Annotated in this window: 45 protein-coding genes, 2 tRNA genes and 1 pseudogene (1 of these 48 running past the window's edge); 16 read left to right on the forward strand and 32 right to left on the reverse strand. The window is 59.4% G+C overall.

The features are described 5' to 3' along the window. Positions 1-99 precede the first annotated feature (99 nt). The 6 genes and pseudogenes from HCG46_RS07990 to HCG46_RS08015 all read right to left on the reverse strand — a co-directional run. Positions 100-339: pseudogene (locus HCG46_RS07990) on the reverse strand (DDE-type integrase/transposase/recombinase); the annotation flags it as partial. 110 nt (positions 340-449) lie between these two features. Next, positions 450-1,025, reverse strand: a complete 576-nt coding sequence (locus HCG46_RS07995; RefSeq protein ID WP_168685648.1) for a hypothetical protein — start codon at positions 1,023-1,025, stop codon at positions 450-452. A 735-nt stretch (positions 1,026-1,760) separates the two neighbouring features. After that, positions 1,761-8,813, reverse strand: a complete 7,053-nt coding sequence (locus HCG46_RS08000) for a hemagglutinin repeat-containing protein (RefSeq protein ID WP_168685649.1) — start codon at positions 8,811-8,813, stop codon at positions 1,761-1,763. A gap of 12 nt (positions 8,814-8,825) precedes the next feature. After that, on the reverse strand, positions 8,826-10,565 hold the full coding sequence (locus HCG46_RS08005; RefSeq protein WP_168685650.1) for a ShlB/FhaC/HecB family hemolysin secretion/activation protein: 1,740 nt from the start codon (positions 10,563-10,565) through the stop codon (positions 8,826-8,828). A 4-nt stretch (positions 10,566-10,569) separates the two neighbouring features. Beyond that, on the reverse strand, positions 10,570-11,178 hold the full coding sequence (locus HCG46_RS08010; protein WP_168685651.1) for an invasion associated locus B family protein: 609 nt from the start codon (positions 11,176-11,178) through the stop codon (positions 10,570-10,572). Positions 11,179-11,819: 641 nt separating this feature from the next. After that, positions 11,820-11,896 (reverse strand) — tRNA-Pro (locus HCG46_RS08015). A 360-nt stretch (positions 11,897-12,256) separates the two neighbouring features. Between HCG46_RS08015 and HCG46_RS08020 the strand changes: the two genes are divergently transcribed. Continuing rightward, positions 12,257-12,331, forward strand: a tRNA-Gln gene (locus HCG46_RS08020). A gap of 26 nt (positions 12,332-12,357) precedes the next feature. On the opposite strand, the gene HCG46_RS08025 is transcribed toward HCG46_RS08020, so the two are convergent. Then, on the reverse strand, positions 12,358-13,377 hold the full coding sequence (locus HCG46_RS08025; RefSeq protein ID WP_055658599.1) for a LacI family DNA-binding transcriptional regulator: 1,020 nt from the start codon (positions 13,375-13,377) through the stop codon (positions 12,358-12,360). A gap of 123 nt (positions 13,378-13,500) precedes the next feature. Here HCG46_RS08025 and HCG46_RS08030 point away from each other — a divergent pair, with 123 nt between their 5' ends. The 4 genes from HCG46_RS08030 to HCG46_RS08045 all read left to right on the forward strand — a co-directional run bounded on the left by HCG46_RS08030 (position 13,501) and on the right by HCG46_RS08045 (position 17,047). After that, complete coding sequence (locus HCG46_RS08030) at positions 13,501-14,058, forward strand: gluconokinase (protein WP_152511474.1); 558 nt, start codon at positions 13,501-13,503, stop codon at positions 14,056-14,058. Positions 14,059-14,087: 29 nt separating this feature from the next. Then, entirely contained in the window at positions 14,088-15,110 is a 1,023-nt protein-coding gene (locus HCG46_RS08035; protein ID WP_168685652.1) for a TRAP transporter substrate-binding protein, read from the forward strand. A 72-nt stretch (positions 15,111-15,182) separates the two neighbouring features. Then, the gene (locus HCG46_RS08040; RefSeq protein WP_031269566.1) at positions 15,183-15,731 is read left to right on the forward strand and encodes a TRAP transporter small permease; all 549 of its coding nucleotides are present in this window, start codon (positions 15,183-15,185) and stop codon (positions 15,729-15,731) included. A 53-nt stretch (positions 15,732-15,784) separates the two neighbouring features. Next, complete coding sequence (locus tag HCG46_RS08045; protein ID WP_051990172.1) at positions 15,785-17,047, forward strand: TRAP transporter large permease subunit; 1,263 nt, start codon at positions 15,785-15,787, stop codon at positions 17,045-17,047. 245 nt (positions 17,048-17,292) lie between these two features. On the opposite strand, the gene HCG46_RS08050 is transcribed toward HCG46_RS08045, so the two are convergent. From HCG46_RS08050 to HCG46_RS08090, 9 genes are all read right to left on the reverse strand, one after another. Further along, positions 17,293-20,424, reverse strand: a complete 3,132-nt coding sequence (locus tag HCG46_RS08050) for an efflux RND transporter permease subunit (protein ID WP_168685653.1) — start codon at positions 20,422-20,424, stop codon at positions 17,293-17,295. A 31-nt stretch (positions 20,425-20,455) separates the two neighbouring features. Beyond that, a complete protein-coding gene (locus tag HCG46_RS08055) occupies positions 20,456-21,634 on the reverse strand; it encodes an efflux RND transporter periplasmic adaptor subunit (RefSeq protein ID WP_023001561.1) in 1,179 nt (392 codons plus the stop codon). A 304-nt stretch (positions 21,635-21,938) separates the two neighbouring features. Beyond that, the gene (locus HCG46_RS08060) at positions 21,939-22,790 is read right to left on the reverse strand and encodes a metal ABC transporter permease (protein ID WP_168685654.1); all 852 of its coding nucleotides are present in this window, start codon (positions 22,788-22,790) and stop codon (positions 21,939-21,941) included. Continuing rightward, positions 22,790-23,701 carry a metal ABC transporter permease gene (locus tag HCG46_RS08065; protein ID WP_023001559.1) on the reverse strand — a complete coding sequence of 304 codons (912 nt, stop codon included), beginning with the start codon at positions 23,699-23,701 and terminating at the stop codon, positions 22,790-22,792. Before HCG46_RS08065 ends, HCG46_RS08060 begins: the two co-directional genes overlap by 1 nt. Continuing rightward, positions 23,701-24,600, reverse strand: a complete 900-nt coding sequence (locus HCG46_RS08070; protein WP_062489545.1) for a manganese/iron ABC transporter ATP-binding protein — start codon at positions 24,598-24,600, stop codon at positions 23,701-23,703. Before HCG46_RS08070 ends, HCG46_RS08065 begins: the two co-directional genes overlap by 1 nt. Before the next feature lie 88 nt (positions 24,601-24,688). After that, positions 24,689-25,597 (reverse strand): metal ABC transporter substrate-binding protein, encoded by a 909-nt coding sequence (locus HCG46_RS08075; protein WP_286185236.1) that lies wholly within the window; start codon positions 25,595-25,597, stop codon positions 24,689-24,691. 269 nt (positions 25,598-25,866) lie between these two features. Further along, positions 25,867-28,311 carry a methyl-accepting chemotaxis protein gene (locus tag HCG46_RS08080; protein WP_205838450.1) on the reverse strand — a complete coding sequence of 815 codons (2,445 nt, stop codon included), beginning with the start codon at positions 28,309-28,311 and terminating at the stop codon, positions 25,867-25,869. A 298-nt stretch (positions 28,312-28,609) separates the two neighbouring features. Continuing rightward, the gene (locus HCG46_RS08085) at positions 28,610-28,798 is read right to left on the reverse strand and encodes a DUF2783 domain-containing protein (RefSeq protein ID WP_168685660.1); all 189 of its coding nucleotides are present in this window, start codon (positions 28,796-28,798) and stop codon (positions 28,610-28,612) included. Further along, positions 28,798-30,510, reverse strand: a complete 1,713-nt coding sequence (locus HCG46_RS08090) for an FAD-dependent oxidoreductase (RefSeq protein WP_209009412.1) — start codon at positions 30,508-30,510, stop codon at positions 28,798-28,800. Before HCG46_RS08090 ends, HCG46_RS08085 begins: the two co-directional genes overlap by 1 nt. Before the next feature lie 29 nt (positions 30,511-30,539). Between HCG46_RS08090 and HCG46_RS08095 the strand changes: the two genes are divergently transcribed. Continuing rightward, on the forward strand, positions 30,540-30,770 hold the full coding sequence (locus tag HCG46_RS08095; RefSeq protein WP_023000078.1) for a hypothetical protein: 231 nt from the start codon (positions 30,540-30,542) through the stop codon (positions 30,768-30,770). On the opposite strand, the gene HCG46_RS08100 is transcribed toward HCG46_RS08095, so the two are convergent. The 5 genes from HCG46_RS08100 to hmgA form a co-directional block, all read right to left on the reverse strand. Then, on the reverse strand, positions 30,767-31,300 hold the full coding sequence (locus HCG46_RS08100) for a DinB family protein (protein WP_168685662.1): 534 nt from the start codon (positions 31,298-31,300) through the stop codon (positions 30,767-30,769). The two genes, HCG46_RS08095 and HCG46_RS08100, sit on opposite strands and share 4 nt — an antisense overlap. Positions 31,301-31,303: 3 nt before the next feature. Beyond that, a complete protein-coding gene (locus HCG46_RS08105; protein WP_023000076.1) occupies positions 31,304-32,263 on the reverse strand; it encodes an MBL fold metallo-hydrolase in 960 nt (319 codons plus the stop codon). Continuing rightward, a complete protein-coding gene (locus HCG46_RS08110) occupies positions 32,260-32,850 on the reverse strand; it encodes a carboxymuconolactone decarboxylase family protein (protein WP_023000075.1) in 591 nt (196 codons plus the stop codon). The genes HCG46_RS08105 and HCG46_RS08110 overlap by 4 nt, the downstream gene beginning before the upstream one ends. A 158-nt stretch (positions 32,851-33,008) precedes the next feature. Continuing rightward, a complete protein-coding gene (locus HCG46_RS08115; RefSeq protein WP_168685664.1) occupies positions 33,009-34,022 on the reverse strand; it encodes a fumarylacetoacetate hydrolase family protein in 1,014 nt (337 codons plus the stop codon). A gap of 181 nt (positions 34,023-34,203) precedes the next feature. Next, positions 34,204-35,574, reverse strand: a complete 1,371-nt coding sequence (gene hmgA / locus HCG46_RS08120; protein ID WP_168685666.1) for a homogentisate 1,2-dioxygenase — start codon at positions 35,572-35,574, stop codon at positions 34,204-34,206. 192 nt (positions 35,575-35,766) lie between these two features. Here hmgA and HCG46_RS08125 point away from each other — a divergent pair, with 192 nt between their 5' ends. Next, positions 35,767-37,800 (forward strand): methyl-accepting chemotaxis protein, encoded by a 2,034-nt coding sequence (locus HCG46_RS08125; protein WP_168685668.1) that lies wholly within the window; start codon positions 35,767-35,769, stop codon positions 37,798-37,800. Between the two features lie 173 nt (positions 37,801-37,973). After that, the gene (locus tag HCG46_RS08130; protein ID WP_055658570.1) at positions 37,974-38,288 is read left to right on the forward strand and encodes a hypothetical protein; all 315 of its coding nucleotides are present in this window, start codon (positions 37,974-37,976) and stop codon (positions 38,286-38,288) included. A 112-nt stretch (positions 38,289-38,400) separates the two neighbouring features. On the opposite strand, the gene HCG46_RS08135 is transcribed toward HCG46_RS08130, so the two are convergent. Further along, positions 38,401-38,769 (reverse strand): nuclear transport factor 2 family protein, encoded by a 369-nt coding sequence (locus HCG46_RS08135; RefSeq protein WP_168685670.1) that lies wholly within the window; start codon positions 38,767-38,769, stop codon positions 38,401-38,403. 80 nt (positions 38,770-38,849) lie between these two features. Continuing rightward, entirely contained in the window at positions 38,850-40,325 is a 1,476-nt protein-coding gene (locus tag HCG46_RS08140; RefSeq protein ID WP_075284179.1) for an ATP-binding protein, read from the reverse strand. A 287-nt stretch (positions 40,326-40,612) separates the two neighbouring features. Between HCG46_RS08140 and HCG46_RS08145 the strand changes: the two genes are divergently transcribed. Both HCG46_RS08145 and HCG46_RS08150 read left to right on the forward strand, forming a co-directional pair. Then, positions 40,613-41,443 carry a transporter substrate-binding domain-containing protein gene (locus HCG46_RS08145; protein ID WP_161633234.1) on the forward strand — a complete coding sequence of 277 codons (831 nt, stop codon included), beginning with the start codon at positions 40,613-40,615 and terminating at the stop codon, positions 41,441-41,443. 158 nt (positions 41,444-41,601) lie between these two features. Beyond that, positions 41,602-42,258, forward strand: coding sequence for a cupin domain-containing protein (locus HCG46_RS08150; protein ID WP_055659505.1), 657 nt, complete (start codon positions 41,602-41,604; stop codon positions 42,256-42,258). Here HCG46_RS08150 and HCG46_RS08155 read toward each other — a convergent pair. From HCG46_RS08155 to HCG46_RS08165, 3 genes are all read right to left on the reverse strand, one after another. Further along, entirely contained in the window at positions 42,243-42,782 is a 540-nt protein-coding gene (locus tag HCG46_RS08155; protein WP_209009414.1) for a DUF2867 domain-containing protein, read from the reverse strand. The two genes, HCG46_RS08150 and HCG46_RS08155, sit on opposite strands and share 16 nt — an antisense overlap. 150 nt (positions 42,783-42,932) lie before the next feature. Further along, positions 42,933-43,517, reverse strand: coding sequence for a nitroreductase family protein (locus HCG46_RS08160; RefSeq protein ID WP_168685674.1), 585 nt, complete (start codon positions 43,515-43,517; stop codon positions 42,933-42,935). A 96-nt stretch (positions 43,518-43,613) separates the two neighbouring features. Continuing rightward, entirely contained in the window at positions 43,614-44,534 is a 921-nt protein-coding gene (locus HCG46_RS08165; protein ID WP_168685676.1) for a DMT family transporter, read from the reverse strand. A gap of 105 nt (positions 44,535-44,639) precedes the next feature. On the opposite strand from HCG46_RS08165, the gene HCG46_RS08170 reads away from it, so the two are divergent. Then, the gene (locus HCG46_RS08170) at positions 44,640-45,587 is read left to right on the forward strand and encodes a LysR family transcriptional regulator (protein WP_168685678.1); all 948 of its coding nucleotides are present in this window, start codon (positions 44,640-44,642) and stop codon (positions 45,585-45,587) included. A gap of 82 nt (positions 45,588-45,669) precedes the next feature. Then, entirely contained in the window at positions 45,670-47,046 is a 1,377-nt protein-coding gene (locus HCG46_RS08175) for a DHA2 family efflux MFS transporter permease subunit (protein ID WP_168685680.1), read from the forward strand. Between the two features lie 35 nt (positions 47,047-47,081). On the opposite strand, the gene HCG46_RS08180 is transcribed toward HCG46_RS08175, so the two are convergent. After that, positions 47,082-47,642, reverse strand: a complete 561-nt coding sequence (locus HCG46_RS08180; protein WP_168685682.1) for a carboxymuconolactone decarboxylase family protein — start codon at positions 47,640-47,642, stop codon at positions 47,082-47,084. 215 nt (positions 47,643-47,857) lie between these two features. On the opposite strand from HCG46_RS08180, the gene HCG46_RS08185 reads away from it, so the two are divergent. Then, positions 47,858-48,466, forward strand: a complete 609-nt coding sequence (locus HCG46_RS08185) for a TetR/AcrR family transcriptional regulator (protein WP_152507198.1) — start codon at positions 47,858-47,860, stop codon at positions 48,464-48,466. A gap of 16 nt (positions 48,467-48,482) precedes the next feature. Here the strand turns inward: HCG46_RS08185 and HCG46_RS08190 are convergent, their stop codons facing one another. Continuing rightward, positions 48,483-49,994, reverse strand: coding sequence for a malonyl-CoA synthase (locus HCG46_RS08190; RefSeq protein ID WP_168685684.1), 1,512 nt, complete (start codon positions 49,992-49,994; stop codon positions 48,483-48,485). Positions 49,995-50,290: 296 nt separating this feature from the next. Here HCG46_RS08190 and HCG46_RS08195 point away from each other — a divergent pair, with 296 nt between their 5' ends. Next, positions 50,291-50,944, forward strand: coding sequence for a hemolysin III family protein (locus HCG46_RS08195; protein ID WP_023000058.1), 654 nt, complete (start codon positions 50,291-50,293; stop codon positions 50,942-50,944). Between the two features lie 66 nt (positions 50,945-51,010). On the opposite strand, the gene HCG46_RS08200 is transcribed toward HCG46_RS08195, so the two are convergent. Next, complete coding sequence (locus tag HCG46_RS08200) at positions 51,011-51,748, reverse strand: L,D-transpeptidase (RefSeq protein WP_023000057.1); 738 nt, start codon at positions 51,746-51,748, stop codon at positions 51,011-51,013. Positions 51,749-51,896: 148 nt separating this feature from the next. Here HCG46_RS08200 and HCG46_RS08205 point away from each other — a divergent pair, with 148 nt between their 5' ends. Continuing rightward, positions 51,897-52,964 carry a dipeptidase gene (locus HCG46_RS08205; RefSeq protein WP_077290455.1) on the forward strand — a complete coding sequence of 356 codons (1,068 nt, stop codon included), beginning with the start codon at positions 51,897-51,899 and terminating at the stop codon, positions 52,962-52,964. A 381-nt stretch (positions 52,965-53,345) separates the two neighbouring features. Continuing rightward, complete coding sequence (locus tag HCG46_RS08210) at positions 53,346-54,113, forward strand: GntR family transcriptional regulator (protein ID WP_161633233.1); 768 nt, start codon at positions 53,346-53,348, stop codon at positions 54,111-54,113. A 114-nt stretch (positions 54,114-54,227) separates the two neighbouring features. Here HCG46_RS08210 and HCG46_RS08215 read toward each other — a convergent pair whose 3' ends face one another. The 3 genes in view from HCG46_RS08215 to oppB are tightly spaced (at most 13 nt apart) and all read right to left on the reverse strand, a layout consistent with a single transcriptional unit that may run on beyond the window. Next, a complete protein-coding gene (locus tag HCG46_RS08215) occupies positions 54,228-55,853 on the reverse strand; it encodes an ABC transporter ATP-binding protein (protein WP_209009416.1) in 1,626 nt (541 codons plus the stop codon). A 10-nt stretch (positions 55,854-55,863) separates the two neighbouring features. After that, positions 55,864-56,991 (reverse strand): ABC transporter permease subunit, encoded by a 1,128-nt coding sequence (locus tag HCG46_RS08220; RefSeq protein WP_168685688.1) that lies wholly within the window; start codon positions 56,989-56,991, stop codon positions 55,864-55,866. Positions 56,992-57,004: 13 nt separating this feature from the next. Beyond that, positions 57,005-57,671 carry the 3' portion of an oligopeptide ABC transporter permease OppB gene (gene oppB / locus HCG46_RS08225; protein ID WP_031268981.1) on the reverse strand. The gene runs 257 nt beyond the window's last position, so 667 of the gene's 924 nt are visible here — the last part of the coding sequence; its start codon lies off the right edge, out of view — the gene reads right to left on this strand; the stop codon is at positions 57,005-57,007.

Consider the following 57,671-nt stretch of genomic DNA (forward strand, 5'->3'; position numbering starts at 1 on the left):
CAGTCATGTATGGGCTGCACGAACAGGCCGAATACATGAACGCACCCGCCGATGAAGATCACGTTCAAAACACTTGCGCCCGCGGGGCCGTCTATACATGAAGCTCTCGACAAAACCATTTTGCATCGGTTTTCCTGGCGCGATGTAGTGCCATTCGGCGCTGCGGTCCTGCTGCCATTTGAGAATGGCGTTTCAAGTGAGTTCCGTACCATTGTCGCTGACCACCATTAAGGGATAGCGAGTGCGGCGCTCAGCGATCCCGCCCAGGTCCCGTGCGGCCCGGGCCCCGGACATCGAATTGTCGACGACAGTTCCCAGACATTCCCGGCTGAAGTCGTCACAGCAAATATTTCGAAGTTTTTACAGATTCTACCTAAAATACATATCCAGCCGAACGGCAGCATTCTGTTTTGAAATATTGTAAATAAACACAAAAAAATTTAAACACACTAAGCAACCATACCTGCAATATGCCTCCAGCTTTCAGCATAGTCATCAGCACCAACCTCAAGCGCCAACTCTATTATAGCGCTTGTTGGATTATCTGTTTCCTCAACTACAATTTTGTCTAAGGCACTTGCCAAAACAATAAAATTTTCAAATGTACTTGCTAAAGGCCTCACAAGGGCACCCGGCGCAGTGGTAATATCTACATAATAAACAGAACCGTCGCCATGATAAGGGCTCGCTTTTGCAATCCCAATAATGTCTGCTTCAAAAGAAGCTACGTTAACTAAATTGTCGGGAAGTAACGGATTTTGAAATTGTCCGTTTAGCTCTCTCAGTGAATCGAGAACACTAACATTGTCTCCTGGACACAAATCAAAAAAAACTAATGAACCCCCCTCGACTTGGTACTGACTAACAAAATCAGTATAACTCCTAGATAAACCTAAACCTCTTACAACTTGGTCTAACCCCACTAGTGGATTGACTCTTTCCTTTAAAATGGCTCCACCAAAGGATCTGATTTCTTGCTCTCTGCTGGAATAGTATTCCAATGCTTCAGTAATTGTTTTGACCATAGGCATCAATCTTGGAGATAGGCAAAAAGGTAACTTCGTGGGAATTGCGTTAGGAGCCACGCGAGAAAAACACTGAAATTATCTTTTAGTTCATATTATTTACAAGCTACTTTCAGCCTGAGAAAATCAGCGCTCTCCAGAATAATTGCAATTACTTTTTTCAACCCAAGACAGCTTCCGATAACAACGCGACCCCTAACTTAAGTCTTACGCTCAAATAAATGAAGCGTCTATAACTAATTTTATGCAAATTAATAAACTAACCTCAGCCTAAACATCGTGAGTTTCGGGTTTATATCCCTGCTCAATTCTATCAATTAGAAGCGGTGCACTTATTATTCCGCGAAGTGAATATCGCAATTCAGAGGCTGTCAATTCTCGATCAAGCATCACTTCGTGTTCGCCGTCCCAAATCCACCAAGGCCCACATTGTCCGTCTGGCGCGACAACCCGCGTTCTAAATCTGGGAAACTCGTAGTTGCAGTCCGAGACTGGGACATTCGCAACAATGGATAGCAAACCTTCATCTAAAGCAGCCTGAAGAGGAAAAAACGCATGAAATTGAGGTCTTCCTCGAACTACCTCGGAATAATCCTTGGGCGAAGTTGCATAAAACCCCTCAAATATCGACAAAAGAGAACCAAATCTTTGATTTTTATGTGTAAACTGAGCGTACGCGACCCCCTTTGAAGTTAGAATCTGGACTACATCTCCAATTTTAGCCCGTTTTGCCATTTAAAATCCTGGATACCTTTGCTGCCTCAAAAGCTCTGCACCACGAACTAGTGCTTGCTCATATCTTGTCGTTTTATTGACTTTGGAAATTGAGTTGATTTTGTTGATGAGAGAACCGCCATTTTTGCCTAGGCCGTAGAGGTTGATGAGAACTTGCTCAACTGCACGCGCATCGGCTCTGGAAAGGTTAGCCATACCTGGAATTTGGTCAATAACAATTCCCTTCTCGCGCATATGAGCTTGTCCTCGTTTAACAATGTCATCAGTAATTCCTACATATCGTGTCACACCATCAACTTGGCAGCTATATACGCAGGTTTTTCCACTTATTGTCGCTGTGTTGGAGGCATGTTTTGCGAAACGACCAGCTACTTGGGCACCAAGTCGAGAAGCAACAAATGAACCGCCTTTTGCGACTGCGTGTCCAGCAATTGTCCCTCCCGCTTGCGCAATCAACTCCTCGGCCTGAAGAACTGTAATGTACTGCGACCAGGTCATTCCCGTCGTATCGAAGCCCAAAGAGCTTTCGCTCGGTGGCGTCAACTTCAGGAAGGTGGCAAGGTGCAGCTCTTTTTGACCCATGGTGTTGTAGAGCTTGAGCACCGTCTGGTTCTTGGTGTTTTTGCAGCTTGGCGCCTGGCAGTGCAAAGCCTCGTTCGCCAGCTCAAGCATCAAGACCGTGTCATAGGACAGCCCGGATACGCTTTCGATGTCCCATTTGGTGATCGATTTCAGTTGAGCGCGGTCAGCGGCTGGCAAGTCTGCAAAAATGCGCGCTGCCAGAGCAGCCTTCGCATAGGCTTGAACGCCGGGATCAAGGTTCTCACAATATTCTACGAGTTCGGCAAGCGTCTCCCGTTTGATCCCGAACATGAGATCTTCAATCGCAGTCTGAGAGCAGTCCGCAGCGTAGGCTGGAGTAACAATCCAGTTCAGCGGGTTGTACCGATTATACCCTTGACGACCGCCGCAGGCGGCCAAGCGCTTTAGCAGTTCGCGTTGTTGGGGAGACACATCCAGCTTTTCGATGGCCTGCCCTACCGCGGAAAGAACCTTGCCCAGGTCCCGCACCGCCGTATCACTCACATAAAGCTCAAACCCTTCCTGCTTCTGCGAGGTCACTTCCACCACCGCGTCCGGGTCGCGGTTGAGGTTGGCAAGTTGGGTTTCGGTGGCGGTGGTGTCTTCCGCCGCCTCCAGCTCCGCTTCTGCGCGCAGGGCTTCGGCGCGGGCCGTGTCGCCTTCGGCTTCTGCCGCGTCGGCCTCGGCTTCCAGGTCGGCGGCCTTGATGCCGTCGCCATCGCCGTCGCGCACGGTGATCTCGCCCTCGCCAATGGTGGCGCGGGCAACGCCCTCGGTTTCGGAGTTGGAATAGGCCCCTTCCACCGTGATGCCCGGTTTGGACTTGCCTTCCGGATTGGAACCTATGCTGACGCCGACCGAACCGGAAACCTGCCGGCCCTTGCGGTGAAGGTCGATATCCGCCGTTTCCAGACGCTCGGTTTCAAGGGTCAGGTCGCCGGAGCGCGAGGCGATCACCCCGCCGGTGATGGAGGTCGTTTCGCCGACATCGGCATTGAGCGCGTTGTCGGTGACGATGCCGGAGGGGGCGTTCACCCAGGCCGAGCTGTTGGAGCCCTTGGCCCCGTTGACGCTGGCCGAGGCGCCGAAGGTGGGCCCGGCGCCGTCTGCCCCCAGCCCGATGCCAACGGAAACCCCGGCGCTGTAGCCGCTGCTCTGGTTGGAGCCTTCGGCCGTGTCCAGCCGGCTTTCGATGGTGAGGTTGCGGCCGATGTCGAGATCGGCACTGTCGGCTTCAATCCGCGCGCCCTTCAGGGCAAGGTCCCGGCCGGTTGCGACCGACACGTTGCCGCCCGCCGTCACATCCGTGTTGGTGTGATAGGTCTGCGACTGGCTGTAGGAACTCTGCTGGCCGGAGACATCCAGCCCCAGGCTGAGGCTGACCCCGGGGGCGCCATTCTTGCCACTGGCGCCGACACCAAGCGTCAGCCCGATGCCCGCGGACATGCTGGAGCTTTCGCCCTCATAGGCGAGATGGTTTTGCGCCGATTCCAGAATGACATCCCGTCCCGCCGCCATGGCAATATCGTTGCCGGCGTCGATCCGCGCGCCCTTGGCGGTGATGTCGCGTCCCGCCTCCAGGGACATGTCGTTGCCCGCCGACAGCGTGGCGGTGCGGGCGATGGCGCTAACCTCCGACGAGCTGCTTTCCTCGCGGGAGATGCCGATGCCGATGCGCACCCCGGCAATGGTGCCGCCCTGGCGGATGGCGTTGAGCTGGTTGAGCGCGTCGACCGCCTTCAGCCCGGCGGAGACCGCGGAAAGCGCCTGATAGCCGAGATTGCCCTTGCCCGAGGCTGCCATGCGCGGCGCATCCGCCAGCGATTTCACCGGACCGGAGATGTTTTCGAAGGCGCCGACCGACAGCGCGAAGGTGTCGATCTTGTGGCTTTCCGAATGGGCATAAAGATCGTGGACGCTGTCCAGGACGATGTCGCGCCCGGCGGTTATGCCAAGGTCTTCGTCGGCGGCGACGGAGGCAGCTTCGGAGACCACATCGCGCCCGGCATCAATGGAAACGTTCCGGCCGGACACCGCCGAGGTGACCTGGGTCAACGAGCTGGTGTCGGAGGTATGCCGTTCGGACTTGTAGCCGGCGACCACGCCCATGTTGCCGGTTTCGGCAAAGAAGCCGCTTTTCTTGTCGACCCGGCTGTCTTCGGAGGTGTTCTGGGCAGCTTCCAGGCGCACATCGCGCCCGGCCGAAAGGGCAACGTCGCTTTGGGAGGATACGGCAGAGCCCTTGACCACGACATCCCCTGCACCGGCCGAGATCTCCAGATCGCCGAGCGCGGTCACCATGGAGCCCACCTGCGTGGTGCTGCTGCTGTCGCGTTTCCTGGAACTTGAGGTCAGGAAACCGCTTTTGTTGCGCGCGGACCGGTCTTCCCGGCTTTCCTCCGCCGTGCCGATGGTGACGTTTTCACCGGCTGTCAGGCTGGCCGTGCCGTCGCTGGCAATCAGCGAGCCTTCCACGGCAATGTTGCGCCCTGCCTTGAGGTCAGCCGCGTCTGCCGCCTGGATGGTGGAGCCGGACACGCGGGTCTGGCTTTCGCGCACATCGTAACGGTTGCTGCCCGCCTGGCCACTGGCTTCAAAATGGCTGTCGAGCTCGATGGCGGTCACCACCAGGTCACGGCCGGCGTCGATTTCCAGGCTGCCGCCGCTGGCAAGATCTGCCCCGGTGATGCGGGTGTCGCTATCGCTGCGGATGGTCAGCGTGTCTTCCGCCGTCACCGTGCCGCGCTCATAGGCCCAGGTGCCGATGGCCGTGGTGCCGTTGCCGGTCGCCCGGGTTGCGGTTTCGATCGAGACAGTCTCGCCGGACAGGGTTACATCCCTGCCGCTGATCGTGCCGGACCTGTTGAGCAGGGTGCCGGCGGCGCTGGCGACCAGGGTTTCGTCGGCCTTGATCGTGCCGCGAACGTTCCTGATTTCCGCTGCCTCCAGCGTCGTGTTGCGCCCGGCGATGACCGCGCCGGTCTTGTTGAGGTCCGTTGTCGAGGCAAGGTAGAGACGGGGCGCGATCACCTCGACGCCGCCCACCACCGCGCGTTCGTACCAGACGATGTCGCTGGTCAGGAGTGCGATCTGCTCCTCGCTCAAGGACACGCCGAACGCCAGGTCCAGCGCCTCGGCCTGTGCACCGGCGCTGTCGATCAGCGTCTTCATCTGCAGGGCATCGGAGGTCTGGTCGGCGGACAGCCAGCGGCGGCCCGTCGCCCTGCGCACCTGCTCTGCCACATACTGGCTTTCGAAATAGGCATCACCGAGCGAGCGGATGTGCTTGTCGATATCGGGAATGCCGACCGTATCCAGGAAATACTGCGACCCGAAGAATGCGCCGATGTCGACGAACGCGAAGCGGGTTTCGTAAAGGAACGGGCTGCTTTCCGGAGCGCGGCTGAAAAGCTGGCCGTTGAACTTGTAGGACGCAGGGTCGAAGGCCGGGGCCTGGGAGCTGGCGTTGAGTTGAACGATGGACGTGTCCTGTGTGGACTTTTGCAGGTCCTCCGGGGTGGAAGGCTCGCCGGCTTCGTTGGTGAGCGTGCCTGTCAGGTTGCCGATCAGCGATCCGCCGGCGTGGATGGTCGCGGGAACGGCGTCGATGGTTTCGGCGCTCAGCGTCTTGCTTTGCACCCCATTGTCCAGAAACTTGTGCGAGGGGGCAAAACCCAGCGTGCGGGTTTCGTAGCTCGACCAGCTCTGGTGAATGGTGATGACCCGCGTCAGGGTCTTGCCGCCGTTGACGATACTGGTGCCGTCGATGCGCATGTCGCCGGAGGCGACGATGTCGCTGTATTCGTTTTCCAGCGTGCCGACATCCAGCACCATGTTGCCGTTCAGCGCCGCGATGCGCGCGACCGGGTCGACCAGCTCATAGGTGTCTTCGGTGACGAAGATGGTCACCACATCGCCCGAACCTGCTGCACCGTCCTCGTCGGGGGCGAGCATCAGCCAGTCGTCATAGGTGCCGTTGTCCGGGTCGAACTCGGGAATGGATGTCGGTGCGTAGTCCTTCCACCAGTTCTGGTCCCAGTCCGCTGCCGTGGCATTTTTGGCCGTGAGGATCTCATCGATCTTTTCCGGGTGCGGCACGAAAACATAGCCGCCGGGCCCGCCGCCAGTGTCCCAGAACTGGTCCCAGTCGCCGATGCCGCCGGCCGCCCAGTATTTGGAGAACCCGCCCTTCAGCCAGTCGGGAGGATAGGCCCCGGCGACGACTTCATTGGCATATGCGGTCGTTTTGGTGTCGAAAGTGGCACCGGTGATGTTCTTCAGGCTATCAGCCCGGATCGTCAGCGTTCCGGACCGTGCCTCGATGATCCCGCCCTTGCGGTTGATGATGCCGGCCGCCTTGGTGCCGGCCGTGCGGCCTTCCAGCGTCAGGCCGTTTTCGGCAACAAGCACGCCGCCATGGTTGTCCAGGCTGGCCGAGCGGATGGTCAGGCCGTTGCCGGCGTGAACGCCGCCCCGGTTGGTGAAGCTGTCCAGGCCATCGAACAGGGCAGCATCATTGGCAATGATGTAAGCGCCGGAGGCAACACTGGTGGTTCCGCCGTTGACCGTCAGCCCGCCGGTCGCTTCCAGTTTGCCGGTCACCGACAGCGTGCCGCCAATGGTCAGCTGGCCGGTTCCGTTCACGCGCAGCAATCCGGCAACGGTCAGATCGTTGACGCTGAGGTCCAGCGCGTTGGTGGCGGTCAGCCCCGGGGCGGCAGCGGCAAGCGTTGCAGTGCCGGTGATGCTGCCGGAGATATCCCGCGCCGCGACCGTCGCACCGGAACCGCTGAGGGAGAGCCCGCCAAGATCGAGGTCCAGGGAACCGACCTCCAGCGCGCCGAGCTGGTTCCAGGTGCCGGCGGTGATCCGTGTCAGGTCGCCGGACTGGAGGCGGGACCCGGCGGCAACGTTGAGCGAACCGGATGCAGTCAGCGTCAACGTGCCGGCGTCCGTTATCGCGGCGCCTTCGCCGGTGACACCGGCAAAAACCTTGCCGCCGGAAATGTCGATCACCGGTGCTGTCAGCGCGACATGGTCGCGCGCGTTGACCTCGCCCGCCGTTGCCACGGTCAAACGGCCGGTTGCCGAAAGGGCAAGGTCTCCGCCGGAATAAAGCACGGAGCCGGAGGCCACCGTGACGTCGCCAAGGCTGGAGGCGACATCGATTGCACTGGCGATCGACGCACTGCCAAGGACCACGTCGTTTGATGCCTGCACCGTGTAGGTGTCGGCGGCAACGGTTCCGGATTGCTGAAGCGCGCCGACGTTGAAGGTGATGGCCTCGCCCGCCTGAAGGTGGCTGGCGGCGGAAAAATCGGCCAGGCCGGTCGTTGCCACCTTGATGGAGCCGACCCCTGCTGCCAGCGTGCCACCGGGCGCCATGCCCGCCAGGAGCTGCGCCTCGTCAAAATCGATGCCTGCCGCTTCCAGCTCCACCTGGCTGCCCGCACCAAGGGTTGCTTCCTTGGCAACCTTGATATCGCCGCCGGCCTTCAGGATCAGCGTTTCCTGGCCATAGAGGGACGCATTTTGCTGAACCTCCACCGACCCGTTGACGGACCGGGCGCGCAGGGTCTTGCGGGCAGACACCGTGCCGCCAAGCACCAGCTTGCCGTCGGCGGTTATCTGAAAATCGCCGGTGGCTGCGGTCGCGCTTTCAGGAGCACGCACACCGACGCCGCTTTCCGTGCCGATCAGCTTGATGCGCCCGGCATACATGCCGCCAAGCGCGGAGGAATCGATGGCAAATTCCGGCTTGTCCGACGCCGACCCGGCCTTGGCCGCAACCGAGCGGTTGGCATAATCGTAGTCGTTGCGACCGGCAAAGACGCCGAGGTTCTCACCAGCGTGGATCTTGCCGTTGATTTCGACCGCGCGCGAGACGATGTCGAAATAGTCGACGCTTTCCGCCGCGACGCCGTCCGCACCGATGGTGACGGTGCCCCGGTCCACCGAGAAGCCCTTCAGCGTTCCCGCATCTACCTGCGGCACGCCGGTCGTCAACGTTGCCCGGGGAATGTTGATGAAGCCGCAGCCGTTACAGGTGATGCCGTTGGGGTTGGCGAGGATGTAGTCCGCCTGCCCGCCGTGCAGCTCCGTCGCGCCCTGCAGCAGCGACCGGTTGGACGAGGTGACTTCGTTCAGGATCACCGTTGCCGGGCCGGAGCCTTGAAGGTTGGGGTTGCCGACAATGTAGCCGCCCAGGTTGCTTTGGCCGACACCTTTGGAATTGTTGAGGATCAGGCCGTTCTTGCCGACATTGAAATCGGTGAACTTGTTATGGGACAGGCCCTGCGCATTTGGTGTGACGATGTTCTGGACCGGCACGCCGTTTGGCGCCGCGATGATCTCCGGCCGGTTGCCGGGCGCAGCAGCGCCATCCGGCGTCAGCCCGCCGGCAAAGGCCGGCAGGGAGGTCTGGACCAGAAAGACGGTACAGAAGAAACCATTTAAAACGGACTTGATCATAAGCCGATCCGCCTAAAACGTTTGAGAAATGCCCAGCCGGAAACGCAAGAAGCCATTTTCCGCCGGATCCAGAAATGTCGGATGGGCCAGAGCCCGCTCATAAGCCACTTCGCCGGTCACAATGCCGCCGCTCAGCCGCAGGCCGATCACACCGCCCATCAGCTCTCCGCCCTCCAGCGGATCGTCGGCATCTTCCAGGACGCCGCCGGCATCCAGACCGGCAAACACCTGCGGCAGACCGAATAGCCGTTTCAGGTTGTCCGGAGCTTTGCTGGCGAATGCGGGCGTGAAGCCAAGCTCAAGCTGGCTGTAGCCACCGGCATCACCCGACAGGCTGACATCGCGGAACCCGCGAACGGACAACGGCCCGCCGATGGTTACCCTTTCGGAGGCAAACAGCGTGTCGGGCGAAAAAGCGCCATAGGTGCTGGCCTGAAAGGAAAGCTGGCCGGCCGGGTTCTGCCAGACCCGCTGGTAGAACCCCGACAGCGTCACCTGGCTGAACTGGGCCGCCGGCGTGCCATCCAGCTGGCGACTGTCCTTCTGGGCGGCAAAGCCCTCCAGCCCCTGCTTGAAGGCGATACTGGCCTGTCCGAACCCGCCGGCAATCCGGCCGCTGATCTTCGTGGACGCTTCCAGAACAGCCAACCGCTGGCTGGAGGCGTCGATGAAGATCTCTTCGATGAAGTTGTTGGCTTCCTTCAGCGAGAACGCGCCGCCGGCACGCCAGACAAAGCGTCCGTTCCGGTGCAGCACCCGGTCGAGCTCCACGCGGCCTTCCCAGCTGGTGCCATCATAGGAATAGTCGCCCGAGGGGCTTTCCAGGCGGGACAGATAGTCCAGATAGGAACCACTAATGTTGACGGTCCAATACCGCCAGGGAACGGACAGATAGGCGTTGATCGAGCGCGAATAGATACGCTCGTCCAGCCTGTCGAGCGAGCTGCGGGCAGAGATCGTCAACAGCTCGTTCAACCCGAGCACGTCCTCAAAGCCGGCGATGCCGTTCCACTGATGTCGGCCGGTGCTGGTGGCCCCGCCATTGTCCAGCGATGCGGACAGTTGCACCGCGTAGGCATCTTTCACCTCGATGGTGACGATGCTCTGGCCAACGCCCGCGCCCGGCTCGATGCGGATGACGGCTTCCTTCGATCCCAGCCGGTTGATCTGCTCCAGCCCCTGCTCGAAATCGCGGATATTCATGATCCGGCCGGATCGCTCGCCGAAAAGCTGCGTTGCCCCTCGCCGTGCCTTGCCGTTTTCCTGAAGGCGAACCTCGGACACCGAGCCCTCAACGATGAGGACACGCAATTCGCCGGAACCGAGATCCTGCGGCACCAGATAGGCGCGCGAGGTGACGAAGCCCTTCTCGACGTAATAATTGGTCGCCGTTCTGAGCACGTTCTGGATGTCGATCAGCGTCAGGCAGGCGCCCTGACGGTTGCGGACCAGCAACTCCAGTTGGTTTGCCGGAACGCGCTTTGCGCCTTCGAACCGGATCCTGTCGACGTCAACACATGGTCCCTCGCCGCCAGTTGCCTGCGGCAGCAGATCCGGTGAACGCTGGGATGGTTCCGTCGTTCCGCCCAGAAAACGGTCACGCTCCAGCCGGCGCTGCTGTTCCTCTCGCTCGATGATCTGCTGCTGCTGGCGCAGCACGTTCTCGATCCCCGCAGGCGTTTGAGCCGCCCCGGGCAGTGCAAACAGCAGTGCCCCTGCAAGCGGAGCCAGGAAACGTGCAAGTGCTCGCATGGTGTCAGTCGGTCGTCTTGCCCGCGGAAAGGTCCTTCAACCGGGCCAATGCGGCAGCGGACCCCTGCAGCGAAAACTCGATGCGGACCTGCTTGTCGTTGGTGGCGGTGACACCGACTGCGGTGAGCCGATTGCCCGTCCGGAGTTTTTCAAGGGCCGTTTCATCCAGCGGCACCGGCACCACGCAGCCTGAGGGAAGGCAGGTCAGGAACTGCGCCTTCGGCAACTCAACGTCATCCACCGCAAGTGTGAGGCCTTGCGAGAAGGCCAGGCCAAAGGGCGCCAGAACCGTCAGCACCGGCCCCTCCCCGGCCCGTTCCTCGACCAACAAGGCGGACAGGCGCTGCCCGGTCTTTTGCTGCACCAGCTCCTGCGTCATCCGACAGGTGCGTGTTTCGGCCTCCACGCACGTCACCGTCCAAGCCTTGAACCGTTCAGTGAGGGTCTTCTGGTCCGGCTGTTCCGATTGGGCGGAGGCTTGCGTGCACACAGCCAGCAGACCTGCCGCCACCAGTACCGGTTTCCAGAACTGTTGGCGCGGTTCAGGCCGCAAGGACCTCGCATTGCGATGACCGGAGACGAAATTCGGCGGTACGAAAAATTGGAAAAACATTGTCTGTGCCTGGAGTATCTGTTTTTTGACGGACAGCACGCAGGGCGTGCAGAGGCGTTCTGCCGGGAGAGCCAGCAGGCCAATGATCAGGATCGTAAAAAGGCAGCTATCGTCGCCGGCCCTTCAAATTCAGAACCGGCAAGTTGTTCAAAAAACAGCGAAACTGTTACGCATTGTCTTTTCCCGCATTGTCTTTTTTGTTAATGCTGCCCTAAGGGTTTAAGCCACAGGTTGCAAGCAATTTTTGCGGGAAAATTGCCTCATATGGTTGAGGATTTTTGTTTAGCAATCGATTTAATTTCAGTTTTATTTCACAAAACTCTCAATCAAAACGAGCACTTGCCAGTATCTTCCAGTCCAGCAAGCAAGTGGCGCGAAGCCTGATCAAACCACGCTTTTTATCGGGGACGAATGTAAAGACCGGTCTCGAGAGACGGGCCACAACGGCAGCAGGTTGCAAAACCAGGTCTGAAACGCACAGCTCCAGCAAGGAAGGCAACGGGCATCGCAAGTGCCAATTCGGTTAGCCGAGACTGTGGCCTAGGGAAGAAAACGTCGACGCAGGCGTACCAATCGCTGCGGGCGAAAACAGGTCCGCAGGCATTGCAGGTCGCGAGGCGTTCAAATTGGAAGGAAGAAAATGGTCGGAGTGAGAGGATTCGAACCTCCGACCCCCTCGTCCCGAACGAGGTGCGCTACCAGGCTGCGCTACACTCCGACACAGAATATGAGCTTAGAAAGCTAGGCTCATCGGGAACAGCTGGGCAAGCCCTCGCTGCGTGGAGGGTCATTTAGCAAAGCTGATCTGATCCCGCAAGCGATTTGCATTGCCGAATGTCACTTTTTTGAAACTGTGAACAACCTCGGCAAGGCAAGGGCGAATTACGCCGCTTTCCAGCGGACACGCCAAGTCCGGCTTGCCGTTCCGCCAACTTGAAGCGGATTGAAACGGCCTCCAATCGTCCCGGCGATGGCTTTGCAACGCACCTGGGGAAAACCGGTCCTTCCCCGTCAAAGTTTGCTCTTGTGGAGACTTGCGCAAAGGATCGAGGCTCGCTATACAGCGTCCCCACGGCCTTGGGGTGTAGCCAAGCGGTAAGGCAGCGGTTTTTGGTACCGCCATGCGAAGGTTCGAATCCTTCCACCCCAGCCAGTCTTTCTTCCCTTAAAAGACATCTTCTAGCCTTGCCCGTTTCGGGCCGTGCTGCCACGTGCGACGACCTCGTAGCCGAGATCGACCACCGGCTGTTCCGGCTCAATTCCGGCAAGGGCACCCGTCAGCATGCGAAAGGCATCGCGTCCCATGGCCAGGCGGAACGTGCGCACGCTAGTGATCGGCGGGTTGGCGGCGGCCATCATTTCCAGATCGTTGAAACCGCAGATACCCATCTGATCCGGAACACGGATGCCGCGCCGCTGGCACTCGAACAGGGCGCCGAGCGCAAGGTCATCGTTGTTGCACAGGATCGCATCGGTTTCCGGCGCCTTCGACAGAAGGTCGGCGACCAGTTCACAGCCAAGGGTGACGGTTGAAGGACGCGGTGTCGTCACGATCCGGCCCGCATCGAAGACACCTGCCTTTTCCGCCTCCCCGCGAAACCCGGCAAGGCGGCGCTGGCTGCGCGGGTCGAGCCGGGCAGCGATATAGCCCGGACGCCTGTATCCGGCAGCAAGAAGATGACGAGTTGCCGCGGCAGAAGCCTCCACGTGGGAAAAGCCGACCATCATGTCATATGGCGCCGGCCCGCACTCCATGATCTGGACGATGCGGCAGTCTGCCCGCTCCAGCAGCCGGGCCGTGTCTTCCGACTGATCGAGACCTGACAGGACCAGGCCAGCGGGACGCTGGCTCAGGAAGGTTCGCACAAGGCTTTCTTCTTCAAGTGGGGAATAGCGGGAATTGCCGAGCTGGATCTGCCATTTCGACCCTTCAGCCGCTTCATAGATGCCTCGCATGACATCGGAAAACACGTTGTTGGTTACTGACGGCACGATGACGCCGATGACGTTGGTCTTGCCCGCAGCAAGCGCGCTGGCCGCAGGATCCGGCACGTATCCGAGCCTGTCGACCACCTCCCGGATTTTGGTCAGTGTCTTGGCGGAGACCTTGTCAGGATCACGTAGCGCGCGCGACACAGTCATAGCGCTAACACCAGCTTCCCGGGCAACATCGGCGATCGTGCTTTTCAAATTATTCAACCATTACAATTGTTTATACCATTGCAAATCAACTCTTCGATAATATCCCAGAAAAAAGTGTTTGACAAATGTTAGCGCTATCATTTTCAATACGCGCAACAACGAGATCATTCGGGGACGGAAATGCAGGGTGAATTGCCATCAGCCTCTGGCGAAACGGCCATCGTCGTGATGGGCGTTTGCGGCGCCGGCAAAAGCCTGCTGGCGAACCGCCTCGCGGACAGGCTTGGCGTCGGCATGGTTGAAGCTGACGACTTTCACAGCCCGGAAAACAAGCGCAAGATGGCGGCGGGAAAAGCGCTGACCGATGCCGACCGCATGCCCTGGCTGGACGCTGTGTCACTTGCCGCCAAGCTGCAGATCTACTGTGCCGGCGGTGCAGTGATCGCCTGCTCCAGCCTGAAGCGCGCCTATCGGGACCGTTTACGCGCTGCCCTGCCCTCGTGCATTTTTGTTCACCTGGCAGGAGAACGCGGCCTGATCGCCGAGCGCCTGGGTGGGCGCCAGGGACACTTCGTCGGTGAAACGCTGCTGGACAGCCAGCTGGCGACGCTGGAACCGCTGCAAGCCGGGGAAGCCGGCTTCAGCCTGGATATTTCAAGGCCTGTCGACGAACTTGTCGACAAAGCCATGAAAGAACTGCGGCCAGCAAGGCCGCCTCGTACCACCATCGCCTCTTGAGCGATGACGTTTCGACTAGGGAGGAAATCATGCTCAAACTCTTGACCAGAACCGCTCTTGCCGCCGTTGCGGCCGGTGTGCTTGCCACGACCGCCATGGCTGCGGACTATTCGTTCCGCTTCCAGTCTTCCGACCCGGCAGGCAACCCGAATTTCGTGCTTCAGCAGGGCTGGGCCGCGAGCGTGAAGGAAAAGACCGGCGGCAAGATCGAGGTCGAGTTGCTGCCTGTGGAGTCCATTGTGGCCCACAGCGAGACCCAGGATGCCATCGCATCCGGCATTCTTGACGGCCATATCACCGATACGTCCTACTTTGCCGGCAAGGATCCGGCTTTCGGCCTGATCGCCAACCCGGTCGGCGCCTGGGCGTCGCCGGACCAGATGTTTGCCTTCATGTACGATGGCGGCGGCAAGGACCTGATGAACGAGCTGGTAGAGCCTTACGGCCTGCACTTCATCGGCGCGACGACACCGGGCCTGGAGGCCTTCGTCTCCAAGGTTCCGCTGAACGGTGTTGACGACCTGAAGGGCCTGAAGATGCGTGCGCCTGAAGGCCTGGTGCAGCAGGTGTTTGCAGCGGCTGGCGCTGCTCCGGTCAACCTGCCGGGGTCCGAAGTCTTTACCGCGCTCGACAAGGGCGTGATCGATGCAGCCGACTACTCGGTCTTCTCCACCAACCAGGCCCAGGGCATGCACGACGTTGCCCCGAACCCGGTCTATCCGGGCTTCCACTCCATGCCGCTGGTGGAAATTTCCATGAACAAGGCCAAGTGGGATGCCCTGCCGGACGATCTCAAGACCGCCCTTGAAGAAAGCGTCAGGGATTTCGCCAACGCGCAGGTGGCAGCTCTCGCCGAGAGCGACCAGAAAGCCGTTGAGGAAGCCAAGGCCAGCGGCAAGGTGACCGTCACGGACTGGTCGCCGGAAGAACGCGCGAAGTTCCGCTCCATCGCCACTGGCGAATGGGCCAAGGTCGCCGAACGTTCGGACAATGCCCAGAAGGTCTATGACGTTCTGACCAGCTACCTGAAAGAAAACGGCCTGATGCAGTAAGCTGCCTCAATGTGGTTACCTGGCGGGCGCCTTCGGGCGCCCGTTTTGTAAAAGAAGCTGGAGGAAACCTTGGTGGAACCGAACGAAACCCCGGAGCGGGAAAAGGATCCCGGCGCTATTGCCGAGGCCGGCATGCTCGGGCGCTGGATCGACAGGGGCGGCTTGCTGTTTGCCATCGGCATCGTTGCTTCGATGCTGATCCTCATCAACGAAGTGCTTTTGCGCTACGTCTTCAACGCCCCCACAATCTGGGCGCACGAGACCACCATCTTCCTGTGCGGCGCCGCCTTTCTCTATGGCGGGCTCTACTGCACCGCGCGCGACCGCCACATCAGGGTCGTGCTGATCTACGACACGTTGCCGCCACCTCTGCGGCGTGTCCTTGATGTCGTCATCTCGCTCATCTGCATGGTCGCCAGCACCTTTTTTGCCTACGCCAGCTGGCTGATGGTTCAGAAGGCGGCCTTTCGGCCAGATGGCAGCTTCCGTCTGGAACGCTCCGGCAGTGCCTGGGACCCTGTCTTTCCGGGCCTGATCAAGGTTTTCCTTCTGGTTGTCATGACGGTGATGGCCGTCCAGTTCCTCATTCTTGCCTATAACTATGCCAGGGGGCGCAAGTGACAGAGTTCTTCGGCTCCCTTCAAGGGCTCGGCATCGAGACCGGCACGCTGCTCATGTTCGCGATGCTGCTGGTGCTGCTGGTCTCCGGCATCCCGCTTGCCTTCGTCACCCTGCTGGTTGCGCTGATCTTCGCGCTCGGCTGGTTCGGACCCATGGTCGTGCCGCTGATCACCAGCCGCGTCTACTCCTTCGTCGGTTCCTTCGTCTTCGTCTCCGTGCCGATGTTCGTTCTGATGGCGGCAATCCTTGATCGATCAGGCATCGCCAGAGATCTGTTCGACGCCATGAAGCTGCTGGGCGGACGCCTGCGCGGCGGGGTCGCTATCCAGACCATCGTCGTGGCAGTGATCCTGGCGGCCATGAGCGGCATCATCGGCGGCGAAGTCGTGCTGCTTGGCCTTGTTGCGCTGCCCCAGATGCTGCGCCTCGGCTACGACAAGCACCTGGCCATCGGCGTCGTGTGCGCAGGCGGTGCGCTCGGCACCATGGTACCGCCGTCCATCGTACTCATCATCTACGGCCTTACCGCCAACGTCTCGGTCGGCGATCTCTTTACCGCCGCCTTTCTGCCGGGTCTGATGCTGGCTGGTTTTTATGTCGCCTACGTCCTGATCCGGGCCTACCTCAACCCGGCCATCGCACCGGTACAGGACGATGAACCTGTGCCGATGGCGGAAAAACTCCGCCTCCTGAAGGGGCTGATCCTGCCGCTTACCGTCGTTGCCGGCGTGCTTGGCTCCATTTACGGCGGCATCGCGAGTGTCACCGAAGCATCGGCGGTCGGCGTTGCCGGGGTGCTGTTGTCGACGGTGGTTCGGGGGGAATTTACACTCGAGCTTCTGAAAGGTGCTGCCCTGCAAACGCTTCAGACCGTCGGCATGATCGTGTGGATCGGCATCGGTGCAAGTGCTCTGGTCGGAGTGTTCAACCTGATGGGCGGCATCAAGTTCGTCTCGGCCCTCATATCCGGCATCTCCGACAATCCGACCATCATCCTGCTGTTCATGATGCTGATCCTGTTCGTGCTCGGCATGTTCCTGGACTGGGTCGGGATCGCTCTGCTGACGATGCCGATCTTCGTGCCGATCATCAAGGATCTCGGCTACGATCCGGTTTGGTTTGGCGTTCTGTTCTGCATGAACATGCAGGTGTCGTTCCTGTCACCGCCGTTCGGGCCTGCCGCCTTCTATCTCAAGAGCGTGGCCCCACCGGGCATAACGCTGGCAACGATCTTCCGCTCGCTGCTGCCGTTCATCGCCCTGCAGATACTCGCCGTAGGTATCCTGCTGTTCTTCCCGGCCATCACCGGGCGGTAAGGCAAAAACAAAAACCGCCCGTGGACATACGGGCGGTTTCTTTTTTCGCGATGCCTCTGCTCGCCAATCCGGCCAAGCGCAGCGTCAGCCGGGATCAGAGAGGAACTGGTCTTTCGGTTTTGAAGATACCCGGTCAACTGCGCCTGTTCACACGAACCGGCTCTCCAATCCTGGATCTCAGCTGCGCTGCGTCCGGGATGACTCGGTTGGGTGAAAGCCAGCCCAAAGCCGGCTTTCCAGTGTTGTCACTCGCCCGGCTGTTGACTGATCGTCCTTGCCGCGTCCAGTTCCTTGTGAAGGCGCTCTTCTTCCTGAACGGCCGGTGTGATGAACCGTCCGAGCAGGAGATAGGCAACCGGCGTCAGGAACAGGGTCGAGACAGTCGCAAGGCCCAGACCTCCGACAATGACAAACCCCAGGGCAATTCGCGCTTCTGCCCCGGCCCCGCTTGCCATGATCAACGGCACGCCGCCGACAATGGTACAGATCATGGTCATCATCACCGGTCTCAAGCGGATGTTCGAGGCATTCTCGATCGCTTCGCGCAGTCCCTGCCCGCGATCCCGCAGCTGGTTGGCAAATTCCACGATCAGGATGCCGTTCTTCGCCATGATGCCCACAAGCAGCACGAGGCCGATCTGGGAATAGACGTTGAGTGTCGTCCCGGTCAGCAGCATGGCGAAGACAGCGCAGGCCAGGCCAAGCGGAACCGTCGCCATGATGATGAGTGCACTGATGAAGCTCTCGAACTGGGCCGCCAGCACCAGCAGGATGATGATGATCGCAAAGCCGAAGGTGCGCGCCATGGAGGATGACTGTTCACCCAGCGTTGCCGTTTCCGCCAGCGGCACGATACGAGCACCGGGCGGCAGCAACGGTTCGGCGATCTTCAGCGCTTCCTGATAGGCATTGCCGAGGGCGAAGTCGTCCGCAAGACCTGCCGTAACAGCGACGGAGCGCAGCTGCTGTTCCCTGGCAAGAGAAGGCGGCACGGCCTTTTCCACCAGGCTGGCAATGGTCGACACGGGTACGAAGCGGCCATCACCTGTCTTGATGAAGATGTTCTCCATATCCGTCGGATCGTTGATCGGATTGGACGTGGAAACGAATTTCACGTCATAGGCCTGATCGTTGATGAAAACCTGCCCGATCTTGCGACCGTCCAGCATGGCCTGCATGGCCGTGCCCAGTCCGTTAATGTCGATGCCAAGGTCGGAGGCGCGTTCGCGATCGATGGAAACCGAAAGCTGCGGCTGGGTGGCCTCGGTGGACAGGCGCACCTGCCGGAACCTTGGGTCCTGCTCCATCGCCGAGATGATCTTGTCTGCCGTTGCGCCGAGCGTCGCATAGTCGTTGCTGCCGGCGACGGCAAACTGAAGGCCGGACCCGGCACCGCGAATGCCGAGGCTGTTAGGCTGGAAGGCGAAGGCCCGCACACCCGGTACATCGCGCACAAGCGCACTGACCTCGGACAGGATCTGCTGCTGCGACCGCTCGCGCTGGTCCCACGGCGCCAGACGCATGACGATGAAGCCGCTGTTCTTGGAACCGCCTGTTCCCGCAATCGAGAAGGTGCTGTTGATCTCGCCGCTTTCCCGGTAAGGCTCCAGCAGGTTTTCGATCTGGCGCATCTGCTGAGACAGGTAATCGAGGCTCACGCCCTGAGGCGCGGAAATGCGCATGAAGGCAATCGAGCGGTCTTCAGTCGGCGTCAGTTCCGACTTGATGGTGGGAAACAGGACACCCGCGGTGGCTGCAAACAGCAGCGAAATAGCCACAACCACCATCGGCGCATCAAGGCATGCATGCAGGCAGCGCCGGTAGAGCGCACTCAACATCCGCCCCAGACCGCCGGCACCGCCCCCGTGATCTTCGGCCTTGCCGGCCGGTTTACTCTTGAGAATGCGCGAGGCCAGCATGGGACACAGCGACAGCGCCACGATGGAGGACAGGAACACCGCGATGGCGAGTACGAAGCCGAATTCGCGGAACAGCCCGCCGGTCTGCCCCGGCAGGAAGGAGAGCGGTACAAACACGGCAATCAGCGTCGCCGTTGTCGCCAGCACCGCGAAGAAGACCTCTTCGGCACCCAGAACCGCCGCAGCGCGTGGTCCGATGCCTTCATTTCGCCTGCGCACGATGTTTTCCAGCACCACGATGGCATCGTCGACCACAAGGCCTGTTGCCAGAACCAGCGCCAGAAGCGTCAGGATGTTGATGGAGAACCCGGCAAGATAGATCGCCGCAAGTGTGCCGATCAGCGCCACCGGCAGGGATACGCCCGGAATGATGGTTGCCCGCCAGTCCCACAGGAAAATGAAGATGATCAGCAGAACGATGCTGACCGAGATGGCAAGGGCAATCTCGACTTCATGAATGGCGCCATTGATGAAGGTGGCGTCATCGCTGGTGACCTCGATGGTCATGCCTTCGGGCAGGTTCTCCTGGATACGGTCGACCGCGGAGCGAACGCCTTCCGAAATCTCGAGCGTGTTCGACTGGGCGGAGCGAATGACGCCAAGGCCGATGCCCGACTTGCCGTTGGCGCGCAGCTGTGTCTGGCCCAGATCCGGGCCAAGTGTCACCGTCACGAAGTCGCGGAGCCTTGCGCGGCGATTGATAATAACGCTTTCGAATTCTTCAGGCGTATCAATGGAAGCCGTGGCGCGGACGATCAGATCCTGGTTCTGACTGGTCAGCGAGCCTGCCGGCGTATCGAAGGCCATGGAGGACAGGGCATTGGCCACATCCGCGATGGTCAGATTGAGGCTGGCCATCTTGGCCTGGTCGATGTCGATCCGGAAGATCTTGTCGCGGTCACCGTAGACCTGGACGTCCGCGACACCTGGAACAGCGGCAAGGACGTCGGAAATCTCGTCTTCCACCAGCACCGTCATGTCCTCGACCGACATGCGGTCGGAGGTCAGACCCAGGCGCAATACCGGCTGGGCGTTGGCATCAGCCTTGATGATACGGGAAGGCTCGGCGTCCTCGGGCAGATCGTTGGTGATGCGCCCGAGCGCATCTCGCATGTCGGAAGCGGCAACGTCCAGATCGACATCATCGGAAAATTCCACGGTCACACGGCTTCGGCCGAAGGAGGACGATGAAGAGATAGACTTCACGCCGGAGACACGTGCCACTGCGCCTTCGATGACACCGGTCACTTCACGGTCGATGGTCTCGGCAGCTGCGGCCGGATAATCGGTGCTGACGGTGATGACCGGGCGGTCGACGTCGGGCAGTTCGCGCACTTCGATACCGAAAATTGCCGCGATCCCCGCAACCACGATCAGCATGTTGATCACGAAGGCAAGAACCGGACGCCGCACGAACAGGCCGGTGATGCCAAGTTCCTTCAAACGGTCCATCTGCATGGCAATCTCTCCAAGACCTTCAGGTCAATTCTCAGGAACCGCTTTGGCTGGAAGCAGTTGTCGCCGGAGTGTCCGATGCCGGAGCCTGTTTGCGGTCTGCAACCGTCACGTCTGCCCCGTTGCGAACCAGATGAATGCCTTCGGTCACGACCTCGTCGTTGACCGTCAGCTCCGCGTCGACCAGCACGCTGTCGGTGTTGCGCTGGATAATGCTGACCGGGACACGAACGCCCTTGCCTTCACGCACGGCCCAGACGAAGGCACCGTCGGAACCCCATTGCACGGCCAGCGGATCAACCGCCGGATACTTGTCGCCGGGAAACTTCATCGAGACCTGGAACGACATGCCGGCTCTCAACTTGTCAGCCTTGTTCGGAAAACGGGCACGAACCTGAAGTGTGCGGCTGTCGATATCGATGCGGTTGTCGACGGCACTGATGACACCCTCGAAGGTTTCACCCGGGCGGGCGACCGACGTGGCGGTGATCGGAGATCCCACTGCGATAGCGGAGGCGAACCGCTCCGGAACCCAGAAATCGACAAGAATTTCGCTGCGGTCGTCAATGGTTGCGATGACGGTCTGCGAGGAAACGTAATTGCCTGCGGTAATGGGAAGAATGCCGACCACGCCGGCGATCGGAGTTTCGATGGAGCGGCGGGAGAGCGCCAGTTCGGCTTCGCGAAGTTGCAGCCGCGCATTGTCTACCGAGAGTTCCGCGTCTGTCACCTGAACAGCCGTAGCCGTATTGGTTTTCCGCAGCACCTGCATACGCTGAAGCCGGGCCTCGGCATCTTTCAGAGCATTTGCGGCTCTCTCGACGGCGATCTGCTCGGCGTCCAGATCCAGTTTGGCAATGGCATCTCCGGCCTTCACGGTGGCACCGGACTTGACCAGCACCTCGGTCATGCGGCCGCTTGTGTAAGGCGTCACGGCAACAGACTGCAGTGCCGTGCTGGTACCGATCGCCGACAGACGGTCATTGATCGTGATTTCGACGACCGGCGTTGCAACGACGGCACCTTGCGGCCCACCCCGGCCACGCCGTGGTTGATCGCCTCCGCTTGGCGCTGCATCGGCGACGGCAAAATCCAGCCAGTCGATCCCCCAGGCGGACAGGTGCGCGCCGGCTCCCGGATAATAACGAACCCAGAGCCCCGCCGCCACGATGACAACCAGGAGGGTGAGAACGAGCTGTTTCCAAATTGACAATTGGAACTCCGATCAGAACTTGCCGGCACTGCCGAAAACGGTTGTTTCCTGAAACCAGTTATCTACGGCAATTCCCGTATGCCAACAATCGATAAGGTGTACCAATTTGTAAGCGAAACGACACACTTTCACGCCAATGAGTTGTTCCATCTTTGCAAATTCTACCTATGATATAGAAACTGACTGCCGGAACCGCCGCGAGAGCGTCTTCTGGCCGGGATTTCTATCCAGATAGCGTAGTGATTGCCCGAAACCAGTGCCGACGTCCGGCACCGGTTCTCTTTCAGGATGGCAGGATCTGTCCCTATGCGACGTCGTCAACGCGGCGCAGGGAAGCCTGCCGGGTCAGGATCTGGCGGCGGGCAAACGCGGCGATGAAAACGGCTGTCAAAATGAGGACGATGGTGGGGGCCGGTGCGCTGTCCAGAAAGAAGCTGGCGTAGGTGCCTGCGACCATTGACACCATGCAGACCAGCACCGACACGTAAAGCATCGACTTGAAGGTGCGGACCAAAAGGAATGCGATCGCCCCCGGTGCAATGAGCAAGGCAACCGCCAGGATAAGGCCCGCAGCAGAGAGCGTTGCCACGATCGTCAGCGACAGTGCCGCCAGAAGGCCGTAATGCAACAGCTTTACCGGCAAACCGGAGGCCTGAGCCTGGGCCGGATCGAAACTGTGCAACAGAAGGTCTTTCCACTTCAGCACCAGCCCACCGCCGACAACGAGGGCAATAACGCCTGCGGTGACAAGCTCGTGCTGCTCCACACCCAGCATGTTGCCGAACAGGATATGGTCCAGATGAGCGTTTGTCCGGATCGAGACGTAAAGCACGATGCCGACACCGAACATGCCGGAAAACACGACCCCCATCACGGTATCCTGCTTCACCCGGCTGTTACCTGACAGGTAACCCGTCAGCACGGCACAAACCATGCCGGCGGCAAAAGCGCCGACGATCAATGGTATGCCAAAGATGTAAGCCAGTACGATGCCGGGTAAAACCGCGTGGCTGACAGCGTCCCCCATCAGGGCCCAACCCTTGATCACCAGGAAGCTCGACAAGAGTGCTGTCGGGATGGACACGATCACGCAGATCAGAAACGCGTTCTGCATGAAGGGGAACTTGAACGGCAGAAGCAGCGTCTCGAGGTCCATCAGGCCTGATCTCCCGCTTCTGATTTCGCAACGTCCGCAGCGTATCCCCGGCGCAGGGCTTCCGCCGACTTGCGCCTGGCGGCCAGAAGGCCGTGCTTTGGCGCCAGAACGAATGTGAACAGGAAGATCAGGGTCTGCAAGGTGACAATGATACCGCCTGTGGCCCCGTCCAGAAAGTAGCTGATATAGGCCCCGGCAAAGCTGGTCAGCGTGCCGATCGCGATGGAGGTCAGGATCAGGCGCGGGAAGCGGTCGCACAAGAGGTAGGCTGTCGCACCGGGCGTGACCACCATTGCAATAACGAGAAAGGCCCCGACCGTCTGCATGGCCGCAACCACGGAAGCGGACAGAAGCACGAAAAAAATTGCCTTGAGGAGACCGGGCCTCAGACCGATTGTGCGGGCATGGCTTTCGTCAAAGAAAGTGACCATCAGATCCTTCCACTTGAGCGTCAGGATCGCCAGCGACACAAAGCCGATGATGGCCAGTTGCAGGGTATCTTCCGGCGTGATGGCCAGAATGTTGCCCATGGTGATCGTCTGGACCGAGACCGACATGGGGCTGATGGAAACGATAAAGAGACCAAGGCCGAAGAAAGACGTGAAGATGAGGCCGATGATGACGTCAACCTTGAGGCCCGAACGTTCGGACAGGAACAGCATGGCCCCGGCTGCAAGTCCGCCCGCCAGGAAGGCCCCAAGGGAAAACGGCAGGCCCAGGATATAGGCACCGGCCACCCCCGGCACGACCGAATGAGACAGGGCATCGCCGATCAGCGACCAGCCTTTCAACATCAGGTAGGACGACAGGAAGGCGCAAACCCCGCCAACAAGTGCGGAAACCCACATGGCATTGGTCATGTAGCCGTATTGAAAGGGTTCGAGAAGATAGGCGAAACTGAAAGGCTCCATCAGTCGCGCGCCTCTCTTGTCTGCACTTCGTCGCCATATTGAACGAACGGGCGCTCGTCGTCGGTCAGGATCGTCACCGTACGCTGATCGCCATCCGTGTGCAGGGTCTGGTCGGAAATGGTGAAATGGCGCAGCACACCGCCAAAGGCCTTCTCCAGGTTCTGACGGGTGAAGGTTGTCGCGGTTGGCCCGTAGTCGAGCACCGTTCCCTTGACCAGCACCGTCCTGTCGCAGAATTCGGGAACGGAACCGAGGTTATGGGTGGAGACAAGCATCACCCTGCCCTCGGCCTGTAACTCTCGCAGCAACGCCACGATCTGTTCCTCGGTTTTCACGTCGACGCCGGTGAAAGGTTCGTCCAGCAGGATCACCTGGCCGTCCTGGGCAAGAGCGCGGGCGAGAAAGACGCGCTTGCGCTGACCGCCGGAAAGCTCGCCAATCTGCCGATGCCGGAAATCCTGCATGTTCACGCGGGTCAGTGCCTGGTCGACCGCGGCATGGTCCGCTGGTTTTGGTCGGCGCAAAAACCCCATGTGGCCATAACGGCCCATCATCACCACGTCTTCCACCAGAACGGGGAATGACCAGTCGACTTCCTCCGATTGGGGAACGTAGGCGACGAGGTTCTTCTTGAGGGCTTCCCGAACGGTCATATCCAGGATCCGGATGCGCCCTTTGGCTGTGGGCACGAACCCCATGATGGCCTTGAACAGCGTCGACTTGCCCGCGCCATTGACGCCGACAAGAGCCGTGACGGTGCCGCGCGGGATCGAGAAGCTGGCGTTCCAGAGTGCCGTATGTCCGTTCCGGTAGGTAACCGTAACGTCCTCGGCGGCAATTCCGCCATCGTCCCTGACGTTGGGCATATCCATAACCGGGTCCTTGATGACATTCAGCATGCAGGCTTTCCAGTACAATCCGAAGTTACTGTGACACAATCAAGGGCAGCATCGGGTCATGCTGCCCGGCAGTCTTTATTACGGGCCATCACTGTGAATTGGATTTCAGCCCCTCGACCACCGTGCTCGAGGTGACCTTCAGCAAATCCAGGTAAGTGGGCACCTTGCCGTCCGCCTCGCTCAGGGAATCGACATAAAGGTCGCCGCCATATCTCGCGCCGGTTTCCCGGGCCACCTGCTTGGCAGGCGAAGTGTTGACCGTGCTCTCGCAGAAGACGACCGGGATGTCGTGCTCTCGCACCCCGTCAATCACCGAACGGACCTGCTGCGGCGTGCCCACCTGATCGGCGTTGATCGGCCAGAGGTACAGCTCCTTCATGCCGAAATCGCGAGCGAGATAACTGAACGCGCCTTCACAGGTCACCAGCCAGCGCTTGTCTTCCGGGATATCGGCAACGGCCTGGCGCAGCGGCTCTATGGTTTCGCGCAGCTTTGCCTTGTAGGCATCCGCGTTGTCGGCATAGACCTCCGCATTCTCCGGGTCGTATTGGGCAAATGCCTTGGAGATGTTGTCGATATAGATCAGCGCGTTGTCCAGGCCCATCCACGCATGCGGGTTCGGCTTTCCTTCATAGGAACCCGACGCGATCGAGATCGGTTCGATCCCGTCTGTAAGTGTTACGGAGGGGATGTCGCCTAGGTTGGACAGAAACTGCTCGAACCAACGCTCAAGGTTCATGCCGTTCCACAGGATCAGGTCCGCGTCGGATGCCCGCACGATGTCCTGCGGTGTCGGCTCATAACCGTGGATTTCGGCACCCGGCTTGGTGATCGACACCACGTCGGCGGTCTCCCCGGCAACATTCTGCGCAATGTCGGCAAGAACGGTGAATGTGGTCACCACTTTCATTTTGTCCTGTGCGGAAGCGCCGTTTACCGGTCCGGCTGCAAGTGCCGCAAGAGAGACCGTCAGAAGCAGTTTTTTCAACATCACCATATCCCGGTTCGAACATCATTTCTGCAAGTGATATTGCAACTCATTCGCAACTGTCAAGCTTGTTGCGAATGAGTTGCAATATCATTCTTGTCTTCATGTGCCGTCGCCGGGCGACTCACCTCAGGAAGAACGCGGCGTCACCGGGCAATCCCAACCTTGTTCCCGCATTAAGGTTGAAGCGTGTCATGCCGATGTATCAATCGAATAAAAAGCACCCCACCGGATCGGAGCCCGGTGGGGTGCCGAAGTGTTGCCTTTCACGTTTGCCGTCAAGCTGCTGCAACGCGGGCCAGGAAGGTTTCAATTCCCTGCTTCAGAGCGTTGCTGCGGTTGCTCAGGTCTCCCGAAGCAGCCAGAACATCCCCCGATGCTTCCTTGGTATCGCCAACCGCCCGGGCGAGGCTGGACATATTGGTCTGAACAGCCTGCGTACTCTGGGCTGCCCGCTGCACATTTCCGGAAATCTCGTTGGTGGCCGCGCCCTGCTGGGTAACGGCTGCCGAGATTCCCTGAGTGTAACCGTTGACCTCTTCCATCGTGTCGGAAATTGCCCCGATGGCCGCGACGGCTTCGCTGGTGGAGTTCTGAATGGTCTGGATCTGGGACGAGATTTCTTCAGTTGCCTTCGAAGTCTGTGTCGCCAGTTCCTTGACCTCGGCGGCCACAACGGCAAAGCCCTTGCCTGCTTCGCCTGCACGAGCCGCTTCGATAGTGGCGTTCAACGCCAGAAGATTGGTCTGTTCGGCAATCGCCTGGATCAGGTTGACCACTTCGCCAATCTTCGAGGCAGCTTCCGCCAGTCCTTGAACCTTGCCATTGGTCTCGTGTACCGCGCTCGTCGCCGACGTGACGATGTCGGAAGACCGGCGTACCTGTTCGCCGATTTCGGCGATGGATGCCGACAGTTCTTCGGCCGCACCGGCAACGTTTTCAACGCTCATGCTGGCGTCTTCACTGACCCTGGAAGTATCGCCTGCCTGTTCCGCACTGCTTTCCGCGATGCCGCCAAGTGCCGAAGCTGTGTTGGACATGCCGGCGGCCGTTTCGTCCAGCGCACCAAGAAGTCCCTGGATCTCACCTCGGAAGTTCTGGATCAGATCTTCGATGTCCTGCTGACGCGCATTCTGGGCCTCGCGATGGGCATTCGCTTCGATTTCCAGGCGAATCCGTTCGCGGGCGTTTTCCTGAAACACCTGAACGGTGCGGCTCATGTCTCCGATTTCGTCCCGCTGATCAGTCGAGGGAATGGTGGCGTCGATATCCCCCTCCGCGAGGCGGCCCATGGCTTCGGTCAAAGCCCGTGTCGGGCGCGTGATCACGAGAGAAAGAACAAAGGCCAGCAATCCACCGGCTGCAACGGCGACGACGAGTGCGACCGCGATCAGCCCAAGCGCGGTATCGGCCCGCGCATAAGCTCCCGCGGACTGAGCCTCCGTGAGGGCCGTGATGACACTGCGAACCTTGCCGGACAGTGCAACAAGCTCTGTCCGTCTGACATCGAACGCATCCTTCGCGGTGACCATGGCGGCGAATTCGGCCTCATAAGTGCCAACCTCCGCCTCGATCGACGCAATGGCATCCGCGATTTCCGGGAAAGCGGCACTGTCCGCCTTCAGCAGATTGGCGAGGTAGCGCAGCGTTTCGATACGGTTGAGAACCTCTTCCGCACCAATTGTATCGAAGCCGGCAAAATACTCCATTGTCGCAGAGCGAATATCCAGGGACGCGTTCTGGTACTTGTTCACGTTCACATTGACGAGATCAACGATACCAAGTTTCGACGTTGCCTTACCGGCAATCGACTTGGCGTCATCGGTTGCCGCATAAACCGTCTTGCGCAAGGCAGAGGCCTGAGTGTGGAGTTTCTCCAGTCCCGCGACGAGATCCGCAGCAACGGCAGCCGACACTGGTGCCGGCCGAGCGCCGTCCGCTTCCGGCTTCGGCAGTTTTTCACCGAGCGCTGCCGCCATGTCCGCCAATTCCTTGACCTTTGCCGGGTCTACGCCGTCCACCTTCAGCTTTCCGGCCTTCGCTGCCGTCTTTGCCAGGGTCTGCGTGCCCTCCACAATGGCTGCCACCGTTTCAGGCGGAAGATCAGCACCTTCACTCACCTCGGCGATCCTGCCTTCCAGACCGGCGACGAGGTCTTCCATATCCGACAACATGCGCCCGACCTTGTCAGCCCGGTTGCGTGTGCCTGATGCGGTCTTGGCGGCGCCGCCCGCATCACGCTGGATCTTGCTCATCTTGTCGTTGATCTGGGCAGCGATGGTTGCCAGATTGACAGCGGACCGCAGCAACTTGTCGACCTGAGCCTGCCTGTTCTCGACAGCCAGCACGACACCATCAAACTCGCCACCAAGCTGACCTACCAGCGAGATGGCCTCTGCGGTGGCCGTTTCGCCCTCTCCAGGCCCCGAGACGCCATCGAGCGTGACCAGCGCAGTTTCCAATTGTTCAATCTGAAACCGGGCTGCGTCAGCCAACTCCGGTGTGCGATCCGAGAGATAGGCTTCCTGCGCTTGTGCGACCTGCTGAAGGTTTGCCATTGCGGTTGTTGCCTTCGCACTGACATCCGACTGTGTTCTGAGGCCGAGAATAGCGACCGCACCCACTGCACCGACCGCGGCGGCGACAAGAATCATGGCTGCAAAGCCACCGCCTACTTTCGCAGAAAGGCGCACATTCTTTAAAGGTGTAAGTAACCTGGACATTGTTTCCCCCGCACTTTCCGCGATTGAAGGTGTGGGTAGATAAACAATTGGTGAAAAATTTCGGGTTCGACTTTTGTTAGCCGTCACGAATTAAATCGGGCGTTTTTTAGTCTTTATCGACAAGGCGATACTGAACATTTTTCTGAAAATTATTTTTGCCCAAAATAATTCCGATTACCTGCATCGCTATCAGGTGAAACTGAAATTCTACCGAGGGTGTGATTGGGCGAATCTCTCACACCCTCGTCAAAAGCCTCAATACGTACGGCAACAGCACCTGCGCGACGCCCTGTTCGACCTATTGTTTGGCGGCCTCAAGCAGCTTTTCGAGCACCTGCTGCTCACCGATCTGGTTTGCCATCAACAGGATCAGCCGGGCATTGAACGCATCGCTTTCGGCCTTTGTAAGACCTTCATGGGCGGTCAGCAGATCAGCATAAAACCCGTCGGGCGTTTCAAGGTTCGGTTTGGTGACAATCTCCGCCATTAGGCCTCTCCGCCTTTCCCGAGTGCAATTGCAAATGCGTTTTCGACCGCAGTGCGGCCATAGTCTGTCCAGCGCGACGCCACATGCTGGTCTGGCCGGATCAGATAGACAGCCGAAGCCTCGTCACCGAGATAGCGATCCTTGAGCTCCTGACCGGCTGCGGAAGTCGCAATGCTGACACCGGTAATTTCGATACCGTCGATCAGAAGCTTCTCGGGTACTTCGGCGCCGATGCCAAGCAGATGGAAGCCGCTGCCAAGCCAGTCCAGCAGCCAGCCGTCTGCCAGAGGCGCATCCACAGCCGGACTTCCCGGTCTTGTGCGCGCGGGCAGGCCTTCCACATCCGGTCCATTGAGCTTCGAACCGTCATAGACGCAAGGAACGGACAGCCTTCCGGAATTGACCAGAGGCCGGGCAAAGGCGTGATGTTCGGAAAGGTCCAGCACCGCATCACGGAAAATACGGCTGATTTCCGATTTGGGAGTAATGAAGTCGGTTGAACGCGAGCTTTGCAGGATATTCTCGTCCGCGGCCATTTCGCGCTCAAAAGCATAGCTGTCCAGAAGGCTCTCCGGAGCCTTGCCGTCAATGACCAGCTTCAGCTTCCAGCCGAGATTGTCGGCATCCTGGAACCCCGAGTTGGCACCACGCGCACCGAAAGGCGACACCTGGTGAGCACTGTCTCCGGCAAAGATCACCCGGCCATGGCGGAACTTTTCCATGCGGCGGCACTGGAATGTGTAGATCGACACCCACTCCAGATCGAATTCGACATCGGCGCCCAGCATCTGCTTGAGCCGGGGAATGACGTTTTCCGGTTTCTTTTCTTCTTCCTTGTCGATGTCCCAGCCAAGCTGAAGATCGATGCGCCAGACCCCGTCCGGCTGCTTGTGCAAAAGAGCCGACTGGTCCTTGTTGAAGGGCGGATCGAACCAGAACCAGCGCTCGGTCGGGAAATCCGCCTTCATGATGACGTCGGCAATCAGGAAGTTATCTTCAAACACCCGGCCGACGAAATCGAGATCGAGCATCCTGCGGGACGGCGAGCCTGCCCCGTCGCAGGCAATCAGCCACTCCGCTTCCAGATTGTAGGCACCATCGACCGTTTCAACGGTCACCAGCGTGTGGTCGTCCCGCTGGTTGAGGTTCGCAACCCGGCTGCCACCGCGGATTTCCACCGGCTTGCCTTCCACCTGCAGAGCGCGAATGCGCTCGACCAGATGAAGTTCGCAATAATATTGCTGCAGATTGATGAAGGCCGGGCGCTTGTGCCCCTGCTCCGGAAGCAGGTTGAAATCGTAGACCTGCCGGTCACCGAAAAACACCTTGCCGACGTTCCAGACGACGCCCTTGTCGACCATCTCGTCGCCGCAGCCCAGCCGGTCGAAGATTTCCAGCGAACGCTTGGAAAAGCAGATTGCCCGAGAACCCACGCTAACCTTGTCGTTGTCATCGAGAACGACGACCGGCACATCCGCCTGAGCCAGATCGATAGCCGTGGCGAGGCCCACCGGTCCGGCTCCAATGATCACTACCGGATGGCGAACGGGTGTCGCTGCATCCTGATCCTGGGACCGCTTGTACGGATAAAGCGGCGCTTCAAACAACTTGGTCACAGGCGTTTCTCCCAATTGCCGAGGCGTACCGGCATCGTGAACCGGTTCGCCTTTGCCTGTTTCGCGGAACCCGCAGGGGGGCTTGCGCGTTTTCATTAGACAATCCCCCAAGAAGGAGGTGTGACATGCCAGTCCTGACACGTCAGAACATGTTGACATCCGGCCGACGCTGGACATTCCGGTTGATTGCCGGACTGATGTCCGCGGTCGCCCTTGCGCTACTCATCGCCGCTCCCGCCACCGTCCTTGCCGACAACTGGAGCATGGTCGGCATCGCCATCGTGGTGAGCGAGATCATAGTTCTTGCAGGTGGCCTCACCTGGCTCGCCCTTTTGATCCTTGCACCGAAGCGCTAGCCAGTTTCCCAGAAACGTTGCGCCGACGGGTGGCGATCGAACTCCAAAAAGAACTCGTCAAGTTGAGGCGGCGCAACACTGGTGCCTGCCAGCATGGCATGCACCTGCCCCCGGTGATGGATCTGGTGCTGAAAGAGATGCAGCAACGTGTTGGCGATCGTCTCGTGAAAGACACCGCTCTTGCCCCGGTCCTGAGCGACATTCCGGTCCAGGTCTCCTTCCACCACCCGGTCGCAGAATGCGATCAGAGCCTCGTCGGCACTCTTCTGGGCCGGTTTCAGCTCTGCTGCAGAGGCAAGATGCGGCGTGTCGAATACCGACAGCCCCTGCCCCTCTTCCTTCAAGGCATCCAGATAGTATCGGTCCACTTCCCAATTGTGGTTGAGCGTTTCCCGGATCGAGGGAAAGAACCCGGTTCTTTCCGCCTCGAACTCCGCCTGCGACAACCGGCAACAGGCGTCGTAAAGACGTTCGTTCGCGTAGGCGTTGTTGCGGGCCATCAGGCGGAGGTGGTCCAGGACAGTGTTCATGGGTCAGCCCTGCAGATCCGCCCACATCTTGGCGTCGCGTTCCGCCGTCCAGATGCGCGGCGTGTCGATGCCGAGAGCCTCGTCATAGGCCCGGGCAACGTTGAACGGCAGGCAGTGTTCGTAGATGGCGTAATCCTTGAACTTCGGATCGCATTCGGCACGGCAGGCGTCCCAGGCTTCTTTCAGCGATCCGCCACCCTGGGCGACCCGGGCTACCGGCCGATAGGTCGAAGAGACGAAATCGGCGGTGTTGGTCAGCGCCTTGCCCACCATCTCCTTGCCGACCAGCGCATCGCCGCGGCCAGGCGCGATAGCCTCCACATCGAAGGAACGGATCGCTTCCAACGTTGTCGGCCAGTCGTTGAAATGGCCGTCGCCGCAATAGCAGGCCGAGTGGTATTCGACGATGTCACCGGTGAACATGACGTTAGCGTCCGGCACGTGGATAACAATATCTCCGGCCGTGTGGGCGCGACCAAGGAAGCTGAGGTCGACCCGGCGCTTGCCGAGATAGACAGTCATGCGGTCGTTGAAGGTGGTGGTCGGCCAGGTCAGAGGCGGAATGTCGTTGACGTTTTCATAGCCCATGAAAAGACGCGGGAAACGCATGAATTCGGATTCCCTGTCTTCCGCGCCCCGTTCCACGACCATCGAACGGGCCTTCTGGCTCATGATCACGGTCGGTGCCCGATAGGCGGCAGCCCCCAGCACGCGAACGGCATGGTAATGCGTCAACACAAGGTGGCTGATCGGCTTGTCGGTGACGGACCGCACTTTCTCAATGACCTTGTTGGCGAGTTCGGGGGTCGCCTGCGCCTCGACGATCATGACGCTGTCGTCGCCGATGATGACGCCGGTGTTCGGGTCACCTTCAGCGGTAAAGGCCCAGAGATCCTTGCCGATCTCGGTGAAGGAGATCTTCTTCTCGGTCATGTCTCCGGCGGATGCGAATTGCTTGCTCATTCAGAGGCTCCGTGTTTGCCTTCGTCCCATGCGGGCATCGCCTTTTTGGCGACGGCAGCCGGATGGGCTTCCATTGTGGTTGCCATGGTGTCATTCCACCGGTTGAGGTAGCCAAAGAGCGCGATCGAAGCGACGATCTCTACAATCTCGGCGTCGTTGAAATGCGGCTTGAGCGCCGCAAAATGAGCTTCGGTCACGTCGTTCGGAACACCTGCAGCCTCGCGGGCCAGCACCAGCGCCGCTTTTTCGGCCTCCGTAAAGAGCGGCGAAGTCTCGCATTCCCATACGGCGGCAATCTTTTCGTCCGGCACATCATAGACGTGGCTCAGATTGGCCATGTGGCCCTGGCAATAGCGGCATCCGGTCGCCATGGATGTCATGAGTGCGACCATCATCTTCAGGTCTTCCGGCACCGTGCCTTCATAAAGGATCGCCTGGTTCAGTTCCATGAACGCCTTGGCGATATTCGGCCGGCGCGCCATGGTGAGGATCGAGTTCGGCAGAAAGCCGCGGATTTCATCGTAACGCGCGAATTTTTCCTCGAACTGAGGCAGATCCGCCCGGTCAAGCGGGTCGACGTGAGGCATTGCCCTCTCCCTGAAATATTCTGGCGGCGGAAGGGCTCAACCCAACGCTGCGCTCTTGTCTTTCTCCGGGATGGAAAATCGCACCCCCCGAGCCCCTCCCCACAAGGCGGAGGGGCTACTTGCCGAAAATGGTGTCGAAATCCCGGAAGGTCCGATCACTACCCTTCGTATTTCTCCACGGTCTGCTCGATGGCGCCGAAGATCGAATGGCCTTCGGTGTCGAGCATCTCGATGCGGACAGTGTCTCCGAACTTCAGGAAAGGCGTCTTGGCTTCGCCCGTGTTGATCGTTTCGATCATGCGGATCTCGGCAACGCAGGAATAACCGACGCCACCGTCTGCCACCGGCTTACCCGGACCGCCATCCAGCTTGTTGGAGACCGTGCCCGAACCGATGATCGTGCCGGCACTGAGCGGCCGGGTCTTTGCCGCATGGGCAATGAGCTGGCCGAAATCGAAGGTCATGTCGATGCCCGCGTTTGCGCGGCCGAACGGCTGACCGTTGAGGTCGACATGCAGCGGCAGGTGAAGCTTGCCGCCCTTCCAGGCATCGCCGAGCGCATCCGGCGTGACGGCAACCGGCGAAAAGGCGGAAGACGGCTTGGACTGGAAGAAACCGAAGCCCTTGCCGAGTTCTGCCGGGATCAGGCCACGCAGGGAAACGTCGTTGACCAGAAGCACAAGAAGGATGTGATCGCGCGCGGCTTCCGCGCTGACACCCATTGGTACATCGCCGGTGACGACAGCAATTTCGCCTTCCATATCGATGCCCCAGGCCTCATCGCGCATGGAGATCGGATCACGCGGGGCGAGGAATGTGTCGGAGCCGCCCTGATACATCAGCGGGTCCGTCCAGAAGCTTTCCGGCATCTTCGCACCGCGCGCCTTGCGCACCAGTTCGACATGGTTGACGTAGGCCGAACCATCCGCCCACTGGTAAGCACGCGGCAGCGGCGAATGAGCGTCGTGTTCATGGAAACGCAGCGTCGGTACGGCTTCGTGAGACAGGCTCTCGGCCAGCAGTTCCAGCTTCGGCGCCACATGTTCCCACTCATCGAGCGCTGCCTGCAAAGTCGGCGCGATGTGACTTGCGTCGGTGCAGAAGGTCAGGCGGTCGTTGACCACCACCAGCTTGCCGTCGCGGCTGCCATCCTTGAGCGTTGCCAGTTTCATCGGGTTTTCAGCTCCTAATGTTCGCCAGACCGTGGTGCCCGGCGATGTTTCTCCCGGGAAGCCTCCAGCGGCTTCCTGCCTTTGTTCTTGTCCGCCCCCGGCGGGACGCCGGAGGTTCAGGGTAACCTACCGGTGCGGATCAATCTGCCGTTTGCGGTTGGTCAAATCCTGGATGATTTGGCTATTTGTTCCAGGTCCCTTCGGGCGTGCCATCGAATTTTTTGCCCAGCGAGTCCCAGCAGTCAATGTAATCGTCCTGCAGCGGAGCATCCTTGGCGGCGAATTCCGTGAGGTGCTGCGGGAAACGGGTCTCGAACATGAAGGACATTGTGTTGTCGAGCTTTTCCGGCTTCAGGTCGGCATTCGAAGCGCCTTCGAAGGCATTGTTGTCCGGCCCATGCGGCAGCATCATGTTGTGCAGGCTCATGCCACCGGGAATGAAGCCCTGCGGCTTGGCATCGTACTGGCCGTAGATGTTGCCCATCAGCTCCGACATGATGTTCTTGTGATACCAGGGGGGCCGGAAGGTATCTTCCATCACCATCCAGCGCTCGCGGAACAGCACGAAGTCGATGTTGGCGGTGCCCGGAACGCCGGACGGAGCGGTAAGCACCGTGAAGATCGACGGATCGGGATGATCGAACAGGATCGACCCGATCGGGCAATAGTTCCTGAGGTCGTATTTGCAGGGCGCATAGTTGCCGTGCCAGGCAACAACGTCGAGAGGCGAGTGGCCGATTTTTGTTTCGTGGAACTGGCCGCACCATTTCACCGTCACCGTCGACGGGGCATCGCGATCCTCGTAGTGCGCGACAGGCGTCTTGAAGTCACGGCGGTTTGCCATGCAATTGGCTCCGATCGGCCCCCTGCCCGGCAGTTCGAATTTCTGGCCGTAGTTCTCGCAGACGAACCCGCGCGCCGGACCTTCCACCAGCTCGACCCGGTAAACAAGGCCGCGCGGAAGGATTGCGATTTCCTTCGGCTCCAGCTCGATCACGCCCAGCTCGGTGCAAAACCTGAGGACGCCTTCCTGCGGAACCACCAGCAATTCGCTGTCGGCGGAGTAGAAATATTCGTCCTCCATCGACTTGGTGATCAGGTAGATGTGGCTGGCCATGCCAACCTGTGTATTGACGTCGCCGGCTGTCGTCATGGTGCGCATGCCGGTCAGCCAGTTGAGGCCTTCATCCGTGTGTGGCACCGGGTCCCAGCGGTACTGGCCGAGCGAAACCACTTCGTCGCAGACATTCGGAGCCGACTTCCAGTAAGGCAGGTCGATCTTCCTGAACCGGCTGGTGTGCTTGACTGACGGGCGGATGCGATAGCACCAGGTCCGCTCGTTCTGATGGCTTGGCGCAGTAAAGGCGGTACCGGACAACTGCTCGCCATATAGGCCGTAGGCACATTTCTGCGGGCTGTTCATGCCCTGCGGCAGAGCGCCTGGCAGAGCCTCGGTTTCAAAATCGTTGCCGAAGCCCGGCATATATTCCAGATCCGCCGTGTTACGGCCGTTTCCAGCTAGATTTTGATTGCTGTCGGTTCTCTGATCCATGACGTCCTCCCGGTTCGGAGATGAATTTAGTTGCATATGTAACCATTTTGATCCCCGGGATCAAGCGGCATGTCGATGCTTTTGCGAACGCGCCGGTTTTTCTCCTGCCGCAATGCAAAAAAGCCGCAGAACGTAAGCTTTGCTTTACGTGCGTCTCCTAGGGTTCCCGCAGTCTCACCGTTGGAGCTTTTCATGTCTCTTAGAAATCGAATCTTTTTCGCCTCGAGCGGCGTGTTCCTGGTTGGATTCCTGACGCTTATTCTTGCCGTCACCTTCATGACCCAGGCCACGTCGCAAAAATCGGGTGAAGATCTCATCCGCAAGACTGCCGAGGCACTTGCTCTGGATGCCGGCAAGACACTGGCACAGGCACAGCTTGCGGCCCGCGCTGCGGCCGATGCCCTGGAGGGAATGCAGCAAGCCGGCGTTAGCGATCGCAACGCCTATGCAGCCGTGATGCAGCACCAGATCAGCCAGAACAAACATTTTGTCGGCGGCGGTGCGATCCTGGAACCGGACATGGCCGGCAATGACGCGGACAATGCAGGCGCCAACTTCTCCGACGACAAGGGACGCTTCATTCCGTATTTCTATAACGACGGTACAAAAGTCGCCTGGGAACCGCTCCTGTTCGGTGGCGATAGCGGCTCTGAAGAGTGGTACGACAAGCCGAAGAACCTGGGCCACGACACGGTCACCGAGCCCTATCTCTACCCGGTCAATAATGTCGACGTGCTGATGGCGACAGCCTCCTCGCCGATCAAGGATGCTTCCGGACGCGGCATCGGTGGCGCCACCATCGACGTGTCGCTGGAAGGCCTGCAGAAGGCGGTGAGCGCCGGCCAGACCTATGAAAGCGGCTATGTCGGCCTTCTCAGCGAAACCGGTGTCTGGGTGTCCCATCCGGACGCAGCCCTCCTCGGCCAGAAGGCCGATGCGGCAATGGTCGGCAAGATCCAGTCGATCAAGAATGAAGCTGCCTTCACGACCGAAAACGGTACCGTGGAAGCCATCAAGGGCTTCGAACTGGACGGCACCGGCCAACACTGGTTCATCGTTGTCGCCGTTGACGAGAGCGAACTTCTGGCAAGCGCCAATTCCACCATGCAGATGAGCCTGCTGCTCGCCCTCGGCCTGCTGGTAGCCGGCACGTTCCTGATGTGGATGCTTGGTTCGACAATTGCCGGACCGGTGCAGATGCTGACCGCTCGCATGCGCAAGCTTGCCGAGGGCGATGTCGATACGCCGGTGGCCTATCTCGACCGCAAGGACGAAATCGGCCAGATGGCCGGTGCGCTGGAAATCTTCGTTGAAAACGAAACCGAACGGCGGTCGCTGCAGAACGACACCGAGCAGGCCCAACACAGCCAGCTGGAGCGCCAGAAGACTGTCGAAGCCCTGATCGAAACTTTCGAGCGCGACGTCCACGCCGTTCTCGACCAGGTCAGCGGCAACAGCAAGCGCATGGAGCAGACCGCGGCGTCTCTCGATGCGATCGCGCGCGACACTTCCGCCAAGGTTTCTTCGGTTGCCGGATCTTCCGAAGTTGCACAGAGCAGCGTCCAGACAGTGGCCTCCGCCGCTGAAGAGCTGTCCGCCTCGATTTCCGAAATCGGTCGCCAGATCGGCCAGACGAAGGAAGTCGTCACGAGCGCTACCCGTGCCGCCAACGATTCCAACGACAAGGTCGGAAGCCTCGACAGCGCCGCGCAGAAGATCGGTGAAGTGGTCAGCCTCATCCAGGCGATCGCAGAACAGACCAACTTGCTGGCGCTGAACGCCACCATCGAAGCCGCTCGCGCCGGAGAAGCCGGCAAGGGCTTTGCGGTGGTTGCCGCGGAAGTGAAGGAACTGGCCACGCAAACCGCCAAGGCGACGGAAGAAATCTCCACGCAGGTCACCGGTATCCAGTCCTCGACACGCAATGCCGTCGGCTCGATCCAGGAAATCGCCAGCACAATGGAAGAGGTCAACCAGTTCACGGCAGCCATTGCCGCGGCGATCTCGCAGCAGGGTGATGCCACCAACGAGATCAGCCACAATGTCCAGCAGGCAGCCAGCTGCACCAGCGACATGAGCAACAGCGTTGGCGACGTGATGCAGGCAGCCGAGGAAACCAGCAGCTCGGCAGCCGACGTCCTGTCGGTCTCCCAGTCGGTTTCCGAACATGCCCAAGGCTTGCAGGCCACCATTGCAGACTTCCTGAGCCGCGTTCGCGCCGCTTAAGTCAGGCACATAACTTCACGAACCGGGTTCGCCCAAACCCTTGTGCGAGCCCGGTTTTTTTGTTCTGTCCGGCATATTTCCCGTTCTCGGAAATGGCCGAATTGAGATTCCACTCTTGAATGAAAATACGAGCTGACGTAAAAAGAACAAAACAGGAACACTGGAGAAGATCGATGCGGCTCGCCGACACTGCTGTTGCGCATTCCTGCGCTGTTTCCTCCGCTGCCGCGTCGACGCCAGGCACGGAACAACTGACCTCCGTCACGCGCGGCGAGGTCCGCACCATGATGCTTTACTTGCGCAAGGCGCGGGAGCGGGCTATCGCGATCCGAGACAGGTCTCCTGGCGGCAGTTATCTGGAAAGCGTGCTCACACGCACGATCGACGGCATTTCGGTGGAGCTTTCACAACTCGACTATCTGCTGGCATCGAAACCGGCAGAAGCAAACAGGACTGAGCCGGGCCGCAGGATGCGTCCGGCGATTTGATTGTCATTGCCGTGCGGACTTTCGGTCCCCAAAGAGCAGACTGCACTTGAAGAGCGTTCAGATTTCAGTGCCTGCGTGAACTGCGCGAGATCTGGCGTGGAACCATTGCCAGTCACCCTTCCCGCTTCAGTGGCCCGAAGAAGCCGAAGACCGCGCTCAGCTTGCCGCTTTGGTCGTCAATCCAGACGACATCAAGTCCTTCCGGCAGCACCGTTCCGTCCGCATTGACCATCTGCCAGGCAAACCGCGCTGAACCGTGGTGGCTGTCGACACTGCTGGTCCGAAGGATCTTCGCACCGACCCTTTTGGCCAGAACGCCGGAGATGTGGTCAACCAGCGCAGCGATACCGGTCACATCGGTTTCCGGGTCCGTGTATCTGACGTCTTCCGCTACGGACCTGCCGAGCAGATCCTGCCGATAGGATGGGTCACGTTCAGACCAGGCTGCACAATAGATGTCGATGGTCTCTTCCAGCGTCATGTTTGCCTCCCTTGCAGTCTTCTGCAGAAGCATGCGCGAAAGTTTGCCAACTCGCCAGTCAGTGTGCTGCAAAGGCCGCGTCAGGCGGCGGCTTCGTCACCCGGTGCCGTCTGCCAGCCAAGGTCGGTCAGCGTCACGATACGATTGCCGCGCAAGTCGGTGGCGCAGACAAGAAATCCGCGTTCTTCCATATGGCTCAACAGCCAGCGCGCCCTGCCGGGAGACCGTGTGCCGTAGGCGGTGGCAATTTCAATGTTGCCGGGACATGGCGCCTTCGCGATCGCGGCCTTTGCCAGCAACAGGTACACACCGCGCATGTCTTCCGGCAGTTCGGAGGCGATCAGTTCCGCCTGGGCCCAGGCTCCGTCGTCCATTTCGCCCTTTTCGACGCCCGCACGGGCAACGGAGAGCTTTTCTCGGAAAGTCTGCAGGTCCGGTGCGCCGCCCGCCAATTTGGAAATGCGGCAGCGGACCTGGAAGTCCTGATACAGCGTTGCAATCGGCTGGAACGCAGCTTCCTCGTCTTCCAGAATACCTGCAATGATTTCCGAAATTTTCTGCTCGCGTTCGCCAAAATCGAGCAGGCTCTCAGCCTGTGGCACGTCTTCAGCGCTAGCTCGTTCTGCACTGCTGAGCTGATCGAGCACGTCGCCGGTCGAAACCATAGGCTCGACGAAACGCTGGCGAACCGGCTGAACTTCGTCAGCTCCCGGCGTGAAGATCAGATCCTTGGCGTCTTCCTTGGGCTGCTCCGGCAGTGGTAGCAATTTGTGTGTTCCGCCCCGCCCCATGGTCTCCACCGGGCCGATCTTGACCGGAACGGGACGGCGCGACATGGCCGGTCCGAGAGCGATGAAGTGGCCCCTGTCGAGATTTCTGAAACTTTCGGCCTGACGCCGCTCCATGCCGAGAAGGTCGGCAGCACGCGCCATGTCGATATCCAGGAACGTACGGCCCATCAGGAAGTTGGACGCTTCTGCGGCGACGTTCTTGGCAAGCTTGGCGAGACGCTGGGTGGCAATGACGCCAGCCAGTCCGCGTTTGCGACCGCGGCACATCAGGTTGGTCATGGCTCCGAGGGAACGGCGCCGGGCCTCCTCGGTCACCTCGCCGGCGGCGGCAGGCGCAAACAGCTGTGCTTCATCAACGATGACCAGCATCGGATACCAGAGATCGCGGTCCGCATCGAACAGGCCGTCGAGAAAGGTTGCAGCCGCTTTCATTTGCCGGTCTGCATCAAGGCCTTCCAGATTGAGTACCACCGACACCCGGTGCTGGCGCACCCGTGCGGCGATCATCTGAAGATCCTTTTCGGTGCCGACCGCATCGACAACGACATGGCCGAACTTATCTGCCAGAGACACGAAGTCGCCTTCGGGATCGATAATGGCCTGCTGGACCCAGCTCGCGGACTGTTCAAGAAGCCGGCGCAGGAGATGCGACTTTCCCGAGCCGGAATTGCCCTGCACCAGAAGGCGCGTTGCCAGCAGTTCTTCCAGATCAAGACCGGCGCGTGCGCCGCCTGTCATTTCCCCGATATCGATTTGTACCGTCATGCGACCACTTTTCTTGCAGCCTCGGCAGCGCTGCGGCTTCTCCGTTTTCTGGATTTCGTGCAGTGCGGTAGTCAGCACGATTCCGTGCCACTTGCAAAGCCAGCCTGCCGGGAAAGCCGGGTTTTCCCAGAATTCCACCGAATAGCAACCTTTAAGTGACAGGCTGCCTCCAGAAGAGGCCGCAAATCCGGTTCGGGCCTGCGTTAAGCAATGTCGGCTTTGCCAGGTGCCACGCAGGACTTCTGTGCTAAGGTTGGTAGAACGGGAGCTTTTTCAGGGAAATCGCTGTGACAGTCAATGGATTGGCAGGCTCTTCGTGCCGGCTCGTTTTAATACAACTCAAAACGCTGCTTGCCGGCGCTGTGTTGTCGATCCTTGCGCTTGCGGTGCATCCCGCCAAAGCCGATATCGTCCGTATTGCCGTCGGTGAGTGGCCCCCTTATTTTTCCGAAAGTGACGAAGGATACGGAACCTACGCCAAGGTCGTCGCAAAGGCCTTCGAACTTGAAGGCCTTACGGTGGAGTACGGCTTCTTTCCCTGGAAACGTGCCTTGCTGGAAGCCCAATCCGGCCGCTGGCAGGCTTCCGCAGGTTGGGGCAAAACCGCTGAGCGAGAACCTTTCTTTCATTTCTGCGACGCGGTTCTGGTTGAGCGCGAGCAATTCTTCTATTCGTCAGACCGACCTGTGAATGCGCAAAATGTGCAGGACCTCAGCGGATTGAGCCTTGGCGCACTAGACGGTGCAGCCCTTGGGGAGGACCTGGATAAACTGGTTACCGCAGATCAGATCACCGTCTATCGCCAAAGTTCCCTGGCAGACCTTTTCAAGATGCTTGATGTAGGGCGTGTCGATGTGGTCATGGGCAACGGAGAGGTGGCTGCCGATGCATTGGCTGACGCTTTTTCTCCCGAGGAGACCGCGCGTTTCAAGTCGTTGGAAAACGTCAACGTCCTTTGGGACTACCGCGTAATCGTTTCCAGGAACATCGAAAGCGGTGAGGAACTGTGCACCCGGTTCAACCAAGGTTTGAGGAAGCTTCGCGACACCGGAGAATATGACCGCCTTTTGTGGCCGGAACGCGATGGGGAGGGTCAGTCCCAGGCCAGCCCGTCCTGAGGCCCGGGCAGCCGCGAGAAATATGCAGGCTCTGATTTGGCTCGCTCGATTGCTTGCAATGCCTGAAAGGCTTCACAACGAGTTCAAATCTGTCCCCTTCCAAATGGGGATATCCTGCCCCATGTGAACATAATAAGAATCATATTGGGATGGACCGGATGAAAATTCATGCAGACCTGACGCAGCCTGCAATCGTCGACAGCGCCACGCTCGACTGGGTGCCCTCACCAATGGCAGGTGTGGAGCGAAGGATGCTGGAGCGCGATGGTGAAGAGGTCGCGCGAGCCACCAGTCTGGTCAGGTACGCTCCCGGCTCTGCCTTTTCCGCCCACAAGCATGACATGGGTGAAGAATTTCTGGTTCTGGACGGCGTTTTCTCGGATGAAAGCGGGGATTTTCCCAAAGGCATGTATGTGCGCAATCCTCCGGGCTCCAGCCATGTGCCTTCGAGCGAACCTGGCGCCGTCATCCTTGTGAAATTACGTCAGATGCAGCCTGACGATGATGCCTTTGTCCGGGTGAACACTCTGGACCCCAGCGGCTGGCAGGCCGGCAGACCCGGAGAAAGCATCCTGCCGCTGTTCATCCGGCCGGAAGAGGAAGTGGTGATGCTCGACTGGGAAAGAGGCGCCAGACTGGCTCCGCAAACCTTCCCGGGCGGAGCGGAGTATTTTGTCGTTGAAGGCAGTTTCGAAGACCAGAGCGGCCGCCACGATCAAGGTACCTGGATACGCCTGCCGGCGGGAACCCGGCAGGAAATCACGACAACCCAGGGCGCCCGCGTCTGGAGAAAAACGGGTCACCTGGCGTTCTGAGTTGCCCAGTGCTGGAGGGCTGTCCCCCTGGAAAGCTGGGTTTTGACGATCATCTTGTGCAACGGCAGGATCATCGCAAGATAGGCATGACCGGCCAGGTTATGCCGTTTGCAGCAGGTCGAGACATAGATCCGCGCGGCTCCTCCCCTTTTGCGGAACACGGAGACACGGAAATCCTGGTGCCAGTCGTTCTCGCCCAGAATGATCTCATCTTCTGAAACCGAATAGATCTTGAAGAAACCGATCCGGTCGCCCTCGCCCTTGCAGATGATGTTATCGGCGCCTTGTTCCTGCGCCAGAGCCTTCGTTGTCTTCATGCCGACGAGCCCTGCAAGCTTGTCGCGGAACGAGAGAAGCGCAGTCACCCAACCGATTTCTGCCATCAGAATGCGTTCGGCAAGTACGCGCATATCTGCGGTCAACAGGTCTTCCCGTCCGCGGATCGGGATGGAAAAGGTGTCGAGATAATCGTCGGCCACCCTATAGGTATTGAGGAGACTTTCTTCCGGCAGTTTGTCGGTCATGGCCATGTCCTGGCTCCCTCCAGCAAATTCGACTTGCCAAACCTATACCTGCTGCCACCGGAAAAACCCCTTGCAGATTGCCGCAGCAAAAAGGCAGCGGAAACAACCCGCTGCCTTTTTGGGAACGTGATTGTGTGCCGACCTCGGCGGTCAGGCCCAGGCACCTGCGAAAGCGATTTCAGCCAGTGGTTTGCGGCTGCTTGGAGTTTCGCGTTCCTGCAAGGTTTCAGGCAGCTCTGCTGTGTCCCCCCGCCGGCCAATGGCAATGGCAATCTGCGGCAGATAGCGTTCTGGCACACCGAGTTTTTCGTGGATCTCGTCTTTCAGGATCCCGGCCATGCCATGCGCATGAAAACCGAGTGCGGTTGCCTGCAGGGCCGCATGCGCCCAGGCTGAACCGGCATCGAAAGTGTGCAAGCCGTTGGCTCTGTTCGGTTTACCGTCCTTGCCGTCCACTTCGCTGTCGGAAAACAGATAGACAAGTGCGGAGGCGTGTTGCGCCCAGTCGCGGTTGAACGGGTTGAGAAGATCGACCAGGACCTGCCAGTCGGCATCGCCCCTGCGGGCATAGACGAAACGCCAAGGCTGGATGTTGAAGGCAGACGGCGACCAGCGGGCGGCCTCCAGAATGGTTTTCAGATCCGCTTCCTCGATCATCGACCGGTCAAAGGCACGCGGTGACCAACGGTCGACGAACAGGTTTTCAATCGGATGATCGGGTGTACGGGCAGTCATGAGCAGTGTCTCCAGTCTATTCCGGGCAAATATCCATCGGGCTGAACAGGAGATAGGTGATTTTTATCTCGATATCAAGATACTTTCCTCCAAGATTTATGTTGTCGGTGCCACTTCCCGGTCCAATCGCGGTCCTGCCCCGATGGATGGCGCGATCAGGATTGCCGACAACACCACGGCTGCGGACAGCAACTCCCTCAAGCCAATTGCTTCGCCAAAGACCAGCCAGCCGACCAGAAACATGGTCGGCAGCTCGAAACTTCCCGCAGCCGCGGTGCGAACAGGCCCAACCTTCTGACAGGCGATCGTATAGAGGATCTGCGGAATAAGAGCCGTTCCAAGTCCCATGGCGACGATGAGGCCCCACTGGCCGGTGCTTGCCGGCAGAACTGAGCCCTGCCCTTCATTGATCGCGAGGGGCAACAAACCAATGACGGACCCGGAAAGTCCGCAAGCCGTCCGTTCCAGCGAATTCAACTCGCCTGCCAGCCCGCTGAGGACAACAATCAGAAAGCCGAACGCGATGGGAGCAGGAATGGCCCATAATAGTGCCTGCAGTGCCTCGGGAGATAACGACGACGGATCGAGCAGCAGCCCGGCTGCCAGGATAACCAGACCTGCCGAGGCAAACGATCTCCAAGTCAACGCTTGCCTGAGCAGAACCCAGGCAAAGAGGGCCGCGAAAACCGGATAGGACATGTAGACGACACCGGCAGCGGCAACGGGTGCCACGCGGATCGCCTCCAGATGGCCGATCAGGCTGAGACCCAGCACCAGACCCGCCCCCGCCATCAACAGGGCGCCGCCTCGTTTGCGCTTCTCGAACGGCAGAAAGGGAAGCAGGAACAGGACGGAAAAGCCGTAACGATATAGCGCGATTGTGGCCGGGCCGGCGCCCAGTCCCTGAAGCTCCCGCACGAAGATCGGCACGAGCCCGAAACAGGCTGCGGAGGCTGCAATGACGAGTGTAGCTCCAGTTGTCCCAAGGCTGATGTGAGGAAAGGTGATGTTGCTCATGCCTTGTCGATACCGCGCAACGATGAGCAAACAAAATTCCTAGTTTTCATTCAGTTCATGAAATGCTTTCATACAAATATGATCCCTCGACTGGCCCTCCATCACTTGACCCTTCTTTCCGCGCTTGGCGAGACCGGCAGCATGACCGCGTCCGCCACGCGTCTCGGCGTGACCCAGTCCGCAGCTTCACACAGGCTGCGGGAAGCAGAGCGCCGCCTGGGGGTGGTTCTGGCACGCCGCGCCGAGAACCGGATTGAACTGACGCCGGAGGGCGAGCGTCTGCGGCATCTGGGCGAGACCTTTCTGGGCGAGTTGTTTCGTCTGGAGCAGGATCTTGAAGCCTCGGCAAGGGACGCCAGGATCCTCGTTCGCCTCGGCCAGGCAACCTACAGTCGCTATCACTGGTTTCCCGCGTTTCTGGAATACCTGGACACGGCCGACCCGAAACTGTCGGTCGATCTGTCATCGCGTGCGACGGCGCATCCCCTGGCCTCGCTCCTCGACGGTTCCGTGGATGTTTCGCTGGTTTTCGGCCGCGAACCGGCACTTGCCTCGCTGCGCGCGGTGAAGCTGGGCACGGACCCGATTGTCGCGGTGCTGGCGCATAATCACCCGCTTGCCGCAGAGCCTGTCGTCAACAGCGAGAACATGGGCGATGAGCGTTTCTTCGTTTATCCGCTGACCGCAGAACCCGGATTTGACTGGACAACCCTGCTTGGCGCCCCCACCCAGCCGTTCCGGCGGTTGACCCCGATGCCGACACCGGAAGCCGTGATCGATCTGGTGCGCGCCAAGTTCGGCGTTGCCATCTTCAGCAAGTGGGCCATCGAGCCGGAGCTGGCTGATGGGACGCTGGTTTCCCGCCCGATTGCCGAAGGTGGCGTTTCGCTGGACTGGTGGTGTGTTCGTCGCGCCTCGGACCCGCAGGACAGTCCGGCGGCACGCCTCTCATCTGCCTTGACCGCCTGGAGCCACCAGTCCGACAGGGCCTTGTCGACGCTTGCCTTCGGCGGAACGGGTCAAACTGCAGGGTCGGAATTGAAAAAAACCTAGGCGCGAAACAGTAACCTTCGTAAGCTTTTCAAGGGGAGAAGGGGAAAAGCCGGTAATTTCCGGCGAACGGGGGAGACAGGCAGTGGCTTCACTCTCCGAAAAGGATCGCAAACGCGGGCTTGTTCTGGCCATGGGTACGCTTGGCGGCCTGGTGATGCTGGACGAGACAATCCTTGGCGTTTCACTTCCGGCAATCCGGTCCGAGATGGGGCTTTCGCCGACACTGACCCACTGGATCATCAACGCCTACATGCTGACGTTCACCTGCTTCGCCGCTATCGGCGGCAAGGCGATCGACCTTTTCGGGTTGCGCCCTGCCCTAATTGTCAGCGCCAGTGTGTTTGCGCTCGCCAGTCTTCTGGCCGGATTTTCAAACGGACCTGAACTGCTGATCGGCATGCGCATCGTCCAGGGCCTTTGCGCAGCAGTGATGTTCCCGATGACGCTCGCAGCCGCGACCCTCACTTTCGACAAGGCAGAACGGGGCCGTGCAATCGGCATTCTGGCGGGGATGGCAACGATATTCCTGGCCGCGGGACCGCTGCTGGGCGGTGTCCTGACTGATTTTCTTTCCTGGCGTTGGGTCTTTTGGGTCAACATTCCCATTGTCGCTGTTGGAACTGTGCTTGCCTGCCTGTTCTGGCAACCGCCGCAGCAAACGCCTGCCCGCCCGCTCATAGATCGGATAGGTCTGTTCCTGTTGCTTGTTGGCATGACGGGGATCATTTTCGGCCTGATGGAAGGTCCCGACTTTGGCTGGACGACGCCACTGATCCTGGGCAGCTTGCTGGCCGGAATTGCCGGGATCGTGTTTTTCGTAGCCTTTGAAGCCAGGCAACGGATGCCGCTGATCGATGTGCACCTGTTTCGACTGAAGGCGTTTCACGCCAGTGTTCTCGTGATCCTTCTGACACAGATGAACAAGATCGTCGTTGCGATCTTCGTGCCCCATTTCCTGCAGCTCGACATGAAATTCACGGCGCTGGCGGCAGGTCTCGCAACTGTCGTCGCCGTTTTTCCGTTTCCCTTCCTGTCAGCACCCGCCGGCAAGTTGGGAGACAGGCACGGTTCGCGCAAGCCGGTTCTGATTGCCCTCGCGGTTCTGGCTCTGGCCAACATTGCTATCGGCACACTCACCCTTGCGGAAAACTATCTGGCGCTAGCCCCGGCTCTTCTGGTCTGGGGAATTGCCCTTCCCTTTGCGATGATCCCGACCGGGCGGATCACCGCCAACGCGGTCCCTTCGGAAAAGCAGGGAGAAGTCAGTGGCCTGGTCATCACGGCGCGTCTGGTTGGAGGAACACTCGGTGTCACAATGGGCAGCGTGCTGCTGGCCATGGAGGCAGGGTTCGGCTCCATCTTCTGGGTGATGGGTGTACTGATCGCCCTGTGCTGCGCCTATGGCTTCAGGTCATTCGCCAATGATGCACCAGCTTACCATTCAGCACCCGGGAGCTGAGTGCTCCCGGGTGCCGGAACAAGCGACCTGGAAGGTCACGCCACTTCCGGTTCCTTCTTCCAGGCAAATTGCTTGACTGGCTCATCCAGCTCAGTGTGAGCAAGCGCGTTGGTGAAGTTCGACAAGGTCTTGGCGGCGATGCCGACAAGAACTTCAAGTGCCTGCCGTTTGGAATAACCCGCAGCAAGAAATGCCTTCAACGCATCGTCACCGATATGTCCACGCTGCTCGACGAGGGTTCGCGTATAGACGCGAAGCGCTTCCAGTTTCGGGTCGTTCAGGCGTCCTCCAACGCGCAAGGCGGCAATCGCATCATCCGGCACCTTCACCATCTTCATCAGCATGGTGTGCCCTGCCATGCAGTAGTGACATTCGTTGAGGTAGTTCACTGTCATCATCACGACCTGCTGCTCGGTCGGTGACAGATCCGTGGCTTGAGTGAAAAGCCGGAACGTTTCCAGATAGGCTTCATAGACGGAAGGGGCTTCGGCCATCACCTGGTGCAGTTTCGGATAGAAGCCGTAATCCTTCTTCGACCTCTCGAGCAGGTCCAGAGATCCTTGCGGTGCAGTTTCAGGGGTGTGGTACTCAAACATGCCTTATGCTCCTTCAAAGCTTGGGCTGAGGAAAAGAAACGAGGTGGTCTTCAGGGGCGCCGACGCGACTGGAGGGAACCGCACCAGGCGTCCCGTCAGTCCGTGACAGCGCTTGAACTTGCTACGTTTTGATCACTTGTGTATAAAACTGGAACAAGCGTTTTGTCCATATGTGAACAAAACTATCCGCGTAACATGTTCGTGAGACGAGGGCGATGGCACGACCGTCCAAATTCGACAGGGAAGACGCGCTCGATGTGGTGATGAACCAGATCTGGCAGACAGGCTATCGCAACAATTCCGTCAAATCGCTCGCGGAGGTTCTCGGGATAACCCGATCGAGCTTCTACAACGCCTTCGGCTCCCAGGAGCAGCTGTTCAAGGAAGTGCTTGCCCGCTACACCCGGGTCTCGCCGGACAGGGTTCTGGCTCACGACAATTCCAACAAGCTGGTGCGTGGCGTAATCACTGAATTCTTTCAGGACATATGCCGCCTGCGGGCCCGCGACCCGGAATGGCGCGGCTGCATGGCTGTCAACGCAATTAGCGAACTCTGCAGCAGCCATCCCGAACTGGGGCCGGTGTTGGCAGAAGTTATCTTCGGAAGTCTGGAACGGTTGGAAAGACTGCTCAAGCTGGGTGTCGAAACCGGCGAACTACCGAAGGACTATGACATTCGCAGCAATGCACTTGCGGTTCAGACGCTGATGATCGGCATCAACACGCTGAGCAAGGTTGTCCATTCAGAGAAATCCTTGTGGCTTGCATGCGAGGCAACGCTGAAAGGTCTCGACCTTCTCGAAAAAAGCGGGATTGGCGAGTGAGTGCAAGATGGCGTGATCAGCCGAAATCGCCGCTGAACCGTTCACGCAGCACGTTTTTCTGGATCTTGCCCATGGTGTTCCGCGGCAAGGCCTCCAGAATGTGGACCTTCTTGGGTTGCTTGAACTTCGCCAGACGATCGTTCAAGGAGGCTTGAACGGCGTCCTGGCCCAGTGCGGCTCCCGGTTTCGGTGCCAGCACGGCGACCACCGCCTCTCCAAAATCGGGATGCGGCACGCCGATCACCGCGCTTTCGGCGACGCCCGGCAGTTCGTCCAGCAGCGCTTCAACCTCGGCCGGATAAACGTTGAAACCACCACTGATAATCAGATCCTTGGACCTGCCGACGATGGAAACATAACCGTCTTCGTCGACGCGCCCCATGTCGCCGGTGATGAAATAGCCGTCTGCCCGAAATTCCTGTGCCGTCTTTTCCGGCATTCGCCAGTATCCCAGAAACACGTTGGGCCCCTTGATCTCGATGATGCCGACCTCTCCGTCCGGCAGCTCTCGCCCGGTTCTGGCATCGACGACACGAAGCCCGACCCCGGGCAGAGGAAATCCAACCGTTCCCGGCCGACGTGCACCGTCATAGGGATTGGAAGTGTTCATGTTGGTTTCGGTCATGCCGTAACGCTCCAGGATTGCGTGTCCGGTGCGCTCTCGAAACTCCTTGTGCACCTCCGCCGAGAGCGGGGCTGACCCTGAAATGAACAGGCGCATGTGGGCTGCCACATCCCGCGTGAACCGGTCCGATGCCAGCAGGCGCGTATAGAATGTCGGAACGCCCATCATGGCTGTTGCTTTCGGCAGAGCGGCAAGAACCTGATCCAGGTCGAACTTCGGCAGGAACAACATGGAACCGCCTGCCATCATCAGACAGTTGGTGGCAACGAACAGCCCGTGAGTGTGGAAAATCGGCAGGGCGTGCAACAGCACATCGTCTTCGGTGAACTGCCAGTATTTCACCATGGTCTGCGAATTCGACGCCAGATTTCCATGCGTGAGCATCGCTCCCTTGGAACGTCCCGTAGTACCGGACGTATAGAGGATGGCCGCCAGATCGTCGTCTTCACGCGGACGGTTGTCATAGTCCGTCGGCATCTGGTCTGCGAGTAGACTGAGGCTGCCCTCCCCGTTCTGATCGAGCGTGTGCAATCGTGCGCCGGCCTTTTGCGCCGTTCCGGCCAGCTCGTCGGCCCTGGCCGGGTCGCAGACAAAGACAGCCGGTTCCGCATCACCAACGAAATAACCGATTTCGGCAGGGGTATAGGCAGTGTTCAGAGGCAGAAATACGCCACCGGCACGGATCGTGCCGAGATAGAGCATCAGGGTATCGGGCGTCTTTTCCACCTGGACAGCAACCCGGTCTCCCGCTTTGACACCCAGTTTCTGGAGGGCACCGGCATATTGCGCAGACCGCGCGAACATGTCCGCGTAGGTTATCTTCCCGCCGTCCAGTGTTTCGAGAAAGACCTTGGACCGATCCGGTATGAAGGCGGTCAGGGCGTCAAAGAGATGGTTCATCATCGCAGCGTTCCGAAATGGCGGGCAATCAGGAAGGATGTATTTGATACCAGTGGTGCCCAATTTTAAAGCAAGTCTGAGAATTTTGGGCAAGTCCGGGGAAATGCGGCCTGCCACCATCAAGCTTTCATAAAACTTTCACGCCATGCTTTAGGGTGTGAGGCCATAAATGGTGCTGAAATGGTTTGAGACCGATTGGTCCTCCTCGGCGTTGCGAATTTGCTTCGTCAAATTATCCGCACCTTCGCTGAGAGGAATTGGACCACGCAATCGCACTCCGAACGACCGAGGGATACTTGATGCCGACAATCAGACCGCAGACCTTTGCAGAATTCGTCGCCGACGGTGCCGTTCATGTGATCGGCATCTGCCTGGGGCTGACGGCAACCATTGTCCTGGCAGCCACGCTCTGGAACGCGGGTGACCCTGCCCGGCAGGTCACTGTCATGATCTATGCTGCCTGCCTGATGGCGATGCTGATCTGTTCCGCGCTCTACAACATGCTGGCGAAAGACCACAAGACAGGGATCCTGAGGCGGCTCGACCACGCGGCCATCTTCCTGATGATCGCGGGCACTTACACCCCCCTGGCGGCAATGATCATCGGCGGATGGACGGGCGGCGTGCTGCTGGCTGTCGTGTGGACCGGTGCGCTGGCCGGGGCCATCGTCAAGCTGGCACATCTGACCGGGCTTGATCGCCTCACTGTCCCCATCTACCTCGCGCTAGGCTGGGTGGTCGTTTTTGCCGTCAATCCGCTGATCGAAAAAGCATCCGCATTCGGGTTTTACATGATCCTGGCGGGCGGGCTGCTTTATACGGTTGGAACAGCCTTCTATGCCTGGAAACGCCTGCCATTCCAGAATGCGATCTGGCACGCCTTCGTACTGGCCGCCGCGGTCTGTCATTTCTCTGCCGTGTTCCACGACGTGGCCCTAATCAGAGCCGCCTGAAACCACTCGACAAAAAAGGCGGCACCGACAGGTACCGCCCTTTTCCATTTCCATCAGCGTGACTGCTTAGGCGTCCGCGTTGGGGTCCTTGCTGAGCACGACCACCTTTGTCTGCAGCGGCACGCGGCTGTACAGGTCGATCACGTCCTGCTGCCACATGCGGATACAGCCCGAAGACACACTCTTGCCGATGGAGTTCGGCTGGTTGGTGCCGTGGATACGGTAAAGCGTGTCAGTGGCGCCTTGCCACAGATCCATGGCGCGCGCGCCCAGCGGGTTCTTCAGACCGGGCGGGTAGCCCTTTTCCCAATAACGCTCCAGAGACGGCTTGCGGGCAATCATTTCGCGTGGAGGGCGCCAGATCGGATGAGGCCGCTTGACGCGGATCTTTGCCTCGCCCGACCAAGCGAACCCGGCCTTGCCCACACCGATGCCATAGCGCAGCGCCTTGCCGTTGCCGAGCGTCCAGTACAGGAAGTTGTTATAAGGATCGACGATGATGGTTCCGGGCCGCTCGCGGGTTTTGTACTCCACGATCTGCCGCCAGTACTTCTGGTCGAAATTCTTGTAGTTGATGGCCGGCCAGGTGTAATCGCCATCGGGCCATGCCGCATAGGCAGCCGCATAGTCGAACTGCTCGTCCGGCAGATCGGCCTGATCCGGCAGACCAACCAGCCCGGCGGACTGACATCCTGCAAGGCCGGCTGCCGTAAGCACCAGGCCGGCGGCCAGGAAACCACGCCTGTTCATCGCGCCACCTGCTGGCGAACTGTCAACATCGAGCGGCGAATTGGAACGCTTCATGAGACCTCCACAAATTCTGGCTCCTTCTTGAGACAGGTTTTCAACAGTTGCAAGTCACATTCGCCGAACTGCCTTACATTCTTCAGATGAATCCTTAGATTATTCCCAGCCGACCTTCTCCGGCCCACCCCACACTCAAGGTCCTTCCGTGCAGACAAACGTTTCAAAGTCGCCTTTTCCCGTCTTCGATGGTCACAACGACACACTCCTGAAACTCGAAATCGAGGCCATGAAAGGCACCGAGCGCAGTTTCTTTGACCGCTCGACCACAGGCCACATCGACATGGTGCGGGCGCAGGAAGCCGGATTTGCCGGCGGGCTTTTCGCCATGTTCGTACCTTCCAACCCGGAACAGGACTTCACCCGCCCCTTCAACCCGAAGGACCCTGCCAACTATCAGCCCGTACCGCAGAAGAGCGCGTTTGATTTCACAAAACGTATGCTGGAACGGGCCGAGCAGATCGAAGCCCAGTCGGAAGGCAATGTCGTCATTTGCAGAACGCCGGACGAGAACCGTACAGCGATCGAAACCGGCCAGATTGCCATAAGCCTTCACATTGAAGGTGCCGAAGCCATCGATACCAACCTCTATGCGCTGGAGGAACTCTACGGCCGCGGTCTGCGCTCACTTGGACTGGTGTGGAGCCGAGAGAATGATTTCGGATACGGTGTGCCGATGGCGCACCCGGCTTCACCGGATATCGGCCCCGGCCTGACCGGTGCGGGACGCGATCTGGTTCGCGCCTGCAACCAGCTCGGGGTGCTGCTTGATGTGTCCCATCTGAACGAAAAGGGTTTCTGGGACCTGGCGCGCATTACAGAACGGCCGATCGTTGCCAGCCACTCCAATGTTCACAAGATTTGCGAAAGCAGCCGTAATCTGACGGACAAGCAGCTTGATGCCATCAAGGAAAGCGGAGGTCTCGTCGGCATCAATTTCCACGTTGCCTTCCTTCGCAAGGACGGCGGTCATTCGCGTGACACGCCGCTTTCGGTCATTGCCGACCATGCAGCCTATCTGGTTGACCGCCTCGGCGAAGACAGCGTGGCTCTCGGCTCGGATTTCGACGGCTGTGTCCTGCCGCGCGACATTGGCGACGTCACCGGTCTGTCCCGTCTGATGGAAGAGCTCGACGGCCGCGGCTTCAATACACCGGTACTGGAGAAGATCGCCTGGAAAAACTGGATCTCCGCACTGGAGAAAGCTGCCGGCTGAACGGGCCTTTCTCGCCTTTGATCAAGATCACTCCGCCCGCCTCGCAAACTTGTTACCATGCGTAAACAGTTAGCGATTGCATTTGTGGACGGGCGGAGAAACAATGCATTTATTGTTATTTTTTGGCAGCCGTCTAAATATTAGATCCGGAATTCCACCTGAACTGCACGTTCAAGACCCACCCTCATCGGTGGCACAAGATGCAGGCAGGTTGCAGTATTCAGGCGGTTGTGCGTGGTTGGCACGTCCCATTGACCGTTCCTTCGCACCAGCGGATGGCCGGATGGAGAAAAAAACGCGAGATTGCAGACGGCGATATTTGTCGGCTGTGGTCTTTCTTTGCGTTGCCATTCAGACGCGATGCCAGTGGGGGGCAGCGACGTGAATGTATTACTTACCGCGGACAGACGTTCGCCGGTTCAAGCGGAAAACAGGGGCAAGCGCGCGCGCAAGTCCGATGCAGTCTATCAGGACCTCAAACGCCAGATCCTGACCGGGGAAATGACCTCGGAAAGCCCGATTACAGAACAATCCCTTGCCCAGGACTATGGCTGCTCGCAGAGCACAATCCGTGAAGCGCTCATGCTGCTTCAGGAATGCGGCCTCGTTGTTCGCCGCGGCTATCAAGGCACCTACGTCACAGATCCGAGCCCGCTAGAAGCCCGTCTGATGCTGAAACTGCGCATCGACATTGAATCGACCGGCGTCGTGGAAGCGGTCAAACATGTCACCAAGGACCAGGTGAACGAGCTCTATGACCTTGAAGACCAGTTCGAAGCCTGCCGCGACAAGCGGGACGTGTTCGGCTGTGCGGAAATCGACCGTGCCCTGCATCTGAAACTCTTCAGAATTGCCCGGATGCCGGTTCTGGATCCTATGCTGGTCAGGACCTTCATGATCCTGCAACGGGTCATGCTTTCGAGACCGCGTTCCGAACAGTCATGGACCAGGCCGAATGTGACCCCGCACCGGTCCGTCATCGAAGCGCTGGAAGCTCATGATGTCGACGCGACGCTGACGGCTCTTCGAGCTCATATCCTGTCGAGCGCAGTTTTGCTGGCTCCACACTTTTACGGTACGGATATCGTGGAATTGCAGGACCAGTTCGACGCGTTGCCTGTTCAGGCAGCTGGCTTCAATTGGCGCTAGGCTAAGCTCAACCGACCTTCCCGCTCACACAGGCCGGGAGCCCACAGGTTGCGGGCGGCCAACCGCTTTGGATTGACCGCCCGCGCACCCGAGATGCTTTTTGAGGGTTCACCCTCAGGCGCTTTCCATCATTTGCTGCTGGGTCAGCATTGCGGCCCCGATCAGCTCCTTGGTGTAATCGCACTTAGGCGCCTCGAAGATCGCGTCGGCGGACCCCGCTTCCACAACCTTGCCACGTTGCATCACCATCACCGTGTCGGACAGCGCGCGCACGACGGCAAGGTCATGACTGATGAACAGATAGGTCAGGTCATGAGCCTTCTGCAGGTCACGCAGCAGTTCCACCACCTGCTTCTGGATTGTCCGATCGAGAGCCGAGGTCGGTTCGTCGAGCACGACCAGTTCCGGCTTCAGAACCATGGTGCGGGCAATCGCGATGCGCTGACGCTGTCCGCCCGAAAACTCGTGCGGATAGCGATTGCGCATGACCGGGTCGAGTGACACTTCGTCAAGTGCCTTGCAGGCGCGCTCATCCCGCTGGCGGGCGTTGAGTGAGGGTTCGTGCACCATCAACCCTTCGGAAATGATCTGGCCAACCGTCATACGCGGGGACAAAGACCCGAAAGGGTCCTGGAAGATAAGCTGCATGTCCTTGCGAAGCGCGCGCATTTCGGAACGGTTCTTGCCGGTGATCTGCTGTCCGTGGAACACCACCCGGCCACCGGCCGGCAACAGGTTCAGCACTGCACGACCGAGGGTGGACTTGCCAGAGCCACTTTCGCCGACGATGCCCAGTGTCTGGCCCTTGCGCAGCGAGAAACTGATGTCGTCAACCGCACGCAACACATGCTTGGGCTTCAGGAAACCGGAATCAAGCTCGAATTCCACTTCGACCTTCTGCGCTTCCAGCAGAACAGGCGCGCTGTCCGGCACCGGCAGCTTGTGACCTGTCGGCTCCGCATCCAGAAGCATCTTTGTGTAGGGATGCGCAGGCCGGGTGAAGATCTGCCCGGTCTCGCCGCTTTCCACCACTTCACCGGTCTTCATGACATAGACCCGGTCCGCGATACGGCGAACGATACCCAGATCATGGGTGATGAAGATCACCGCCATGCCGAGCCGCTTTTGCAGATCCGCCAGAAGGTCCAGGATCTGCGCCTGTGTGGTGACATCGAGCGCAGTGGTCGGCTCGTCGGCAATCAGCACGTCTGGATCGTTGGCAAGCGACATTGCGATCATCACACGCTGGCGCTGGCCGCCTGACATCTCGTACGGATAGGCGTTGATCTTGCGTTCCGGCTCGGGAATGTTGACGAGTTTCAGAAGCTCGAGGGCCTTTGCCTTGGCCGCTTTCCACGACAATCCGCCATGAACGACCATGGGCTCGGCCAGCTGCCGTCCGATGGTGTAAAGCGGGTCGAGCGAGGTCATCGGCTCCTGGAAGATCATGGTGATCTTGGCACCGCGGATCTTGTTGAGCTTGCCCACCGGCAAGCCGAGAATATTCCGGCCTTCGTAGATCACCTCGCCGCGTGTGCGCCCGTTGGACGCCAGCAGGCCCATAGCCGCCATCATGGTCTGGCTCTTGCCCGAGCCGCTTTCCCCGACGATCGCGACGGTTTCACCCGCCTGGACGTGAATGTCGACGCCCTGAACCGCATTGACGGTACCCGTCGCGGTTTCAAAGTCGACCTTCAGATCCTTGATTGAGAGGACCGTTTTCTTGGTTTCGCTGGTCATGGTCTTCTCCTCACCGGTCCTTCGGGTCCAGGGCATCGCGCAGGCCGTCGCCGATGAAGTTCAGCGCAAACAGGGTCGATGTCAGGAAGATGGACGGGAAAATCAGCATCCAGGGAGCCCCTTGCAGATTTCGCGCGCCTTCGGAAATCAACACGCCCCAGCTGGTCATCGGCTCCTGAATGCCGAGGCCAAGGAAGGACAGGAAACTTTCCAGCAGGATCACCTTCGGCACCAGAAGGGTCATGTAGACCACGACCGGACCAAGCGTATTCGGGATGATGTGCCGGCGCACGATACCGCCATCGGCCACACCGAGCGCTTCCGCCGCCTGCACATATTCCTGGCGTTTGATGGTCAGCGTCTGCCCGCGCACGATGCGCGCCATGTCGAGCCATTCCACGGCACCGACGGCGATGAACATCAGGATGAAGTTCCGGCCGAAGAACACGACGAGCATGATCACGAAGAAGATGAACGGCAGCGAATAGAGGATATCCACGACGCGCATCATCATCTGGTCGACCCGGCCACCTAGATATCCTGAAGTCGCCCCGTAGAGAACACCGATCGATATCGCGACGATGGTCGCCAACAGACCGATGGTCAGCGACACGCGGCCGGCGATGAAGGTCCGGGTCATCATGTCACGACCATTGGCGTCGGTGCCGAAATAGAAATGCATGAAGTTGATGTCGGCCCTGACCGTTGCAGACTTGTTGTCTGCGGACATGTCTGTCAGCTCGGTATTCCTGAACAGGTCGCTGCGGTCAAAATACAGCACGGACCGGGGATCGATATCCCGGCTGGAGGTGACCTTGGCGACAATCGTGTCGCCTTCGCGCTCAAACGCATCCACGGTCAGACGCGCCCGTTTGGCGGAGGACATGAAACCAGGCTCGACCTGCTCAGGCTTCGGATAGGCCTCCAGGCTGGCCGGCACCTTCACGTAGTCACGATAGACTGTGTCGTAGTGATGGGGAGAAAGGATCGGACCAAGGATCGAGATCAGGCCGATTGTCAGAAGCACGATGATGGAGGCGACCGCCGCACGGTTGGCAAGCAACCGGTCGCGCGCGTCGTCCCACAGGGAACGCCCCTTCGCAGGCGCCCCGGTGGATGATGTTGCAGTGAGGGTCACAGTCGTCTCCTCCTCAGTCGTAGCGCACACGCGGATCGAGCAGCGCATAGAGCAGATCCACGACGAGGTTGAACAGGATAACAAAGCAGGCAACGACAACAACCGTCCCCATGACCAGGGTGTAGTCACGGTTGAGAGCGCCCTGCACGAAGTAGCGGCCGATGCCTGGGATACCGAAGATGGTTTCGATCACGACGGAACCGGTGAGCAGCGCTGCCGCAGCCGGGCCGAGATAGGAAACGACCGGCAGGATCGCCCCTCTGAGCGCATGCACCACCACGATCATGTAGGAGGTCAGCCCATAGGCCCTTGCAGTACGAACATGGTTGGACCTGAGCGCCTCGATCATCGAGCCGCGCGTCAGACGTGCCACGACTGCGATCTGAGGCAGCGCGAGTGTCACGACCGGCAGCACCCGGTTGACGAAAGCCCCGCCATTCCAGCCCCCCACGGGCAACCAGCCGAGCCACACGCCGAGGATCAGGGTCAGGATCGGCGCAACGACGAAGTTGGGGATCGTGACGCCGAGCGTTGCCGCAGCCATGATCGAATAGTCTGCCGGTTTGTTCTGGCGCAGCGCCGCCGCCACGCCCAGGAAGCCGCCAACCACCAGAGCCAGGCAGAGCGCGGACAAGCCCAGCTGGATGGAGATGGGAAGACTTTCCGCAAACAGTTCATTG

It is taken from the genome of Labrenzia sp. PO1, from assembly GCF_012273635.1.
In the GTDB taxonomy this organism is placed as follows: Bacteria; Pseudomonadota; Alphaproteobacteria; order Rhizobiales; family Stappiaceae; genus Roseibium; species Roseibium algicola.

Excerpts from the sequence above, each read along its gene's own strand:
- HCG46_RS08125 (WP_168685668.1), top strand. The coding sequence starts at position 35,767 with ATGTCTCTTAGAAATCGAATCTTTTTCGCCTCGAGCGGCGTGTTCCTG.
- HCG46_RS08155 (WP_209009414.1), bottom strand. The coding sequence starts at position 42,782 with ATGACCGACAAACTGCCGGAAGAAAGTCTCCTCAATACCTATAGGGTG.
- HCG46_RS08000 (WP_168685649.1), bottom strand. The coding sequence starts at position 8,813 with ATGATCAAGTCCGTTTTAAATGGTTTCTTCTGTACCGTCTTTCTGGTC.
- HCG46_RS08065 (WP_023001559.1), bottom strand. The coding sequence starts at position 23,701 with ATGGAGCCTTTCAGTTTCGCCTATCTTCTCGAACCCTTTCAATACGGC.
- HCG46_RS08070 (WP_062489545.1), bottom strand. The coding sequence starts at position 24,600 with ATGCTGAATGTCATCAAGGACCCGGTTATGGATATGCCCAACGTCAGG.
- HCG46_RS08030 (WP_152511474.1), top strand. The coding sequence starts at position 13,501 with ATGCAGGGTGAATTGCCATCAGCCTCTGGCGAAACGGCCATCGTCGTG.
- HCG46_RS08110 (WP_023000075.1), bottom strand. The coding sequence starts at position 32,850 with ATGCCTCACGTCGACCCGCTTGACCGGGCGGATCTGCCTCAGTTCGAG.
- HCG46_RS08200 (WP_023000057.1), bottom strand. The coding sequence starts at position 51,748 with ATGAAGCGTTCCAATTCGCCGCTCGATGTTGACAGTTCGCCAGCAGGT.
- HCG46_RS08080 (WP_205838450.1), bottom strand. The coding sequence starts at position 28,311 with ATGTCCAGGTTACTTACACCTTTAAAGAATGTGCGCCTTTCTGCGAAA.
- HCG46_RS08180 (WP_168685682.1), bottom strand. The coding sequence starts at position 47,642 with ATGTTTGAGTACCACACCCCTGAAACTGCACCGCAAGGATCTCTGGAC.
- HCG46_RS08140 (WP_075284179.1), bottom strand. The coding sequence starts at position 40,325 with ATGACGGTACAAATCGATATCGGGGAAATGACAGGCGGCGCACGCGCC.
- HCG46_RS08090 (WP_209009412.1), bottom strand. The coding sequence starts at position 30,510 with ATGAAAACGCGCAAGCCCCCCTGCGGGTTCCGCGAAACAGGCAAAGGC.
- HCG46_RS08045 (WP_051990172.1), top strand. The coding sequence starts at position 15,785 with ATGTTCGCGATGCTGCTGGTGCTGCTGGTCTCCGGCATCCCGCTTGCC.
- HCG46_RS08195 (WP_023000058.1), top strand. The coding sequence starts at position 50,291 with ATGCCGACAATCAGACCGCAGACCTTTGCAGAATTCGTCGCCGACGGT.
- HCG46_RS08005 (WP_168685650.1), bottom strand. The coding sequence starts at position 10,565 with ATGCGAGCACTTGCACGTTTCCTGGCTCCGCTTGCAGGGGCACTGCTG.
- HCG46_RS07995 (WP_168685648.1), bottom strand. The coding sequence starts at position 1,025 with ATGGTCAAAACAATTACTGAAGCATTGGAATACTATTCCAGCAGAGAG.
- HCG46_RS08165 (WP_168685676.1), bottom strand. The coding sequence starts at position 44,534 with ATGAGCAACATCACCTTTCCTCACATCAGCCTTGGGACAACTGGAGCT.
- HCG46_RS08190 (WP_168685684.1), bottom strand. The coding sequence starts at position 49,994 with ATGATGAACCATCTCTTTGACGCCCTGACCGCCTTCATACCGGATCGG.
- HCG46_RS08060 (WP_168685654.1), bottom strand. The coding sequence starts at position 22,790 with ATGGACCTCGAGACGCTGCTTCTGCCGTTCAAGTTCCCCTTCATGCAG.
- HCG46_RS08085 (WP_168685660.1), bottom strand. The coding sequence starts at position 28,798 with ATGGCGGAGATTGTCACCAAACCGAACCTTGAAACGCCCGACGGGTTT.
- HCG46_RS08160 (WP_168685674.1), bottom strand. The coding sequence starts at position 43,517 with ATGACTGCCCGTACACCCGATCATCCGATTGAAAACCTGTTCGTCGAC.
- HCG46_RS08130 (WP_055658570.1), top strand. The coding sequence starts at position 37,974 with ATGCGGCTCGCCGACACTGCTGTTGCGCATTCCTGCGCTGTTTCCTCC.
- HCG46_RS08095 (WP_023000078.1), top strand. The coding sequence starts at position 30,540 with ATGCCAGTCCTGACACGTCAGAACATGTTGACATCCGGCCGACGCTGG.
- HCG46_RS08075 (WP_286185236.1), bottom strand. The coding sequence starts at position 25,597 with ATGGTGATGTTGAAAAAACTGCTTCTGACGGTCTCTCTTGCGGCACTT.
- HCG46_RS08185 (WP_152507198.1), top strand. The coding sequence starts at position 47,858 with ATGGCACGACCGTCCAAATTCGACAGGGAAGACGCGCTCGATGTGGTG.
- HCG46_RS08135 (WP_168685670.1), bottom strand. The coding sequence starts at position 38,769 with ATGACGCTGGAAGAGACCATCGACATCTATTGTGCAGCCTGGTCTGAA.
- HCG46_RS08035 (WP_168685652.1), top strand. The coding sequence starts at position 14,088 with ATGCTCAAACTCTTGACCAGAACCGCTCTTGCCGCCGTTGCGGCCGGT.
- HCG46_RS08100 (WP_168685662.1), bottom strand. The coding sequence starts at position 31,300 with ATGAACACTGTCCTGGACCACCTCCGCCTGATGGCCCGCAACAACGCC.
- HCG46_RS08105 (WP_023000076.1), bottom strand. The coding sequence starts at position 32,263 with ATGAGCAAGCAATTCGCATCCGCCGGAGACATGACCGAGAAGAAGATC.
- HCG46_RS08115 (WP_168685664.1), bottom strand. The coding sequence starts at position 34,022 with ATGAAACTGGCAACGCTCAAGGATGGCAGCCGCGACGGCAAGCTGGTG.
- HCG46_RS08050 (WP_168685653.1), bottom strand. The coding sequence starts at position 20,424 with ATGCAGATGGACCGTTTGAAGGAACTTGGCATCACCGGCCTGTTCGTG.
- HCG46_RS08150 (WP_055659505.1), top strand. The coding sequence starts at position 41,602 with ATGAAAATTCATGCAGACCTGACGCAGCCTGCAATCGTCGACAGCGCC.
- HCG46_RS08215 (WP_209009416.1), bottom strand. The coding sequence starts at position 55,853 with ATGACCAGCGAAACCAAGAAAACGGTCCTCTCAATCAAGGATCTGAAG.
- hmgA (WP_168685666.1), bottom strand. The coding sequence starts at position 35,574 with ATGGATCAGAGAACCGACAGCAATCAAAATCTAGCTGGAAACGGCCGT.
- HCG46_RS08010 (WP_168685651.1), bottom strand. The coding sequence starts at position 11,178 with ATGTTTTTCCAATTTTTCGTACCGCCGAATTTCGTCTCCGGTCATCGC.